The sequence below is a fragment of the Paenibacillus sp. P32E genome (genome assembly GCF_001909085.1).
GTDB classification, from domain to species: Bacteria; Bacillota; Bacilli; order Paenibacillales; family Paenibacillaceae; genus Paenibacillus_AQ; species Paenibacillus_AQ helianthi.
In genome coordinates this window covers 114,511-172,181 of sequence record NZ_LVYY01000076.1, presented here as the reverse complement: position 1 = coordinate 172,181, position 57,671 = coordinate 114,511, and the positions used below count along the sequence as shown (strand labels likewise).

General features: G+C 50.9%; 51 protein-coding genes (2 of these 51 only partly in view). 6 read left to right on the top strand and 45 right to left on the bottom strand.

Annotated features, from left to right (window positions below; translation table 11 throughout):
- The 4 genes from A3848_RS29600 to A3848_RS29585 all read right to left on the bottom strand — a co-directional run.
- Positions 1-1,695, bottom strand: partial view of a sensor histidine kinase gene (locus A3848_RS29600; RefSeq protein ID WP_074088613.1) — the 5' portion only. The gene continues 102 nt to the left of window position 1, outside the view; the window shows 1,695 of its 1,797 coding nt (coding positions 1-1,695); the start codon lies at positions 1,693-1,695; its stop codon lies beyond the left edge, outside the window.
- Between the two features lie 163 nt (positions 1,696-1,858).
- Positions 1,859-2,653, bottom strand: a complete 795-nt coding sequence (locus tag A3848_RS29595) for an ABC transporter ATP-binding protein (RefSeq protein WP_074088612.1) — start codon at positions 2,651-2,653, stop codon at positions 1,859-1,861.
- The gene (locus A3848_RS29590) at positions 2,640-3,566 is read right to left on the bottom strand and encodes an ABC transporter permease (protein WP_074088611.1); all 927 of its coding nucleotides are present in this window, start codon (positions 3,564-3,566) and stop codon (positions 2,640-2,642) included. Before A3848_RS29590 ends, A3848_RS29595 begins: the two co-directional genes overlap by 14 nt.
- Positions 3,567-3,636: 70 nt before the next feature.
- Positions 3,637-4,677, bottom strand: a complete 1,041-nt coding sequence (locus A3848_RS29585; RefSeq protein WP_074088610.1) for an ABC transporter substrate-binding protein — start codon at positions 4,675-4,677, stop codon at positions 3,637-3,639.
- A gap of 325 nt (positions 4,678-5,002) precedes the next feature.
- Here A3848_RS29585 and A3848_RS29580 point away from each other — a divergent pair, with 325 nt between their 5' ends.
- Positions 5,003-5,932 (top strand): C40 family peptidase, encoded by a 930-nt coding sequence (locus A3848_RS29580; RefSeq protein ID WP_074088609.1) that lies wholly within the window; start codon positions 5,003-5,005, stop codon positions 5,930-5,932.
- Between the two features lie 101 nt (positions 5,933-6,033).
- On the opposite strand, the gene A3848_RS29575 is transcribed toward A3848_RS29580, so the two are convergent.
- The 5 genes from A3848_RS29575 to A3848_RS29555 form a co-directional block, all read right to left on the bottom strand.
- The gene (locus A3848_RS29575) at positions 6,034-6,447 is read right to left on the bottom strand and encodes a DUF2500 domain-containing protein (RefSeq protein ID WP_256702593.1); all 414 of its coding nucleotides are present in this window, start codon (positions 6,445-6,447) and stop codon (positions 6,034-6,036) included.
- A gap of 177 nt (positions 6,448-6,624) precedes the next feature.
- The gene (locus A3848_RS29570; protein ID WP_074088608.1) at positions 6,625-6,912 is read right to left on the bottom strand and encodes a stage VI sporulation protein F; all 288 of its coding nucleotides are present in this window, start codon (positions 6,910-6,912) and stop codon (positions 6,625-6,627) included.
- 72 nt (positions 6,913-6,984) lie between these two features.
- Positions 6,985-9,036: an ATP-dependent DNA helicase RecG gene (gene recG, locus A3848_RS29565; protein ID WP_074088607.1), complete on the bottom strand. Its 2,052-nt coding sequence runs from the start codon at positions 9,034-9,036 to the stop codon at positions 6,985-6,987.
- Between the two features lie 13 nt (positions 9,037-9,049).
- Complete coding sequence (locus A3848_RS29560; RefSeq protein WP_074088606.1) at positions 9,050-9,910, bottom strand: DegV family protein; 861 nt, start codon at positions 9,908-9,910, stop codon at positions 9,050-9,052.
- 102 nt (positions 9,911-10,012) lie between these two features.
- On the bottom strand, positions 10,013-11,791 hold the full coding sequence (locus A3848_RS29555) for a DAK2 domain-containing protein (protein WP_074088605.1): 1,779 nt from the start codon (positions 11,789-11,791) through the stop codon (positions 10,013-10,015).
- Positions 11,792-11,982: 191 nt separating this feature from the next.
- Between A3848_RS29555 and rpmB the strand changes: the two genes are divergently transcribed.
- The gene (gene rpmB, locus A3848_RS29550) at positions 11,983-12,171 is read left to right on the top strand and encodes a 50S ribosomal protein L28 (RefSeq protein ID WP_019911441.1); all 189 of its coding nucleotides are present in this window, start codon (positions 11,983-11,985) and stop codon (positions 12,169-12,171) included.
- Between the two features lie 101 nt (positions 12,172-12,272).
- Here rpmB and spoVM read toward each other — a convergent pair whose 3' ends face one another.
- The 20 genes from spoVM to A3848_RS29450 form a co-directional block, all read right to left on the bottom strand.
- Positions 12,273-12,353 carry a stage V sporulation protein SpoVM gene (spoVM, locus tag A3848_RS29545; RefSeq protein WP_020431362.1) on the bottom strand — a complete coding sequence of 27 codons (81 nt, stop codon included), beginning with the start codon at positions 12,351-12,353 and terminating at the stop codon, positions 12,273-12,275.
- 282 nt (positions 12,354-12,635) lie between these two features.
- Positions 12,636-13,304, bottom strand: coding sequence for a ribulose-phosphate 3-epimerase (gene rpe / locus A3848_RS29540; protein WP_074088604.1), 669 nt, complete (start codon positions 13,302-13,304; stop codon positions 12,636-12,638).
- Between the two features lie 4 nt (positions 13,305-13,308).
- A complete protein-coding gene (gene rsgA, locus A3848_RS29535; RefSeq protein ID WP_074088603.1) occupies positions 13,309-14,214 on the bottom strand; it encodes a ribosome small subunit-dependent GTPase A in 906 nt (301 codons plus the stop codon).
- A 123-nt stretch (positions 14,215-14,337) separates the two neighbouring features.
- On the bottom strand, positions 14,338-16,539 hold the full coding sequence (pknB, locus tag A3848_RS29530) for a Stk1 family PASTA domain-containing Ser/Thr kinase (RefSeq protein WP_074088602.1): 2,202 nt from the start codon (positions 16,537-16,539) through the stop codon (positions 14,338-14,340).
- Positions 16,536-17,312, bottom strand: coding sequence for a Stp1/IreP family PP2C-type Ser/Thr phosphatase (locus tag A3848_RS29525; protein ID WP_074088601.1), 777 nt, complete (start codon positions 17,310-17,312; stop codon positions 16,536-16,538). The genes pknB and A3848_RS29525 overlap by 4 nt, the downstream gene beginning before the upstream one ends.
- Positions 17,313-17,318: 6 nt before the next feature.
- Complete coding sequence (gene rlmN / locus A3848_RS29520; RefSeq protein WP_074088600.1) at positions 17,319-18,359, bottom strand: dual-specificity RNA methyltransferase RlmN; 1,041 nt, start codon at positions 18,357-18,359, stop codon at positions 17,319-17,321.
- Positions 18,360-18,554: 195 nt separating this feature from the next.
- Positions 18,555-20,051, bottom strand: coding sequence for a 16S rRNA (cytosine(967)-C(5))-methyltransferase RsmB (rsmB, locus tag A3848_RS29515; RefSeq protein ID WP_083606647.1), 1,497 nt, complete (start codon positions 20,049-20,051; stop codon positions 18,555-18,557).
- A complete protein-coding gene (gene fmt, locus A3848_RS29510; RefSeq protein WP_074088599.1) occupies positions 20,048-20,986 on the bottom strand; it encodes a methionyl-tRNA formyltransferase in 939 nt (312 codons plus the stop codon). The genes rsmB and fmt overlap by 4 nt, the downstream gene beginning before the upstream one ends.
- Positions 20,987-20,991: 5 nt before the next feature.
- Complete coding sequence (def, locus tag A3848_RS29505) at positions 20,992-21,477, bottom strand: peptide deformylase (protein WP_074088598.1); 486 nt, start codon at positions 21,475-21,477, stop codon at positions 20,992-20,994.
- A 125-nt stretch (positions 21,478-21,602) separates the two neighbouring features.
- Positions 21,603-24,134, bottom strand: coding sequence for a primosomal protein N' (gene priA, locus A3848_RS29500; protein WP_074088597.1), 2,532 nt, complete (start codon positions 24,132-24,134; stop codon positions 21,603-21,605).
- Positions 24,134-25,402: a bifunctional phosphopantothenoylcysteine decarboxylase/phosphopantothenate--cysteine ligase CoaBC gene (gene coaBC / locus A3848_RS29495; protein ID WP_074088687.1), complete on the bottom strand. Its 1,269-nt coding sequence runs from the start codon at positions 25,400-25,402 to the stop codon at positions 24,134-24,136. Before coaBC ends, priA begins: the two co-directional genes overlap by 1 nt.
- 189 nt (positions 25,403-25,591) lie before the next feature.
- Positions 25,592-25,792: a DNA-directed RNA polymerase subunit omega gene (gene rpoZ, locus A3848_RS29490; protein ID WP_074088596.1), complete on the bottom strand. Its 201-nt coding sequence runs from the start codon at positions 25,790-25,792 to the stop codon at positions 25,592-25,594.
- Positions 25,793-25,847: 55 nt separating this feature from the next.
- Entirely contained in the window at positions 25,848-26,417 is a 570-nt protein-coding gene (gmk, locus tag A3848_RS29485; protein WP_074088595.1) for a guanylate kinase, read from the bottom strand.
- 18 nt (positions 26,418-26,435) lie between these two features.
- Complete coding sequence (remA, locus tag A3848_RS29480) at positions 26,436-26,696, bottom strand: extracellular matrix/biofilm regulator RemA (protein WP_006209218.1); 261 nt, start codon at positions 26,694-26,696, stop codon at positions 26,436-26,438.
- 51 nt (positions 26,697-26,747) lie between these two features.
- The gene (locus tag A3848_RS29475) at positions 26,748-27,638 is read right to left on the bottom strand and encodes a YicC/YloC family endoribonuclease (RefSeq protein ID WP_074088594.1); all 891 of its coding nucleotides are present in this window, start codon (positions 27,636-27,638) and stop codon (positions 26,748-26,750) included.
- A gap of 38 nt (positions 27,639-27,676) precedes the next feature.
- On the bottom strand, positions 27,677-29,551 hold the full coding sequence (locus tag A3848_RS29470; protein ID WP_074088593.1) for a bifunctional homocysteine S-methyltransferase/methylenetetrahydrofolate reductase: 1,875 nt from the start codon (positions 29,549-29,551) through the stop codon (positions 27,677-27,679).
- Between the two features lie 156 nt (positions 29,552-29,707).
- The gene (locus A3848_RS29465) at positions 29,708-31,414 is read right to left on the bottom strand and encodes a methyl-accepting chemotaxis protein (protein ID WP_074088686.1); all 1,707 of its coding nucleotides are present in this window, start codon (positions 31,412-31,414) and stop codon (positions 29,708-29,710) included.
- Between the two features lie 5 nt (positions 31,415-31,419).
- The gene (locus A3848_RS29460; RefSeq protein ID WP_074088592.1) at positions 31,420-32,727 is read right to left on the bottom strand and encodes an ABC transporter substrate-binding protein; all 1,308 of its coding nucleotides are present in this window, start codon (positions 32,725-32,727) and stop codon (positions 31,420-31,422) included.
- Positions 32,728-32,978: 251 nt separating this feature from the next.
- Positions 32,979-33,815, bottom strand: coding sequence for a diaminopimelate epimerase (gene dapF / locus A3848_RS29455; protein WP_074088591.1), 837 nt, complete (start codon positions 33,813-33,815; stop codon positions 32,979-32,981).
- A 72-nt stretch (positions 33,816-33,887) separates the two neighbouring features.
- Positions 33,888-36,713, bottom strand: coding sequence for a calcium-translocating P-type ATPase, SERCA-type (locus tag A3848_RS29450; protein WP_074088590.1), 2,826 nt, complete (start codon positions 36,711-36,713; stop codon positions 33,888-33,890).
- Positions 36,714-36,905: 192 nt separating this feature from the next.
- On the opposite strand from A3848_RS29450, the gene A3848_RS29445 reads away from it, so the two are divergent.
- Positions 36,906-38,831: an Rqc2 family fibronectin-binding protein gene (locus A3848_RS29445; RefSeq protein WP_074088589.1), complete on the top strand. Its 1,926-nt coding sequence runs from the start codon at positions 36,906-36,908 to the stop codon at positions 38,829-38,831.
- Between the two features lie 221 nt (positions 38,832-39,052).
- On the opposite strand, the gene A3848_RS29440 is transcribed toward A3848_RS29445, so the two are convergent.
- From A3848_RS29440 to A3848_RS29370, 15 genes are all read right to left on the bottom strand, one after another.
- Positions 39,053-39,955, bottom strand: a complete 903-nt coding sequence (locus A3848_RS29440) for a PHP domain-containing protein (RefSeq protein WP_074088588.1) — start codon at positions 39,953-39,955, stop codon at positions 39,053-39,055.
- A gap of 21 nt (positions 39,956-39,976) precedes the next feature.
- Positions 39,977-40,546, bottom strand: coding sequence for a GNAT family N-acetyltransferase (locus A3848_RS29435; protein ID WP_074088587.1), 570 nt, complete (start codon positions 40,544-40,546; stop codon positions 39,977-39,979).
- Between the two features lie 89 nt (positions 40,547-40,635).
- Positions 40,636-41,535, bottom strand: coding sequence for a LysR family transcriptional regulator (locus A3848_RS29430; RefSeq protein WP_074088586.1), 900 nt, complete (start codon positions 41,533-41,535; stop codon positions 40,636-40,638).
- A gap of 184 nt (positions 41,536-41,719) precedes the next feature.
- Positions 41,720-42,235, bottom strand: a complete 516-nt coding sequence (locus A3848_RS29425) for a hypothetical protein (protein ID WP_305953453.1) — start codon at positions 42,233-42,235, stop codon at positions 41,720-41,722.
- Positions 42,236-42,269: 34 nt separating this feature from the next.
- A complete protein-coding gene (locus A3848_RS29420) occupies positions 42,270-43,235 on the bottom strand; it encodes a GGDEF domain-containing protein (protein WP_074088584.1) in 966 nt (321 codons plus the stop codon).
- Positions 43,216-44,112 carry an EAL domain-containing protein gene (locus A3848_RS29415; protein ID WP_256701683.1) on the bottom strand — a complete coding sequence of 299 codons (897 nt, stop codon included), beginning with the start codon at positions 44,110-44,112 and terminating at the stop codon, positions 43,216-43,218. Before A3848_RS29415 ends, A3848_RS29420 begins: the two co-directional genes overlap by 20 nt.
- Positions 44,113-44,307: 195 nt before the next feature.
- Positions 44,308-45,018 (bottom strand): ethanolamine ammonia-lyase subunit EutC, encoded by a 711-nt coding sequence (gene eutC / locus A3848_RS29410; protein ID WP_074088582.1) that lies wholly within the window; start codon positions 45,016-45,018, stop codon positions 44,308-44,310.
- Between the two features lie 53 nt (positions 45,019-45,071).
- Positions 45,072-46,427 (bottom strand): ethanolamine ammonia-lyase subunit EutB, encoded by a 1,356-nt coding sequence (eutB, locus tag A3848_RS29405; RefSeq protein ID WP_074088581.1) that lies wholly within the window; start codon positions 46,425-46,427, stop codon positions 45,072-45,074.
- A gap of 30 nt (positions 46,428-46,457) precedes the next feature.
- Positions 46,458-47,924 carry an ethanolamine ammonia-lyase reactivating factor EutA gene (locus A3848_RS29400; RefSeq protein WP_074088580.1) on the bottom strand — a complete coding sequence of 489 codons (1,467 nt, stop codon included), beginning with the start codon at positions 47,922-47,924 and terminating at the stop codon, positions 46,458-46,460.
- Between the two features lie 122 nt (positions 47,925-48,046).
- A complete protein-coding gene (locus A3848_RS29395; RefSeq protein WP_074088579.1) occupies positions 48,047-48,310 on the bottom strand; it encodes a YlbG family protein in 264 nt (87 codons plus the stop codon).
- 43 nt (positions 48,311-48,353) lie between these two features.
- Positions 48,354-48,794 (bottom strand): YlbF/YmcA family competence regulator, encoded by a 441-nt coding sequence (locus A3848_RS29390; protein WP_074088578.1) that lies wholly within the window; start codon positions 48,792-48,794, stop codon positions 48,354-48,356.
- Positions 48,795-48,867: 73 nt separating this feature from the next.
- Positions 48,868-50,826: a helicase-associated domain-containing protein gene (locus A3848_RS29385; protein ID WP_074088577.1), complete on the bottom strand. Its 1,959-nt coding sequence runs from the start codon at positions 50,824-50,826 to the stop codon at positions 48,868-48,870.
- Positions 50,823-52,523, bottom strand: a complete 1,701-nt coding sequence (locus A3848_RS29380; protein WP_074088576.1) for a DNA repair helicase XPB — start codon at positions 52,521-52,523, stop codon at positions 50,823-50,825. The genes A3848_RS29385 and A3848_RS29380 overlap by 4 nt, the downstream gene beginning before the upstream one ends.
- Before the next feature lie 123 nt (positions 52,524-52,646).
- On the bottom strand, positions 52,647-53,078 hold the full coding sequence (locus A3848_RS29375) for a CBS domain-containing protein (protein WP_083606649.1): 432 nt from the start codon (positions 53,076-53,078) through the stop codon (positions 52,647-52,649).
- Positions 53,079-53,155: 77 nt separating this feature from the next.
- A complete protein-coding gene (locus A3848_RS29370) occupies positions 53,156-54,325 on the bottom strand; it encodes a M20 family metallopeptidase (RefSeq protein ID WP_074088574.1) in 1,170 nt (389 codons plus the stop codon).
- 238 nt (positions 54,326-54,563) lie between these two features.
- On the opposite strand from A3848_RS29370, the gene A3848_RS29365 reads away from it, so the two are divergent.
- Positions 54,564-54,911 carry a YugN family protein gene (locus tag A3848_RS29365; RefSeq protein WP_074088685.1) on the top strand — a complete coding sequence of 116 codons (348 nt, stop codon included), beginning with the start codon at positions 54,564-54,566 and terminating at the stop codon, positions 54,909-54,911.
- Positions 54,908-56,152: a putative lipid II flippase FtsW gene (gene ftsW, locus A3848_RS29360; RefSeq protein WP_074088573.1), complete on the top strand. Its 1,245-nt coding sequence runs from the start codon at positions 54,908-54,910 to the stop codon at positions 56,150-56,152. The genes A3848_RS29365 and ftsW overlap by 4 nt, the downstream gene beginning before the upstream one ends.
- A gap of 134 nt (positions 56,153-56,286) precedes the next feature.
- On the opposite strand, the gene A3848_RS29355 is transcribed toward ftsW, so the two are convergent.
- Positions 56,287-56,652: an Asp23/Gls24 family envelope stress response protein gene (locus A3848_RS29355; protein WP_019911482.1), complete on the bottom strand. Its 366-nt coding sequence runs from the start codon at positions 56,650-56,652 to the stop codon at positions 56,287-56,289.
- Between the two features lie 153 nt (positions 56,653-56,805).
- Here A3848_RS29355 and cax point away from each other — a divergent pair, with 153 nt between their 5' ends.
- Positions 56,806-57,671, top strand: partial view of a calcium/proton exchanger gene (cax, locus tag A3848_RS29350; protein WP_074088572.1) — the 5' portion only. The gene runs 205 nt beyond the window's last position; only the first 866 of its 1,071 coding nucleotides appear in the window; it begins with the start codon at positions 56,806-56,808; the stop codon falls past the right edge of the window.

Here is a 57,671-nt window from a genome sequence, read left to right as displayed (position 1 = left end):
TCCCCATTCCTGTCCAAAAACAATCTGAATACGCTCTGTGATGTTTGCCAGCCCGATCCCCTCGCCACGAGTCTGAATTCTGCCCTGCTGCAGCTCGCGGATGAATTCCGCTGTCATTCCCGGACCGTTGTCACTGACCCTAAGATCCAGCCCGCTGTCGGTCATAGAGATTGAGATCGAAATAAGGCACGGCTCAATATTCGGCTCCAGCGCATACCGGATCGCATTCTCTACCAGCGGCTGCAGTGTCAGCTTCGGAATCAGCGCATCCAGCAGATCATCAGGCACATCCAGCCGGAAATCCAGACGCTCCTCAAATCGTGTGCGCTGGATAATAACATAGCTGCGGACGATGTTCAGCTCCTTTTCCAGGGATATCAGCGGGTCTTTCAGTCCGATCGAGCTCCGCAGCAGAAAGCCCAGCGCCTCAACCATTTCAGATATTTGCTTCTGCTTGTTGACCTTCGCCAGCCAATTGATCGATTCCAGCGTATTGTACAAAAAATGCGGGTTAATCTGGGATTGAAGCGCTTTCAACTCTGTCTCTCTAATCACAAGCTGCTTGGCATAATTCTCATCGATGAGCTCCCGGATCCGGCGGATCATCATTTTGAAGGTGCGGTTCAATTGGCTTACTTCATCCTGCGCAGTCTGCGAGACATAACCTAACGCCTGCTCCTCCAGATTGTCCAGGTCGCCCTTCTCGATCCGCCTCATCTTTTCGGTCAGCTTCGAGATGGGCCGGGCAATGCTTCGTGCCAGCCGGTAACCCAGCAACAGCCCCAGCAGCAGGATACAGCCGAAGATGACTACAACCAATCTTTTGACAAAGGTGATCTGCCTGAACATTTCATTGAACGGCGTAGCATTAACGTAGGTCCAGTCCATATACGACGAGTTCGTTTTGGCTACAAAATAAGTGCCCTTGCTATAGCTGACGGTCCTGTAGGATTCCTGACGCCGCACCTCCTCAGCCAGTTCCTGCGGCAGCAGGAGCGGATCTCCAGGGTATATGGACTCTCCGGTACCCTTATCCATTACAATGAGCTGGCTTCCATCCTCCGCTGTGCTGGTGCTGTCAGCAATAATCCGTTCGACGCGGATACGGATGACAAGTGTCCCCAAATTGTCTAGCGTAAAGGTGGAACCTGTGTACGATTTGATTTGCCTAACTGCCAAAAGTGAATTTTTACTTCCCTGGGTATACCATACATTACTGCCTGCACCTTCGATGGCGAGCGGTTTGAGCTGGTCCTGCAGAGCTTGTGACAGCCCTTCCCGGTTGCCCGCCGTCATCACACCATCGTTCGCATCCAACATCATCATCGAATACACATATTTCTCCGCACCTGCAAAGGCCACAAGCCGGTTGATGATTTTGTTGTGGAGCAGTTGTCTTTGATACGGGGAAGGATTGTCCAATAATTGCCGCAGGCAATTCTGGATCTGTTCATCCGAAACGACAGTGAAAGACAGCTGCTCCAGCTCTTTCAGTTCGTTTTCGATGCTGATTGAAGACATGCCCAGCACCTCAGAGGCTTTTTCATAAATTTGATGGTCATAGATACGATACACATACTGCAGGAAGATCAGAGAGAACAAAAACGACAGCAACAGTAAAAACGAAATCAGCATGATCATCTTGCTAAAGATTCCCGAGTTTTTGAAAGCGCTCTTATTTTTGTAAAACATCATGCGTCTCACTCTGCTTTCTCTTTAGATGTAAAACCTATACTTCATTATATATTAATCGAAAGTTCCTCCCATGGAAATATAAACCAAAAAAACTTGGAAATCCAGTCACATTTGACTGAATTCCAAGTTTCGGTTTACTCATTGCATACTCAGCGCGTCGCGTCTATCCTAACATCATCCGGTCATCCGCCAGCTTATGTCCGCTGATGGCCTCAAATTCACCGAGAAGCCGCTCTACGGTCAGATCCTGCTTGCGGTCCTCATCAATATCAAGGATGATGCTGCCCTTGTCCATCATGATCAGCCGATTGCCGAGACGAATAGCCTGCTCCATGTTATGGGTAACCATAAGTGTTGTCAGGTTCAGCTCGCGGACAATAGACTTGGTCAGCCCAGTGATTAATTCGGCTCGTGCAGGGTCTAGTGCAGCCGTATGCTCGTCCAGAAGCAGAATCTGCGGATGTGTGAAGGTCGCCATGAGCAGGCTAAGTGCCTGCCGCTCTCCGCCGGAGAGCAGTCCTACCTTGGCTCTCAGCCGGTTCTCCAGGCCAATGCCAAGCCGGCTCAGTTGTTCACGAAACAGGGTCCGCCGTGCAGCCGAGACTCCGAAGGACATTCTGCGGCCCTGGCCTCTTTTGTAGGCAATCGCCAGATTCTCTTCGATCGTCATATGCGGTGCCGTACCGGCCATAGGGTCCTGAAATACCCGGCCAATCCAGCGGGCCCGCTGGAACTCTGGCAGTGCGCTGATCGAGCTCCCCTCAATGCGTACTTCCCCAAGATCGGGTTTCATCACACCGGAGATGACATTCATGAGTGTGGACTTGCCTGCACCGTTGCTGCCGATCACAGTCACAAAGTCACCACTGCGGAGCTCAAGATCAATACCGAGCAGCGCTATTTTTTCATCCGGGGTGCCCGGATTGAACAGCTTGGATACCCTATTAAGCTTTAGCATCGGCTGCACCCCCATTCTTGTTGCCCAGCGCCTCATGCACAAGTTCAGCACTGCGTCTGCGCGCGATTCTCTTCTGCTTCATGAAACGTTGAACCGAAGGGAACACCAGTGCAATAATGACAATGATCGCAGTGATCAACTTAAGATCCGAAGCCTTCAGCCAGGGAACCCGAAGCGCCAGCGCTACAACAATACGATAGACGATAGAACCCAGAATTACAGCAAGGGTTGCCCGGAATACATTTCCTGCTCCAAAGATAGCCTCGCCGATAATAACCGAAGCAAGTCCAATGACGATCATTCCTATACCCATAGTAGAATCAGCAAATGCAGAGTATTGGGCTATCAGCGCACCCGAGAGCGCCACCATTCCATTAGCCAGGCTGATGCCAAGGATAGTGGTGCTATCCGTATTCACCCCGAAGCTTCGAATCATTCGGGAGTTGTCGCCAGTAGCACGGAGAGCAAGACCCAGATCGGTATGCAGAAACAGATCCATCAGGATTTTTACCGCAATCATCACAATGGGCATGACCAGAAGCGGATTAATGGAGGTAAATAAAGAATCCTCACCCATGATCGAAACGTTAGGTTTATCCAGAATCCGCAAATTAATGGAATACAGTGCGATCATCATTAATATTCCGGACAAGAGTCCGTTGATCTTCCCCTTCGTATGCAGAAGTCCGGTACACATCCCTGCTGCCATACCGCCGCCAAGAGCACATATGGTGGCCAGCCATGGCGAGTAGCCGTGCGTAATCATTACTGCGGCAATGGCTCCCCCCGTAGTGAAGCTGCCATCCACAGTCAAATCCGGAAAATCAAGAATACGGAATGTAATATATACACCTAGAGCCATAAAAGCATATAACAAGCCCATTTCCACGGCTCCAATGATTGAATCAAACATCGCTGACTTCCTCCCTCAAACGGCAAGGGGTGGTCCTGTGCTGGAGTCCCCCCATTGATATATCTACCATTTATTGAATAATATTAGTATCCGGATCCGAGACTTTAGCCTTCATAGCATCCGTAACTTCTATCCCCTGTGCTGCTGCAGCTTTCAGGTTCAGAATAAGGTCCAGCTTCTCTTGCATCGTTACCTTCATGTCTCCCGGATTCTTACCATTCTTCAGCACTTCCACAGCCATTTGTCCTACCTGGTAGCCATGGTCATAATATTTGAAGCCCACGGTTGCAAAAGCCCCCTTCTCCACCGTATCGCGGTCAGCGGAGAAAAATGGAATTTTGTTGTCATTAGCAGTCTGAATGATCGTGTCCACAGCGCTTACTACCGAGTTGTCCAGTGTGATGTACAAGGCATCCACACGGCCAACAAGCGATTCTGCCGCCTGTTTCACTTCAGAGGTGTTGGTAATTGCCGCTTTAACCAGCTCGATGCCATGCTTGTTCAGCTCGGTCTTGGCAATGTTAGCCATAACCACAGCATTAGGTTCCCCTTCATTAATAATAAGGCCCAGCTTTTTGACATTCGGGAACTGTTCGGCAATAAAAGTCATCAGTCGTGTGATTGCCTCAGGGTTGGTGTCTGATGCCCCCGATACATTCCCCCCGGGATGATCCAGATCCTTGACAATCTTCGCGTCTAGCGGGTCGGTAACCGCTGCGAACAGGATGGGTGTATCCTTGCCTTCTGCCTGAACTACAGCCTGCGCAGAAGGAGTAGCGATCCCAAGCACGAGATCATTCTTGTCTGCCGCAATCTTCTGGGCGATAGACAGGTTATTGGACGAGTCTGCCTGGGCGTTCTCCAGGTCAACCTTCAGATTCTTGCCCTCTACGATTCCGGCATCCTTCAGTGCGGCCAGGAATCCTTCCCGGGTAGCATCCAGAGAAGGATGCTCGACATACTGGGAGATCGCTATTTTGTAAGTTTTGGAATCTGCTTTTCCTGAATTCGTACCTCCTGAATCCGCACCTTTATTATTGTTAGTCCCGCAGGCAGTAACCGCCAGCATTGCACATAGACTTAGGCCGAGCCATAATTTTTTTGTTTTCATCCTATATACCCCTCTTCTTTTTACGGATTCAGCGCGTGCCTCAATGGTAGCGACTCAGCAGTAGTGCTTTTATCTTTAAAAGCATTAAAGCATAAGCTGCCGCGAAACCCGCATCTAAAACGTAAATATAATAAGCTTATCTTATATAAAGGTTCATTTTCCGTCAATCACTTATGACATGACCATTTTTTACAATATTACTCCGTGGTTAAATAAGGTTCGGCTTCTCTGTTTGATCTTGACATTGATTCCCTTTATCCTCCCTACATAAAAAAACGCTCCCTGCACAAACTTAAATTACAGTTTGAACATGGAGCGTGACATGATGACAACAAACAGACCCGCAAAATCGATTGCTGCAGCAGCTTTGCTGTCTATAGCCATTATAGCTAATACTGCTTGCAGCTATAGCACAAGCGATCAGAAACCAAAGGTCAATACTGTAACACCTGCAGGATCACTTTCAGGCAGTTACTATGAAAAAGCTTCATTCACCGACAGCCACGGTAAATACTGGATTCCTCTGAAACCAGCGGCCTCTTCGATCGGTTATCGGATGAAGGATGATACCTCCAGCGGGGGTTATGCCAAAATCGGCTATACCGATGTTATGTACATGCTGCATCCAGATTCTACGCAAGTATTCTCCTTGGGACAAAAGATAAAGTTGCCGGATGCTCCGGTACGCCGAAACGGTCAAATTTATATCACACCTACTTCACTATCCAAGCTGCTGCAGACCGAAGTAGGGTGGAATCCACGTACCGGCGAGATTAACGTGGCTCCCCCCTCTGATAAGGTGGACACTGCAGGAACCAGTAATACCGAGGAAGCAAAACCATTGCGTATTCAAAGCCTGTCCGCAACAGACAGCAGAGAGCTTGTTGCCTATGCCAAAAAGTTCCTGGGTGTCCCGTATGAATTCGGCGCAGGGCCTTACGAGGAAACCAAGCGGTTCGACTGCTCTTCATTCACCCGTCATGTCTTCAAGAAATTCGGAGTCGACCTTCCCCGTTTAGCTAAGGACCAAGACAATCTGGGCAGACGGGTAAGCCGCAGCGAGCTTGAGGTTGGAGACCTGATTTTCTTCACAGTCCCCGGACGCTTTGCGAGTGATGCGGTTCCGGGACATGTCGGTATCTACATCGGAGACGGCAAATTTATTCATACCTGGGGTGATCCGGGGGTCCAGATCAGTGATCTGGACAGCGGCTATTGGAGCCATGTCATGCTTCATATGCAGAGAGTTCTCTAACCGGCAGCAGCTGGGTACCCAACAAGATGCAAGGAGATCAGGCCTTCGGACAGCCGAGGCCCAAGATCCCTTGCCTTTTTTATGCCGACTGAGTCACAGGTCTAACGGACAAAACCCTTGAACCGGGTTCCCTGATAGCTAAGCTGGCCCTTATCCCCCTCCACAATCAACCCGAATTCACGATCAGGAACCATCAGCTCCACACGGTTGCCATCTTGAAATTGAAAAGTGACATAATAACTGGTGTTTGCGCTGGAATCACCCGAGCCTCCCCATACCTCAGTACGTTTCGTGACTGCTGCGGCTTGTACGGAGAGCAGCGGACTTGCGTTGTTAGTTGACCAAGCCTTCAGTGATTTGAAGATAACAAAGACAAAAAATCCTATGACCAATAAAAACATAATCTTCATAAACAAAGGCATTTCGTGAATAAAACTCTGAAATCCGCTGCGCTGCTGAAAATCACCGAAAGCGCTAAAACTGCTCCATCCGCCCAAATAAATCGCTTCCTTCACAAATTTATTTTAAAAGGTCTGTTTTACTACGATTTACGCAGTATAGCTAGTCTGGTTTCATTATTTCCTGTCTACTAAGCCAGATTTCAAGCAAAAACGCGTTACCGCTAAATACAGCGTGAACGCGTTTTAAGGTAATACCTGATGATTCATACTGTTGTTCCAAAATGAGAGGTTCTACCGGAACATCCCCCATAGCCGGATCAGATGAAACGTATTATTGGGGTCGATCTTCTGGGCAATTACAAATTTTACAATTTGATCTTCCTGGGTTGAAGTCAACTTCTCCCCCATTACTGCCGAAGCATTTCGCACCAGTCTGCGCACCACCGCAGTATCCTGAAGCTCTTGCTTGGAAACTCCGTTGATCATATTCTTAATTCGTTCTTTAACAGCCGGATTTTTCATCTTCAGCTTGATGCGATCCACCAGCTGGGGACTGATTCCAAATTGCTGATAGCCCACGCGCAGCACCTCCTGTCATATTCCAATCATTCACAGTATATGAGAGTAAGGTGACACATGTGCCTAATTAAATTAATCTATTAAGTCCCCTTGAAAAATCTGCTCATTCTGCAAGTAGCTACGCAGTGCCGCATAGTCGGTCGAGGTCCAGAAATCCGTTTCCTTCAGCAATCCGGCAGCATCATCCCTGGCTTGCTCCAGCACCTCAAAGTCGGCGGTCATGTCAGCCAGTCTGAACTCTGGCAGCCCGCTCTGCTTGGTTCCAAAGAAGTCACCCGGACCGCGCAGCTCCAGATCTCTTCGTGACACCTCAAAACCATCATCTGTATCCGTCATCGCCGTCATACGCTCACGTCCGATTTCAGATTTCGGATCCGCTACAAGCACGCAGAAGGATGCATGCTGGCCCCGCCCCACCCGGCCGCGCAACTGATGCAGCTGAGACAGTCCAAAGCGGTCTGCGTCCATAATGATCATTAGTGTGGCATTGGGCACATCGACACCGACCTCTACAACCGTTGTGGAGACCAGCAGCTGAACCTCATTACTATAGAAGGCCCGCATGACTTCGTCCTTTTCACCAGGTGTCATCCGGCCGTGCAGCAGACCGACCTTATAATTTGGAAACGACTGCGACATTTGAATATGCAGATCAATCGCGTTCTGCACGTCCAGCTTTTCCGATTCCTCAATCAATGGACAGATCAGATAAGCCTGCCTGCCCTGATCGATCTCACGGCTGACCAGCTTCAATACCCGCTCCATCAGATCAGGTTTCACCCAATAGGTCGTGATCGGTACACGTCCTTTAGGACGCTCAGAAAGTGTGGACACATCCATATCGCCGAAGACAGTAATCGCAAGCGTACGAGGAATGGGCGTTGCCGTCATCGTCAACACATCCGGATTGTAGCCTTTGCGGCGCAGAATACTGCGCTGGTTGACGCCAAAACGGTGCTGCTCATCCGTAACCACCATCCCCAGCCCGCGGAAGAAAACATCTTCCTGTATCAAGGCATGGGTGCCTACCACAATATCGAGCATACCCATTTGCAGCGAGGCCAGCAGATCCTTCCGTTTACGTCCGCTCACACTTCCTGTCAGAAGCCCCACCGTTATCCCAAATGGCTCAAACATCTTGGTGAGTGAGCGCATATGCTGCTCCGCGAGAATCTCAGTAGGGACCATCAGTGCCCCCTGATATCCGGATTTCACGGTGGCATACAGGGCGATTGCCGCAAGAACGGTTTTGCCGGAGCCCACATCTCCCTGTAAAAGCCGGTTCATACAAGACTTCGAACGCATGTCCTGGAGGATTTCCAGCTCCACATGCTTCTGTGCATCCGTCAGCTCAAACGGCAGACTGCGGACAAACTGCCGGACTGTGGCGTTGTCCACCGTATGCACCACTCCATCCATTCTGCCGCGGTTTAGCACCCTGAAGGCCTGAACCTTAAGCTGGAACAGAAACAGTTCTTCATATACCATCCGCCGCCGCCCTTGCTGGCCTTCACGTGTATCCTCTGGCTGATGGATGGTGGCGATTGCCCGTTTACGGGACATGAAATCATATTTCCGTATGATCGTATGCGGGAGAATTTCTGGAATAAGCTCCCCATACTGCTGCAATCCCTGATGAATCATCTTGCGTATCCAAGACTGCGTAATCTTGCCCCCCACGGAATAGACCGGCTGCAGGGTGCCTATTTTGCCTTCTCCCCGGTCAGTAAATTCATAATCGGTTACAGTAATCGCATTTCGCTTCTGGTCCCATTTACCGGTAATTACGATTTCACGCCCCACTGTCAGCTGCTCACGCACATAATGCTGGTTGAACCAAGTAGCTGTAAACATCCAAGGCTCAGCAACCATTTTGCAGCTCAGACGGGATTTGCCCCCAAAACGCTGCAGGACAGGGATGCCAATAACCTTAGCGACCAGAGTAGCCTTGTCGCCGTGTTTGATCTCACTCAGAGAGCGGGGGCGGAAATCATCATAGCGGAATGGATAATACTCCAGCAAATCCTTCACCGTAAAGACGCCAAAGGCGTGAAGCTCATTTTGCTTTTGAGCGCTCACGCCATTTATTTGTTTCACTTCGATTGAATCCAAAGATAGTCCCATATTCATCCCCTATTTACGCGGGCCAAATGAAAACGGCTAAGGTACCGTTGCCGACATGGCTCCCTACCACAGGACCCACATTGGTCAGCACTTTCTCTTCCAGGGTGAAGTGTCCGGCCAATTCCTTAAGGAACTCTTCGCCGGAAGCCGGTTCAGCCGTATGACCCACGGCCACGTTGATTTTGTCCACACCCGGCAGATCCTTTTTGAACAGCTCGATCATGCGGGCTACAGCCTTCTTACGGCCTCTTACCTTCTCGACTGCATAGATAATTCCTTCCGCATCAATGGACAAGATCGGCTTGATGTTAAGCAGTGTCCCCAGAAATGCGGAGGCTTTGCCGATTCTGCCGCCCTTTTGCAGATATTCCAGTGTATCGACCAGAAAATACAGCTTGCGGGATTGGCGGAGATTCTCCACTCTTGTCAGAATATCTTCCGGGCTATGGCCCTGTGCAGCCAGTCTCGCTGCCTCAACCACCATAAATCCGAATCCATAGGAAGCGGAGAGAGAATCGACTACAGTAATGGATTCTCCTTCTTCTTCCAGCATGGATTTAGCCAGAACAGCCGATTGATACGTACCGCTAAGACCGGAGGAAATATGAAACGATAGAATCCGGCCACCCGGTACACGTTCCTGAATCCCCCGGTACACGTTCATATACTCAACCGGCGATGGTTGAGAAGTGGTCGGAAGCTGCGATGAACGGGGAAGGCGTTCGTAGAATTGCTCCGGCGTCATATCCACATTATCCCGGAATGCCTCCCCGCCGAACATCAGGGTCAAAGGAACAACCTCAATCCCATACGCTTCCGCCATGGACGGCGGGATATCGGAAGTGCTGTCGGTGACAATTACGGTACGATTCATGGATTTCCTCCCCAAACTATGATTTGGCAGACATAACGGCAGCCTTGGTTAAGGACGCTACAGCTGATTCTGCTTAAGACTATATAAGGAGTAAGTGTAGGCCTACGGTTCGACGGAGAAAAGGTAATAATACAGCGGCTGGCCGCCTTCATGGACCTCAACTTCCACCTGCGGGAAGGTTTGTTCAAGCCAGTTTTCCAGTGATTCCGTAACCTTCTCCTCCGCTTCAGCACCGGTCAGAATGGTGACAATCTCATCACCGTTCACAAGCATGCTTGTGAGCAGCGCCTGGCTTGCCTCCAGCAGATCATCGGCAGCGGATACAATCTTCGAGTTGGATATCCCGATATACTGTCCGGATTTGATCTCCAGTTCCTCGATCACCGTATCACGGACCGCATTGGTGACTTGCCCTGATTTTACCTGGGAGATTGCTTCCAGCATGTTGCTTGTATTCGTGTCCACCGCATCGTCCTCCTGGAAAGCAAAGGCGGCAGCAATTCCCTGCGGGATGCTTTTGCTTGGAATAACGGTAATGTCACGTTCGCCTTCGAGCAATTCCTTGGCCTGCTGGGCGGCAAGCACAATGTTCGAGTTGTTAGGCAGGATGTAAATATGTTTCGCAGAAATGGATGAGATCGCATTAACGAAATCCTCGGTGCTCGGATTCATCGTCTGTCCGCCGGATAGAATAGCATCTACCCCAAGGCTTCTGAAGATATCAGAGATGCCTTCCCCCGAAGACACGGCAATGAATCCGTACAGGGCCATATCATCCGCGGGTGGAACCGCAGGGGCCTGCACACTGCTCTCTTCCTTAGGAATATCTGCAAACACCTCTGGCATAGGTGCAATATCCATTCCGGCGGATAGAAGATCACGGTGCTGCTCGCGCATGTTAAGGATATGAATTTGCGTAATTTCACCGTATTGGAGCGCCAGATTCAGCACCTCGCCCGGAGTCTTGGAATGTACGTGCACCTTGATGGTTTCATCATCCGATATGACGATAATGGAATCACCATTCACTGCCAGCGCTTTCCGAAAAGATTCCTCATCAAAATTGGCTTTTATAGAATTCCCGAGCAACCGGTTGATAAAAAACTCCATGTCGTATAAAAATTCAATGTCTTCCGTAGACAGCTGGGATTGTGCAGAGGACTGCACGGAGGACAATACATTGTCATGTTTGGTCAGCACTGCCGGTGCCGCAGCTGGAGCAGGAGCTTGTCCTTGCGCAGTAGCGGGTGCTGCTGTGCTTCCATTTCCCATCAAATGTTGAAGGAAGCCCTCATAAATGTATACCAGCCCTTGACCACCGGAATCGACTACCCCTACCTGCTTAAGAACAGGCAAAAGCTCCGGAGTATTGGCTAACGCTTCTTTGGCTTTGGCCAGAACCTCAGTCATCAGTTCGGTTACATCCGTCGTGCGCCGGGCATAGTAGACGGCATGTCTGGCAGCTTCCTTGGCAACTGTAAGTATCGTTCCCTCTACCGGTTTGACTACCGCTTTGTAGGCTGTATCCACCCCAGTCTGCAGCGCTGCTGCGAACTGCTGCGTGTTCAATTCATCGTATTGGGCTGCATACCGTCCAAGACCCCTGAACAGCTGTGACAAAATAACGCCGGAATTCCCCCGTGCGCCCATCAAGAGACCTTTAGACAATACTCCTGCACATTGGCCAACGGAGGCGGTATTATTTTTCTTCAATTCGTTCGAGCCTGCAGTCATCGTCAAATTCATGTTGGTTCCCGTATCACCGTCTGGTACCGGGAATACATTCAGGGAATTGACGTGCTCTGCATGCTGCTGCAGCTTCTCCGCTCCGGCGAGTACCATTGCGGTAAAATCTGTTCCGTTTATAGAACGCTTACTCAATGAGAATTCCCCTTCCTAACTTCATGCCTAATCAATTCTATGATTAACTGGACATAATACACTAATTTATATTGTACTATAAGAGCCAAAAGAAATAAATGTTTTTGAAGCGGTTGACGAAGCAAATTTTGCTGTGATATTATATTTAAGTATTGTTTTACGCAGGTGTAAGTAACAAGGAGGTGTAATCTATGTCCCGCAAATGTACTGTAACTGGCAAGAAACCGGGCAGCGGCAACCATGTATCGCATGCGAACAACCGCAACCGTCGCTCTTGGGGAGTTAACGTTCAGAAGGTCCGTATCCTCGTGAACGGCAAACCGAAACGCGTGTACGTCAGCACCCGTGCTTTGAAAGCCGGCAAAGTTGAACGCGTTTAGTCTTGGATTATCCTAAGACCTAGCGATATCTCATATGAAGCAAAAAGCACCCTTTACATATGTAAGGTGCTTTTTTTCATGTTTTCTTTTCTATTCCGTCTTCAACTTTTCTGAAACGTGTTCAAAATCGCTTTAACAAAACCTCCCAAAAATCTTGGCAGCTTGAACGTGTAAAATTTCATCATTAACCCTCCCATCAATTCATGCCGTACGGTAGGAGACTTTCCTGGCGTGCCGCTAACGTAACGAATGCAGACCTCCCTTATTGAATAAGAAGAAACGATTTTGCCGTCCTCCGGAAGAGGCGGTGTTTTTGTTTCTCAAAAAATAGAAAGTTAAAGGTTATAGCGGAACATACACTTTCGAATATTCAAAAAAAGGCTACATGAGGCTTCTGCTCATGTAACCATATTTATGCGTCAGTAACTTGGCCTATACCATTAGATCAAATGTGTCACTTACGTTTAACGCAGAGCTGCCTCAGCCGCTTCTCGAATGGCCTTGATCGCAGCAGCACGGTCACTGTGTCCGAACACTGCATTTCCAGCCACTAAAACGTCCGCACCTGCTCTAGCAACGAGCGGAGCGGTTTCTTTGGCGATACCACCATCTACTTCAATCCGCAGAGAGGTGTGATTTACTTCCCGGGCCCATTCCCGGATCTGGCGGATCTTCTTCACCGTGTGCGGTATAAACGATTGTCCTCCGAAACCGGGGTTCACAGTCATTACTAGCACCATATCTACATCCTCAAGTACCTCTCTTACAGCTGCTGCGGGTGTACCCGGATTAATCGCCACACCAGCCATTAGACCAAGCTCCTTGATCTGGTGCACTACTCTGTGAAGATGAACACAAGCCTCGGCATGCACTGTAATAATGCCTGCTCCAGCGGCTGCAAACTCAGGGATATAACGCTCCGGATTCTCAATCATCAAATGGACATCAAGCGGCAACGTTGTGTGTGCTTTTACTGCTTTTACAATCGGGGGTCCAAGGGTAATATTCGGCACAAAATGGCCATCCATGACATCCACATGAATCCAGTCTCCGCCGCTGGCTTCGGCTTCTGCAACCTCCGCACCCAGTGCGGCAAAATCGGCTGATAGTATCGATGGTGCGATTGTTATCATAGGGTTAGTACCTCCGCTTTTTATCTTTCATTTCATTGTAAAACAGCTTGTAATGGTCATACCGGCTGCCTGCGATCTCTCCCGTATTCACAGCTTGAATGACATGGCAGCCCGGTTCATGCAGATGGCTGCAGCCGCGGAATTTGCATCTCTCAGCATACGAAGCAAATTCCCTGAAGCAGGTGGACAACTCCTCCACGCCCAGTTCCAGAAAATCCAACTGGCTGAAGCCGGGTGTATCAGCTACAAAACCGCCGTTGCCGATATCCATCAACTCCACATGGCGGGTAGTATGGCGTCCTCGGCCTAATCGAAGACTGATCTCTCCCGTTTCGAGTTCAAGGCCAGGGACAAGGCGGTTCAGCAGTGTAGACTTACCAACACCCGACTGACCGGAGAAGACACTGATCATTCCAGCCAGACGGTTCCGCAGCTCATCGCTGCCGGAGCCAGTAAGCGAACTGGTGACCATCACTTCGTAACCTATGCGCTCGTACAGCGCTTTGACAAGCGCTGTGGCTTCTCCCTCATCGTCAGCCAGATCCTGCTTCGTCAGCACAATGAGGGTCTCCAGACCGGAGTGCTCAATGTGAACCAGAAATTTATCGAGGAGATTCAGGTTCATGTCCGGCTCGCGTACGGAGAATAGAAGCACCGCCAGTTTGACATTGGCTACCTGCGGACGGATCAGCTCGGACTCCCTTGGAAGCAGCTCATCGACCATGCCTTCCCCATTTTCGGTCAGAACATATTTAATCCGGTCTCCTACAAGCGGAGCAATCCCTTTCTTCTTGAGGATTCCCCGCCCCCTGCATTGCACAGCCTCTTCCTCAGTAGCAATCAATCCTTCACGGAGCGGCTTAACGTAATAATAACCGCTTAATGCTTTGATTATAATTCCTTCAGGCATACATCATGAGCCGTCCTCTCCTGATATTGCACAAATGACCCAAGTCTGCTAAAAGCTCCCGGGTCATTCTGCCAGCTGCAGCAGCTCAAGAATTCCTTCTGTACTGCTGCAGCTTATATCCATTTATTTGCTTTTTCCCTTATCCTTAACTTTGTCTTTGTTCGAAGTTGTCTGTACATTGCCGGCATTATCTGTCGTCAATCCGGTCTGATTCCCTGCACCAGTGTTGCCATCTCCGGTAGAAGGAGGCAAAATCTCCGGTTCTACCGTCGGATCGGCAGAAGCCGGGACGTCTGTTGGGGCCTGAGTCGGCTCAGGCGTATGCTGAACCGGTGGTTCCGGATCAGGTACGGTTCCGTTTTTGGCGTCTGAATATTTAATCGTGTAGGTTGCGATGAAGTCACCATCCTGGTAGACAGAGATAGAGCCGTCCTTATTGGGAGCAAGCAATAAATTCACCGACAGATTCTGGCTTTTGGCTATTGTTCGGGTTCCCCATTCCTGGTTCTCGCCATCCTTGCGGGCATCAGCATAAATAATGCGGATTTTAGTCTTTTTACCTTCGACCGAAGGGGCTACCGGCACTTTGAACGTATATTCCAAGGCTTCTGGAGGGTAACCTGTGCTTACCGTAATATTGATCTTCTCACCCGGTGAAGCTGTATCCCCTTTTTCATAAGGCCATTGGTTTATGACTATACCTTTTTCGTCAGAGAAGCTGGATTCCTCTTTAACTTCACCAAGTACAAGACCGGCTGCCTCCAGCATAGCCTGCGCATCTTCCTTGGTATGACCTTTGAGATCTGGTATAGGTGTTGTCTCTTGTCCCTGGCTGACAATCAGTTTGATCGTTGCTGTCTCAGGATCGTAAGGACTACCCGTGGCCGGCTCTGTGCTTATGACCTGCCCTTCAGCAAAGTCCGCGCTAAAGCGTGGATCCTCTGTAATCCGGCTCTGTTCCACACCTTCTGCGATCAGCAGCTTTTCTGCATCCTCTTTAGGTTTGCCCGTTAAATCGATCATCGCAGGCAGCTCCTTGGCAATACTTACGGTAAGAGCTATAGAAGTGCCCTCTTTGACCATGGTATCCGGCTCTTTACTTTGCTTCCATACAATACCGGGTTCTTTATTTGCATTATATGCTTCTGCTGGTGGTTCTTCTGCGGTAAGCCCTACCTTGGCGAGCTCCGCTTTGGCTGCTTCAAAGGACATGTCAGTCACCGTAGGAACCGCCACTTCACCGACGTCGAACTTGTCGTTCACATACCAGACCAGGCCACCCATTGCGAGCAGAAGCAGTAAAGTAAGGCTGATCCAGAGCACTGGACGTCCCCGTTTCCGTTTGGCGGAGCTTCGCGGCATTTCTTCTTCTTCATCACGCCTCATCCGGTCTTCTCCGCCACCACGGCTGTTAAGCCCCCGCTGCATCGGCCGGATCGCCGGAATAACACGGGTTCTGTCCTCATCCTCTTCATCATGGAACTGAGCCTTGGATTCGCTTCGCCGTTCCGGCAGCAGACAGGTTTCCAAGTCCTTTAGCATTTCTTTGGCGGACTGATACCGCTCCTCCGGATTCTTGCGCATAGACCTTAAAATAACATTCTCCACGCTTTGCGGAATCAGCGGATTCAGAAGCCGGGGTTCTTCAAACTCCTCTTGCAAATGCTTCAAAGCTACGCTGATCGGGCTTTCGCCCAAAAAAGGTAGTACTCCGGTAAGCATCTGGTAAAGGACAATCCCTAAGGAATACAGATCGGACTTCTCCCCCGTCGCTACCCCTTTGGCGTGCTCTGGCGAGAAATAATGCACCGATCCGACTACAGAGCCTGTCTGGGTTATAGTAGTGGACGTAACTGCCCGGGCAATTCCAAAATCCGTAACTTTAACTCGTCCATTGCGGCCGATCAGAATGTTGTGGGGCTTAATATCCCTATGGATAATCTGATTCTGGTGCGCATGGTCCAGCGCGTCGCATATCTGAGATGCTATACGGATAGATTCATCTACCTGGAGCGGGGCACGTTCTTTAATAATCTCATTCAGGTTCTTGCCTTCTACATATTCCATAACAATATAATGAATTTCATCTTCTTGTCCTACATCATAGATACTGACCACATTCGGATGAGACAAGGATGCAGCAGATTGCGCCTCCCGCCGGAAACGGCGGATGAATTCCTCGTCATGTACAAACTGGTTTCGTAAAACTTTGATCGCTACGTTCCGGTTAAGCAGGATATCATGGGCTCTATAGACGAGCGCCATTCCTCCTCCTCCAATCCGTTCGATAACTTGGTAACGGCCGCCCAATTCGTGACCGATCATTTATCCCACTCCTTTGTTTCGGGCACAGCGGCCACTCCTTGATGTTCTAGCATAGCGACGCTAATGTTATCGCCACCGCCGGCAAGCAAAGCCAGCTGAAGTAAACGGTCCGCTCTTTCTTCCAGGGATATTTCATGAATTCCTGCCACTTTGCCCAGATGCTCCTGGCTGACGAAATTGCTCAGGCCGTCACTGCACAGAAGCAAAAGTTCCCCTTGTGACAGATGAACAGGTGCAAGATCAGCCGTAACCTCGGCATCCGTTCCCAGCGCCCTGGTCAGAACATTTCTGCGCGGATGATTGTCGAGTTCTTCGAGGCTGATCTGGCCGTTCTTGAACAGCTCATTGACCAGCGTATGATCATCGGTTAACTGCACGGCTGCTCCATCCTTAATTAAATAGGCTCTGCTGTCCCCGATATGGCCGATATATCCGGTCGGACCCTTCAGAAGAACAACAACGACAGTCGTGCCCATGTTATGGTACTTCTCATCGCTGGAAGCCTCATTGTGGACTGCACTGTTGGCCTCATAGATGGCAGCAGTGAGCGCACCCTGAAGTTCTTCCTCCGGAAGATCAGGCTGAAGCCCGTCCAGGGCATTCTTTATTGTCTCCAGAGCAAGACGGCTCGCAGTGTCGCCAGCCAAGTGTCCGCCCATTCCATCGGCAATAATGCCGAGGGTATAACCGCTGCGTGTCACGCCGATCCAGACTGAATCCTCATTGACGGTACGTACCCGGCCAATGTCGCTGGCATGAACTGTTCTGATCAAATATCCTCACCCCAACTCCATATGTTTGGCGCGCAGCTGTCCGCATGCGGCCGCTATATCATGGCCCTGCTCACGGCGGATGGTTACATTAACACCGTGGTCAGCCAAAATACGTTGAAATTCAAATATATCATTGCGAGAAGTCCTTACATATTTGCGTTCAGGCACATGATTCACGGGAATCAGATTCACGTGACAAAGCATAGTCTTCAGCACTCCTGCAAGCTCCTCTGCATGCTCCTTCTGGTCATTAACACCGCCAATCAATGCATATTCAAAGCTGATCCGGCGGCCTGTCTTAGCCTGATAATACCGCAGGGACTCAATTACATCATCAAAGGGGTAGCGCCGGTTAACCGGCATCAGCTTGGACCGAAGTGTATCATTGGGTGCATGTATCGAAATGGCCAGATTGATCTGGGTATCTTCGTCTGCAAACTTATATATATTAGGCACGATCCCGCTGGTAGAAACTGTGATGTGCCGTTGTCCAATATTCAGGCCTTTCTCATGGATCATCAGACGCAGGAACCGCATAGTAGCGTCATAATTCTCAAAAGGTTCACCAGTTCCCATGATGACAATGCTGCTGACCCGCTCACCGCGGCTATCCAAAATCTGCTGGGAGCGGACGACCTGGGCCACAATTTCGCCTGCGGTCAGATCGCGTTTAAGACCACCAAGTGTAGAGGCGCAGAATGTACACCCTATCCGGCAGCCAACCTGCGTCGTTACACACACGCTGTTGCCATAATTGTGTTTCATAATAACAGTCTCTATCGCATGGTCATCATGCAGTCCAAAGAGGAATTTCACAGTACCATCCTTGGACTCCAGCTTCGTGATCTCTGTCAGAGCTGTGATGCGGAATTGTTCTTCCAACTTCCCGCGCAGTGCCTTGGACAAGTTGCTCATGGATTCAAAATCATTCACACGTTTGACGTACAGCCAGTCAAAAATCTGGCCGCCGCGAAAAGCGGGCTCTCCGTTATCCTTGGCCCACTGCTGCAACTCTTCCAGAGAAAAATCATATATTAAAGGTTTCATTAGATTCAGCACCTGTACTTTCTTAAGATATAGAAATTCATCAGAATACGCACCAAACCATTCTTTTTAATGATATGCGTATTATTTCTCATTCTTCCTATTTTAACACAAAATTCAGAGACGGTAAAAGAAAAGCCCGCCACGCATAAAGACCAGCGGGCGGGAGACCGGAAAATGTCTTACGGAACTGCTATTTTACAAGAGTCTTTGCAGCCGGGAAATGAAGAAACCATCACTGCCGTAATGCTGAGGAAGCAGCTGAATTCCTTCTCCCTCGGATAGCGCGGTCCCCCCGACTCTTTCCCATACAGGGGAGTCAAAGGTTACAGAACTAAAGCCGGGGTTATTTTTAAGAAACTCAGCTACAATTCTGCTGTTCTCTGCCTGTTCTGTTGTACAGGTGCTGTAGACCAGAATCCCTCCGGGCTTCAATAATCCTGATACGGATTGCAGCAACTCTGCCTGCAGTGCAGCCACACTGGATACATCCTGCGGCTGTTTGCGCCATTTGAGATCCGGTTTGCGGCGGATCACTCCAAGTCCGGAGCAAGGTGCATCCAGCAGAATGCGGTCAAATGATTCCGGCTCAAACTTCTGCCCAAGCTGAAGTGCATCACTGCTGCCAGTACCAATGCTATCGAGTCCAAGCCGCTTGGCCTGATCTTCAATCAGCTGTGCTTTGTGCGGATGCAGATCGTTTGCATAAATGAACCCCTCGTCCTTCATCAGCTCAGCCATATGGGCGCTTTTGCCGCCAGGAGCGGCGCAGCAGTCAAGCACTCTCATGCCGGGTCCAGGTGCAACTGCCTCAGCTACCAGCATTGAACTCTCATCCTGTACCGACAAATAGCCATCGCGGTACCAGGAACTGAGCGCAAGATTGCCGCCGCCCTTGATAATAATGCCATAAGGGCTAAGCTGGGAAGGAGAAGCTTCCAGTCCTGCCTCAACCATTTGCGCAAGCAGAGCATCACGGGAAATCATCGTAAGATTCACGCGAACACTGGACGCTGGAGGTTCATTATTCGCGGCACACATCGCTTCAGCGGCATCCAGCCCATACTGTGCAGCCCATTGTTTTACCATCCACAAAGGATGGGAATGAAGTACGGAAATGCGTTCTTCGCGGCTTAGATTCCCTGGCAAAACCGGAAGCTCTCCGGCACGCAGCACGCTGCGAAGTACCCCGTTCACCATTCCTGATATCCCTTGATGACCGCGTTTCTTAGCGATATTTACCGCTTCGTTGACAGCTGCATGGGACGGGACACGGTCCAGATACATGATCTGATACAAGCTTAGACGCAGCAAATTGCGGACCCAAGGCTCGAGCTTGGCTATGCCTTTGCTTACGAAGCCATTAAGTACATAGTCTAAGGTAATTAGCCGTGAGATACTGCCATATACGAGCTCCGTTGCCAGTCCTGTATCTTCACGGCCAAGCGTGGACTTCTGCAAGCTGCTGTTCAGCAGCAGATTACTGTAAGCTCCTTGTTGCTCCACACGGACAAGAATATCGAGCGCCACTTCCCGGGCAGAATCGGCTGCCCGGGTACCCGGAGCACCTGACCGGGAATTCCTGCCGTTGCTTCCTTTCCCTTTGCTGCTTCGTGCTGGTCTTGCCTCTCCGTTACCGCCGTCAAGCTTCCCTTGTGGTCCTTTGCGGTCCGTGCCGCCATTACCCGCGCTCAACCCAGCACCGTCCCGGGCTTCATCACAGCACCGCGGCTAAAGTCAGCTGCAGTCATGGCTTTTTTACCTGCCGGTTGAACTGAGGTAAGCAGCAGACTACCATCACCAGTTGCCACTTCAACTCCGTCGTCACTCACCGCAAACACCGTACCTGGTACTGCTTGATTATTAACACTGTTCCCGTCAGGTTTATGCGCAGCCCATATCTTGAATGTTTCTCCGTTCCAAAGTGTAAAAGCACCAGAGAACGGCACCAACCCGCGAATACGGTTATAGATATCAAACGAATTCGCATTCCAGTCAATCCGTTCATCATCTCTGCTGAGATTTGGAGCGTAGGTAGCTTCACTATCATCCTGAGGAGTTGCCTGCACGCGGCCAACGATAAGCCTTGGCATTTCGTTCATGAGAAGCTCACATCCGGCGAGACTAAGCTTTTCAAACAAAGTTCCCGAGGTGTCCGTATCTTCAATGGGAACCTCTACGCGCGAGATCATATCACCAGTATCGAGGCCTTCTGCCATATACATCAGAGTAACGCCGGTAACCTTTTCCCCATTAATAATACAGCGCTGAATTGGAGCACCGCCCCGGTATTTCGGCAGCAGCGAACCATGGACGTTCACACAACCGAACTTTGGAAGATCCAGCACCGATTTAGGCAAAATCTGTCCGTACGCTGCCGTAACAATCAGATCCGGCTCATAGGTTGCCAGTTCAGCCACGGCCTCAGGACGCCGCATCCGCTCAGGCTGCAGAACCGGCAGCCCCAGAGCCAGAGCCGCTTCCTTCACCGGAGAAGGCGTCAGTGTCTTTTTACGTCCCTGCGGGCGATCCGGCTGGGTGACAACTGCGACAACCTCATAGCCCTGCTCCAGCAGCATTTGCAGAGAAGGCACCGCAAAAGCCGGAGTTCCCATGAACACTATCTTCATATCCTTCACTCCTCAGTTTCGCTGTGTTCAGCTATATACTCATACACCTTCTCGGCAATATCCGTGAACAGCACCCCGTTAAGATGATCAATCTCATGCTGAAACGCCCGGGCCAGCAAGCCGCTCCCAGTGATTGTTACCTCATTGCCTTCACGGTCAAGTCCGCGAACAGTCACGGTCTCTGCACGGCGCACATCCCCATTTAAACCCGGTATGCTCAGGCAGCCTTCCGGTCCGAATTGTTCTCCTTCCATGCTGACAATTTCCGGGTTGATCAGCTGGATCAATCCATGTTCTTCATCGGCATCTACTACGATAAGACGTTTCAAAATGCCAACCTGCGGGGCAGCCAGTCCAACACCCTCCGCGTCATACATGGTATCCGCCATGTCATCCAGCAGTTTTTGAACATTCGGGGTTATTTTCGTCACTGTCTTTGCCGACTTGTGCAACACTTCATCCGGTTCTTTCACGATCAGCCTTATAGCCATACAAACACACCGTCCTTGAACATTTCTATAGTATATCTAATTCTAATCAATCTAAGCTCGCTTCAGCTCTATATTCGCATTTAAGAATTCTCTGCAATGCGTACCTATTGTAACATGCCTGATGATTACATCAACATCTGCGGATCTACATCCAGGCTGATTTGAAGTCCTGTATCTCTTACCGAATCCTCAAGTTCTTCTGCCACCTGTCGGGCCAGTCCGATCGCATCAATGGAGCCGCGCCACTTGATAATGCATTGAAATCTGTATCTGCCTTTTAGCCGGGGCAGCGGAGAAGCGACAGGTCCAAGTAAATCGAGCGCATCGGTTGACAGCTTATCCAGACTGCCGAACCAACGTAGCTGGCGAGCCTTTCCCTGCAGGTTCAGCGCATAATTCTCTGCCATCCGCAGCAGTACGGGAAGCTGTTCGTGGGAGAGCGTAACAAGAATCAGACGGCAATACGGCGGATAATGCAGCTCCCGGCGGTGTTTCAGCTCTTCCCGCACAAAGGAGTGATAATCATGTCCGCTGGCATGCACTATGGAATAGTGCTCCGGTGTATACGACTGCACTACTACTTCGCCGGGAAGCTGGTGGCGTCCCGCTCTCCCGGCGACCTGCGTCAGCAGCTGAAAGGTCTTCTCAGCCGCCCGGAAGTCCGGCAAATTCAATGCAGAATCTGCTGTGATTACACCTACCAGTGTAACATCAGGAAAGTCCAGCCCTTTAGCTACCATTTGCGTACCCAGCAGCACATCGGCTTTTTTATCCCTGAACTGGTTCAACAGCTTCTCATGCGAACCCTTCTCTGTGGTTGTATCGACATCCATACGGATGACACGGATACCCGGGAACAACTTCCCCAGCTCCTCTTCCACCCGCTGGGTCCCTGTACCAAAGAAGCGGATATGCTCGCTTCCGCATTCCGGACAAAGCTTAGGGGCAGGTTCAGCATGACCGCAGTAATGGCAGCGGAGGTTATCGCTGCGGCTGTGGTAGGTCAAGGAAATATCACACTCGGGACAGCCAGCCACATACCCGCAGCTGCGGCACATCACAAAGGTGGAAAACCCCCTGCGGTTCAGAAGAAGCACCGTCTGTTCCCCACGTTCCAGCCTGCTCTCCAGAGCGGCATGGAGCCGGCGGCTGAACATCGAACGATTTCCTTCCTTAAGCTCCTCCCGCATGTCAGTCACATGCACCTTAGGCAATTCATTGCCGAGTGCACGGCTCGGCATGTGAAGGAGAACCGGCGAAAAATGAATATCGCTCTGGGAGCGGGCCGCATGATAGCTCTCTAGAGAAGGAGTCGCGGAGCCGAGAATCACTGCAGCTCCACCCTGTTCTGCTCTGCGGACCGCAACATCACGGGCATGGTATTTCGGATTCTCCTCCTGCTTATAGGAGGATTCATGTTCTTCATCCATGATGATGAGACCCAGATTCACGAACGGAGCAAAAACTGCGGAACGGGCGCCTACCGCCACCGTTGCTTTGCCTTCACGGATTTTACGCCATTCATCGTATCGTTCACCGACAGACAGCCGGCTGTGCATCACAGCCACTCCGCTTCCGAAGCGGCCCTTGAACCGCTCGACCATTTGCGGGGTCAATGCAATCTCGGGAACCAGGACCACAGCCTGACGGCCCTGATCCACACAGCGCTGGATACACTGCAGGTAAATTTCTGTTTTGCCGCTCCCGGTTACCCCATGCAGCAGAAACACCTCATGCCGCTGCGCATCGACGGTTGATGCGATACGCGTATATACCGCTTCCTGCTCGGCAGTCAGCGGCAATGGAGCACTGGGCTTGAAATCACGCCCCTGGTAAGGATCACGGTATACTTCAATCTCAGTGATCTCAATGAACCCCTTATCCTCCAGCGCTTTCACCGTCCCGGCTGTGACCTGCAGAACCGACAATACATCCTTCATCGGCATGGGCAGCAAGGCTTCCATCTCGATCAAAAAGGACAATACTTCTTTTTGGCGGGCTGAACGCGCCGAAAATCCGGCCATTGATTCACGGGCTGCGGAGAGTCCAATGGCGAGATCGACTGCCTTCAGCTTCTTCTTGCCCATCTTATCCTTAATCGACTGACTCTCAGCCAATACACCGCGGCGGAGCATAAACTTCACCGTTTCTGCAGCCTGAGGAAAGGTCTTTGTCAGAAGCTTCATAGAGACTTCTCCATGTCGTCCCACAAATTCAGTAATCCGGCTCTCCTCCTGATCCAGTTCCAGGAACAAAGGGAACAGCTCATCCGTGCTGCCGCCGCTGTCTTCTGCAGCATCACCAAGCGTAATAAGCCGTTCGGCTTTACCTTTGAGAGCTGTTGGAAGCATCGCCTGAAGCGCAGAAATACGTCTGCAGGCATATCTTTGGCTCATCCAGTCCCCTAGCTCTACTAACTCCGGGGAAAGCGGGGGAAGCAAGTCCAGCACTTCCTGAATGGGCTTCAATCCTGATACTGCACCAATCTCACCAGATTCCAGCGAGACGACAAAGCCTTGCACCGTACGGTGTCCAAAGGGCACTGCCACCCGGCTTCCCACTTCGATCCACAGCTTAAGCGAGTCCGGTATCAAATAGTCAAAAGGCCGGTCAGTGCTGCGTACAGGAACATCGACAATGACCTTGGCTATCTCCATTATAATCCTGCTCCGGCAATGCGCGCTGCCGCCAACTGCAGGACCTGCCGCGCGACTTCGTCTTTGGAGACCTGTGGAAGATCAAACACAAGGCCATTAGCATCATAGACGGCTACGATGTTGGTATCTGTCCCAAACCCCGCACCTTCAGCCGCGACATCATTAGCAACGATCAGATCCAGGTTTTTACGGACCAGCTTGTCCTTGGCATACAATTCTGCATTGCCTGTTTCCGCAGCAAACCCGATCAAAAATTGCTTATCCTTCGTTTTTCCGAGGCTCTCTAGGATATCCGTCGTCTTCACCAGTTCAAGAGTCAACGTTTCTCCGCTCTTCTTGATTTTGGAGTCGGCACTCTGCCGAGGACGGTAATCCGAAACTGCAGCAGCCTTGATCAAGAGATCGCAATCCTTCCAGCGGCTCACCACCGCATCATACATCTCCGCAGCCGATTCCACCTTCACGACTTGAATCTCCGGATCCTGTGGAGGTGCTTCATCCGTGCGCGCTGCGATAAGCGTTACCTCGGCTCCCATTGCACGTGCAGCACGGGTTAGGGCAAAGCCCATTTTGCCGGAGGAATCATTGGTAATATAACGGACCGGATCAATCCGTTCAATCGTACCGCCAGCGGTGATGATGACTTTTTTCCCGGTAAGAGGCCCGTTCACTGCAGCATGTTGTAGAGCAAAAAATTGCTCCACCACCTGCACTATCGCTTCAGGCTCCTCCAGCCGACCTTTCCCTACATAACCGCAGGCCAGCAGACCCTCACCAGGCTCGATAAATTTCACTCCCCGCTTATACAGCGTATTGATGTTATCGAGGACCGCCGGATGCTGATACATATGTACATTCATGGCCGGTGCCACCATAACGGGAGCGGTTGCTGCGAGCAGCGTGGTGGACAGCATATCATCGGCCAGCCCATGTGCCATTTTAGCGATGATATTGGCGGTTGCCGGTGCGATCAGAATAAGATCGGCGGAATCTGCCAGGTCAATATGCGAAATCGAAGACGGATCACGCTCCTGAAAGGTATCGCTGTAAACACGCTGCTTGGACAAAGACTGCAACGTCAGCTCGGTAATGAACTGCTTGGCCGAGGCCGTCATGATCACATGCACTGTGGCTCCTTTTTGCGTAAGCTTGCTGGTCAAGGCAGCCCCTTTGTAAGCAGCAATTCCACCGGTAATCCCCAATATAATCGTTTTGCCCTGTAAGCTCTTCAACTGAATCTCCCCCCTGTTCCCTTGCTTAGCGTCCATAACCATCAGATATGAAAGAAAAACTGGAAATCCTCACTTTTTGAGAAAAAAATAACAACCTTCCGGTTGTCGGTACAGCCCGGTCTGGGCTATTTAAAATAATTGACCTCTAACCCAAGAAGAAACGGCAGCAACCCATACAAATGGCTACGTCCGTTTCTGAAAATGGCCTAGCAGGAATAGCTCGGACTACTCTTCTCCGCGGGTCACAATGATGCGGTCTTCATAAATCTCTTCCAGAGCAACACCGACGTTCTTATGTGATCTCGGAGCTTTGATATCGGTCTTGCCGCCTTCGCGTAGCGCTCTTGCCCGGCGGGCTGCTGCAACAACCAAGGAATACTTGCTGTCGACTTTGGTCATCATTTCGTCAATGGATGGATATAGCATGTAAAACACCTCTTCATCTTTTACTGTGATATGAGCTTGAGTTCTGACGTACCTATCATCTCACCTTACAATGTTCGGCGATGATGATGCTTTCTATTCGCTTGCAGGCCAGATCAATCTCATCATTCACTACTGCATAATCGTAATGCTGGATCAGGCCGATCTCATCCTCCGCCACGGACATACGGTGGTTAATGACATCAGGGTGCTCCGTACCGCGTCCGCGGATGCGGTCCTTCAATTCGTCCATGGACGGTGGAAGAAGGAACACAAAGATACCTTCGGGAAATTTGTCTTTGACTTTGAGGGCTCCCTGAACTTCGATCTCCAGAATAATGTCTCTTCCGCTGTCGAGTGTTCGCTCCACAAAATCACGCGGAGTACCGTAATAGTTGCCTACGTACTCCGCATATTCAAGCAGTTGATCAGCTTCAATCATGGCCGAAAACTGCTCTCTGGTTTTGAAAAAATAATTGACTCCGTTTTCTTCGCCTTCACGCGGCAAACGCGTTGTGGCGGAAACGGAATAGACTAGTTCAGGCATCTTCGGCCGCAGTGCGGAACATACAGTTCCTTTACCAACACCGGACGGGCCGGATAGTATGATCAGCAATCCTTTTGACATAGTACACTCCATTTGTTGTTATTCGTCGTTATCGTCATCTTTGCTGGAAAGACGGTGTGCCACAGTCTCTGGCTGCACAGCCGAGAGAATGACATGATCGCTGTCTGTAATGATGACGGCCCGCGTCCGTCGGCCGTAAGTGGCATCGATCAGCATGTGCCGGTCTCTGGCCTCTTGGATAATACGTTTGATTGGTGCAGATTCCGGGCTGACTATGGAAATAATTCGGTTGGCCGATACGATATTCCCAAAGCCGATGTTGATTAATTTAATTGCCATGTTCCGGTTGTTCCCCCCATAGATTACATCTTTGCTTGCTTCAGATCACTGTCATTCCAGGTTCGCTGCTTGTTCACGTATCTTCTCCAGTTCAGCCTTCATATCCAGCGTGAGATTCACCAGAGTCAGATGATTACATTTGGACCCGATTGTATTCGTCTCCCTGTTCATCTCCTGAATGAGAAAATCCAGCTTGCGTCCTGCCGGCTCGCTTCCCTTCAGCAAAGCCTTGCATTGTTCAAAATGACTGTACAGCCGGGTAAGCTCCTCATCAATATTACAGCGGTCGGCAAAGACAGCAATTTCCATTCCGAATTTATGCTCTTCAAAAGGGAACGTCCCGTCACTCAGCATGCTGAGCCGCTGGCGCAGCTTCTCACGGTACTCGTTCACCACCACTGGAGCAAGTGCTGCCATTTCAGCATGCAGCTCCTTCAGATGATTCAGCCTGCGCCCCAGATCAGCGGCTAGAAATCCGCCTTCACGGGCTCGCATCTCTAACAAAGCTTCCAGACTCTGGTTCAGACCCTGCTCAAGAATATCCTTGAAGTCCTGGTCCAGGACGGATACATGGGTATCTTCCTTGAACTCCATTACACCTGGCATCGAAAGGATGTCTCGCAGCAGCAGCTCACCTTGAATCCCAAATTCTTCTTGCAGCTGCTCAGCTGACTTCAAATAGGAACGCACCGCCGAACGGTTCAGCACTTGTGCCAACTCGGCTTCTTCGGTATGCTCCCTGTTAATGATGACATCTACTCGTCCCCGTTTGATATGAGCTTGAACTTGTCTTCGCAGCATATCCTCATAAATCGTCCAATCCCGGGGCATCCGCAGTACAACTTCGCAGTAACGGTTATTCACCGATTTAACTTCGAACGTAATCTTGTAACCGCCGAATTGCAGGGATGATTGACCGTATCCGGTCATGCTAAATGACAACGGAATCACATCCATTACACTATTGTAATTGATTCTTACTAGCGAAACAAGGGGGACAATTTACGTCCTTGTTTCTCCCACACATACTCCAGGAGCTGCACACTCATATCATAGAACATGAACGGCGTCATCAAATAGATGCCATTAAAATGCCTAGTAGCCGCATCCAGCAGCTCTTTGGCAATCCGCACACCCTCTGCACGTCCTTCTTCGCCTTCCAGACCCTGCATCCGGCTTCGTACTTCTGGGGACAGCTGAATGCCGGGAACTTCATTATGAAGATATTCCGCGTTACGTCCGCTGGCCAGCGGCATGATACCAATAAAAATAGGGATCTCCAGGTGCGCCGTAGCCTTTGCAATGCGTTCGATCAGCTCAGGATCGTAGACTGGCTGGGTCATGATATAGTCGGCGCCGGAGGCAATCTTTTTCTCCAGACGTTCAACCGCCTTGTCCAAATGCTTAACATTCGGGTTGAATGCGGCTCCGATAACAAAATTCGCGTTCTGCTTCAGCGGCTTGCCGGAAAAGGCGATGCCGTCATTCAACTGCTTGATCATCCGTATAATTTCAAATGAGGTCAGATCGTAGATGGAGCTTGAACCCGGCAAATCGCCGAATCTGGCCGGATCACCCGTAACTGCCAGCACATGGTCAATGCCCAAGGCATCGAAGCCCATGAGATGGGATTGGGTTCCGATCAGATTGCGGTCACGGCAGGCAATATGAACCAGAGGACGCAGGCCCGTACGGGCCTGAACCAGATGCCCCAGCGCCATGTTGCTCATCCGTGTCACAGCAAGCGAGTTATCCGCAAGCGTCAGAGCATCTGCACCTGCTCTTCGCAGCGCTTCCGCGCCACGCATGAACTTTGCAATATCCAGATCACGCGGCGGATCAAGCTCAACGATCACCGTGTGGCGTTCCTTGACCAGATCGACCAGTGTCGGTTCATGACCATCACGTTCTTCGTTGTCTCCCAGATGCTCCTGTACCGTCAGGCGCTCCAGCTTGTTCTGGGCTGTCGGCTCCGGCAGAGGCTGCGGCGAATACTCGCGAAGAGCGGCAGAGATCTCAGCGATATGCTGTGGCGTTGTGCCGCAGCAGCCCCCAATAATACGGGCACCCATATCCGCAAAAACCGGGGCCATCTGGCCGAAATAATCCGGCGAGGCACCATACCGGTACTGCCCGTCCACATAATCGGCGATACCCGCATTAGGATATACCGAAGCGGGGAGCCTTAAGCTGCCCTGCAGTGATTTCAGTGCACGCTTAATGCCATTAGGTCCGGTTCGGCAGTTAAAGCCGATAATATCCGCACCGTCCTGCTCCAGAATATGAAAAGCCTCCGTCAGCGTTAATCCGTCCAGGGTGCGTGCGGTCTCATCTACAGCCAGCTGGCAGATCACCGGAAGCTCGCTGAGCTTGCGGACCGCTCTTAATGCCAGATGCAGCTCCTCCACATCATAGAACGTTTCCAGCATAATCCCGTCAGGCTGCTCTTCCAAAAGCGCCGAAAACTGCTGGGCATAAAACCGTTTCAGCTCGGTGCTGGACAGGTTTGCCCGTTTACCGGCACGGATTGAACCAACCGCACCTACGACATAACCGGTATCCCCGGCAGCATGCCGTGCAATCCGTACACCTGCGCGGTTGATTTCATCCACCTTGGCCTCCAGGCCAAATTTGGACAGCTTGTCATAATTGGCAGAGTAAGTATTACTCTCCAGCAGCACCGCTCCCGCTTCAATATAGCTCCGGTGTACATCTTCAATAACCTCCGGAGAGGTCAGATTCAATTCTTCATAGGAGATGCCGACCGGGAAGCCTTTTTGATATAAAAAGGTTCCCATCGCTCCGTCTCCGACCAACACGTTATTCTTCCATGCAGAGCGCAAATCCGGCTTCACCGTAAGAACCTCCCTTAATCAGTCCATAGTTTCATACTAATGTAACATAAATCGGGATGGATGATAAGCTTTCAGCAGGCAAAAGCCATTCATATTACCAGACCCTAAAAAAAGCAAATCCCCGAATCGGAGACTTGCTGTCAAAGTAATGAAGGATTAGCTTATTTTGAATTTCCCAGCCAGTTCTAATAATTCTTCAGACATTTTTGCCAGAGCCATTGAAGCACTATTGACTTCTTCTACCGTCGCCAGCGTTTCCTGCGCAGAAGCTGAAACACTCTGTGTCCCACCGGATGTTTCACTGACAATTACAGATATCCCTTCAAAAGCTGTTACCAGATTTTTGGTATCACTGGACATTTCTTTGGAAGCCTCGGAAACTTCACTGATCTCAGCGGTCACACCATGCATAGCCACTTCTATCTGTTCAAAAGCTTCTCCTGCTTCAGTGACGGAACGTATTCCCTCAAGTACCTCTTCTTCGCCTTTCAATACCCTGGATACACTGATTTCGCTCTCCAGCTGGATGCTCTTGATGACCTCGGAGATCTGCTTTCCAGACATTGCAGTCTGGTCAGCAAGCTTTTTCACCTCAGAAGCTACAACCGCAAATCCTCTGCCGGCTTCTCCTGCACGCGCCGCTTCGATGGAGGCATTCAAAGATAACAGATTCGTCTGTCCTGCAATCTCATTAATAAAGTTAATAATCGTACCGATTTCCTTTGATTTTTCACCTAGTGATTTAACGGATACAGCAACCTCAGTAGAGTTATTCTGGATCGAAGCCATTTGCAGTATAGCTGACTTAACCGCGTCAGATCCCTGTACCACAATTTGCGAAGCATTAATGGCGGACTGGTTCACACTGGAGGCACTTTCTTCAATAAAAACTGCCTGCTCATTCATCCGGTTTACCATTTTCATGCTTCCGGCAATACTCTCAACTTGTTTTTCCGTACCTTGGGCCAGGTCCTCAGTAATATGAGCAATATGTTCAGTGGCCTGGCTTGTTTGTTCAGCACCGGCTGTCAGTTCTTCGGCGGATGCTGCAACCTGCTCTGCATGAGACCCGATTTCCTGAATCAGATGCCGCAGATTGCCCGACATGTGATTAAAGGAAACCGCCAAATCGCCAAGCTCATCCTTGTTCTTGATTCGAATCTCGTTAACTGTCAAATCTCCGTTTGCAATCCGCACAGCAGCTGTCTGCAGCAGCTTAATGGGCTTCGTTATCTGACTGCTGATCAGCAGAGATGATGCCGCTGCCGCAATTAGAGATATGATGATGATTCCAATAATCGTGGATTCCACATCTTTTGCACGTTGCTGCGCGATTGCAATTTTATGATCAGCTTCCGTCTGTTCCGTAGTAACCAGGTTACGGGCTACTTCAACAAATTTATCCAACACGACGCTCTGATTTACTGCAATTGATACTATGCTCTCTGATTCACCTTTATTTTTAGCGTCAATCATCTGATCGGATATTACGATGAATTGCAGTTGCAGCAAATCTAATCCGGCCAAAATCTGCTGTTTACCGGGATCTGTGATCAGTGATTCCAGCTTCGCATGATGTTCCGTGAATTTGAGGCGTGCAGCTGCATAGGCATCCATTTTTTTCGGATCTGCAGAAATGATAAAATCGGATACATCCGCATGTTCAGATTCGATGGTAGTGTTCAAATCTTTTATTAAGCCTATTGTAGCCACTTGTTTTTTGAGGAGGCTGGTATAGGTTCCGTTAATTTGCGAGAGATACATGTACCCGGTAACTCCGATAAACACCAGAAAAATCAAAACGATACCAAACCCTATGTAAAGACGCTGTTTTATACTTTTCGCTTGAAAGATACTCTGCATCCTGTTCACTTGCTTCCCTCCTCTTTCGGTCCCAAAATCTCTTCAGCCTGTGCTCTGAACGTGCTTGCAGCCTGCTCTGGTGTAATACTGCCGGCATACAGGTTTTTCAGTATGATTTTCAGAGCGTTTTGAACGACCGCATCAGACAGCGGTGCTGGCGGATCAATTGGGGTGGAGTGTTTGGCAATATAACTCATGTATGAGTATTGTTCTTTCCCCAGTTCGGTGGATTGACTGGATAATTGTTCTGCGATTTTAGTTGCAATCGGAACTCCGCGGTCACCCTTAAGAATGTTATTCGCTTCCTTGTTATTAGTGAGAAAATCAACGAATTTAACCGCTGCTTCCTTATGTTTAGAATAAGAAGATACCATGATGAACATAGAAGGCTTCACAAAGTTCCCTTCTGCAGTGGCTCCCTCAACCGTAGGAAGGTTCATGATTTTCAGCGTTCTGCCCGCTTCGTCACCATTTGAAACCATTTGGTTGCTTACCAGTTGTAAAAATGCAGTTTTCCCTGTTGCCAGCGGGTTTTTCTCATCCTTGGGTGAATCTGTACCGGGGTTCAGAAGCCCCTGATCCAGCCATGTTTTCGTCAGTGTCAGATATTCAACCAGGGTAGCTTCTTTGAAACCAAGACCTGTTTTTTCCTTATTGTAAAAAGATTCACCCTTCATTCTGAACCAATAGGATAAATCAAACATCGCATACAAAGGATAAAAACCCGGAGTTTGAACCTTGTCTTTAAATTGCTGCATCGTTTGTTGCATATCCTGAATGGAATACGAATCCTGAAGTGGCTCTATACCATACTGTTTAAACATTTCAGGGTCATATGCGATTCCCAGAGCATTCGATCCCATGGGAATACCATACTGTTTCCCTTCATACTGTCCTGAGGCCAGATAGGATTTATCCACATCGGACAGATCAAGGACGTTGGACTTCATATACGGTTCGAGTGGCTCAATCAAGTGATGGGTGACATAGTTAAAAGCAAAATTATAGTCTGTCTGCATGATATCCGGTGTTTTTTGCTCAGCGGTTTCCATCGCCAGCTTCTGGGCTACCTCAGCAGTTGAAGAGTAATCCTCGGTATTAATTTTAATATTGGGATTCTCTTTCTCAAACAAATCAATAACCTTTAACGTGATCTCCTTACGGCTCGGCTTACCCCACCACATAAAATTCAATGTGATTTGTTCATCCGACTTCTTAACTTCTTCGTTACCTTTCCCTGTACACCCCACAAGTGATATTAACATCACAGAGGTCAAAAAAATGGCCGAAATCCTGGTTGATTTGTGTTTCATGAATGTCCACCTTTCTAATGCTAATCAAACTCTGAAAAACAATTTTCTAAAACTGTAAAAACTTATAATTTATATCGGATGATCCCTCTAATTTCTTGTGTATTTTTTCGACTTTTTTCAGCAAAAAAGCATTTGTATTGGTTGTGCATTCATTCACAATCATGCGCAAATACGAAAAAGAGCTATCTTCAAGTGAACGATTCCGCTTGAAAATAGCTCTTTTATTGTTAACTCCTGATTAGTATGACAGATTAAATGTCCACCGAACCCGTGTATACTACCTGGGCCGGGCCAGTCATGTAAACATGGTTGTCTTCTTCATTCCATTCAATATAGAGATCGCCGCCCTTCAGGCTGATTGTCGCGGTTCGGTCGGTTAGACCATTCAGCACTGAGGAGACCAACGTGGCGCAAGCACCGGTTCCGCAGGCCAAGGTAGGTCCTGCTCCGCGTTCCCAGACACGCATATCGACATGTCCGCGGTCCAGAACGGTGGCGAATTCAACGTTGACCCTTCTCGGAAACAGCGGGTGTACCTCCAGCTTTGGCCCCCAAGTGGTCAGGTCAAAGCCTACAGCATCATCCACATAGATTACACAATGCGGATTGCCCATAGATACAGCGGTGAATTTGAACTCTCTGCCATCCGCTTCAATTGGCTGGTCCAGCACAGGCTCGGCATCGATAGCCACAGGTATCTGCGCTCCTGACAACACAGGCTCGCCCATATCAACTGTAACCGTCTCCACCACGCCGTCCTTCACCTTCAGGGATACCTTCTGCTCACCGGCACCGATGGTTTCGATAACAATCTGCTCAGAGCTGACCAGTCCATGCTCATAGACATATTTGGACACACAACGGATCGCGTTCCCGCATTGCTCTGCTTCCGAACCGTCCGAATTCATAATGCGCATCATATAATCACCGCGTTCTGACGGCAGTATATAGACTAGCCCGTCCGCACCTATTCCGAAGAACCGGTTACACAGGGTAACTGCAAGCTCAGAGGCATTAGCAGGAAGCTCCTGCTCGCCGAAAACGATAATAAAGTCATTGCCAAGGCCATGCATTTTGGTAAATTCCATTGAGATTCCACTCCTAAAGGTTAGTAACAGTGAACCAAGCATACCTTAAGGAGTGGGTTTAAGCTATTGATTTTATGCCGAAATTTTTGTACTTTTTATCATTGTCCGTCCTCCGCTGCGGCTGTGGTTCTTCTTGCCGCCCCACACGCTGCCAGCTCCCATCAGGAAGGTAGGAATGCCTGCGGTAACCAGCACCAGACACCATTCACGGAAGGTAAGCGGCACGGTCTTGAACACTGGCTGGAGCACAGGCAGATACATAACTACCAGCATCAGCAGAACTGATGAGAGCACAGCCAGCACCAGATATTTGTTCTGAAACGGATTGCGGTGGAACACTGAGCGGGAGCTGCGGCAGTCAAAGACGTGAATCAGCTGGGCCATAACCAGGGTGGCAAAAGCAACCGATTGCGCCCGGATCAGCTGCTGCGGACTGCCGGGGTCAATTCGCAGCGTCAGCCAGAAAGCGGCTAAGGTGCACAGACCGATCAGCAGCCCGCGGCTGATGATTTTCCAGCCAAGGCGGCGGGCAAAGATGTTCTCTTTCGATCCGCGCGGCTTGTGCTCCATCAAATCTTTCTCAGCCTGATCCACCCCAAGTGCCATCGCGGGCAGGCCGTCGGTTACCAGATTGACCCAGAGAATCTGGATGGGAACCAGAGGCAGAGGGAGCCCCAGCATCATGGCAAAGAACATCGTCAGAATCTCCCCTACGTTCGAGGCGAGCAGATAACGGATAAATTTGCGTATATTCTCGTAAATGTTCCGTCCTTCCTCAATGGCCGCTACTATAGTAGAGAAGTTGTCGTCGCCCAGAATGAGCGAAGAAGCTTCTTTGGTTACGTCTGTCCCCGTGATCCCCATGGAGATCCCGATATCCGCCGCTTTGATCGCCGGGGCGTCATTGACCCCGTCCCCGGTCATCGCCACGACATGCCCATGGCGCTGCAGGGACTTGACGATGCGCAGCTTATGCTCTGGAGAAACCCTTGCATACACGTATACATTATCCGATACCTTATCGAGGGCATCGTCATCCATCCGGGTGAGCTGGCTGCCGGTTAATACAGTTCCGCCACGCTGCAAAATACCCAGCTGATGGGCAATCGCTTCTGCTGTGGTTCCATGGTCTCCGGTAATCATCACTGTCTTGATCCCTGCTCTGCGGGTGATGCTGATGGCATCGCGCACCTCACGGCGCGGCGGATCGATCATCCCGGCCAGTCCGGCGAAGACCAATTGGCATTCGGCTTCTTTTTCACTGCCTGCAACTTCACCGGAACGCATTTCCCTGTAAGCCATTCCCAGAACACGCAGCGCACCCGATGCCATTTCTTCATTGGCCTCCATCACCTTCTGGCGCAAGGTAGGTGTGCAAGGTACGACCGCACCTTCCCACAGCATATAGGAGCAGCAGTTCAGCAGAACATCCGGCGCACCTTTGGTACAGATCATTTTACCGCCCGGATGATTGACAACCACGGACATCAGCTTGCGTTCGGAGTCGAACGGAAACTCCGTTTCCCTTGTATAGGTCACAGCAAGCGACTGCGCAGTCAGCCCCATTTTTGCGGATAAAGTAACCAGTGCCCCTTCCGTAGGGTCACCTTTCAGCTCCCATACAGACGGATTGGCCGCATTCTTGCCGGTTTCACTGCTTTTCTCTTTCTCTTTGCCTTTGCGCTTGCTCCGGATTTCTCCGGGAAAGGTTTCAATAATCTCTGCATTGCTGCACAGTGCGCCGATCTGGAGCATGCGCCGCAGGTTTTGATCATTTTTAAGGTCTATGGGCTTGCCCTTTTGCAGTACATGTCCGATTGGGGCATAGCCTTCACCCGTTACCTCTAAATTCCGCCCGGCACTCCATAACCTCGTGACCGTCATTTTGTTCTGGGTTAACGTTCCCGTCTTATCGGAACAGATCACCGAGGCACACCCGAGTGTTTCGACCGATGGGAGCTTGCGGACAATGGCCTTGCGTTTGATCATCCGCTGAACGCCGAGTGCAAGCGCAATGGTGACAATGGCCGGCAACCCTTCCGGAATCGCCGCTACAGCAAGGCTTACACCGGCAAGGAACATAGCAGCTACAGGCTGCCCATGCAGAATACCCGCAGCTACAACCACAATAGTCAGGCCGAGTGAAACATAGATCAGAATCTTCCCCAGCTGCTCCAGCCGATGCTGGAGTGGTGTTTCCTGAGATTCGGTATTCAGGATCAGATCGGCTATTTTGCCCATCTCGGTATCCATGCCGGTGCGTACAACAATGGCCCGGCCAGTTCCCCGCGTGACCATTGTGCCCATGAATCCGATATTTTTCTGATCACCAAGCGGAATTTCCTCGGCATGAATAGCTTCCGAATGCTTGGAGACGGGCAGTGATTCACCGGTTAGCGCGGACTCCTCTGCGTACAAAGCGCTGCACTGCAGCCAGCGGACATCGGCAGGAATCCGGTCACCGCTCTCCAGCAGCACAATATCGCCAGGCACCAGCATTTTGGCGGGAATGTGCTCAACCTTTCCATCGCGCAGCACCTTTGCAGAAGGTGCCGAGAGCTGCTTGAGCGCACGCAGCGAACGTTCGGCGCGGAATTCCTGGACAAAACCCAGAACCCCGTTCAGCATAATAATAGCGACAATCGTTATGGCATCCAGGTATTCGCCCAGCAGACCGGACACCAGCGTCGCTCCCATCAGAACCAGTACCATGAAATCCTTGAACTGGTTAAGCATCAGGGTAACCGGAGATATCGCCTTCCCTTCCGACAGCTCATTGTGTCCGTTCACCATCAGCCTCTGCGCGGCATCCTCTCCGCTTAGGCCCGATCCCGGATGAACGCCGAACATCTTCTGCAGTTCCTCTGCACCGAGCCGGTGCCAACTTTTTTGTTCCATAGTCCTACTTTCCCCTCCCGGTCGTTTCTTGACTTCCGGCGGCGCACAGCTTTTCCACCTGTTCATGTCCAAGTGTATTCATAGTCGTCCCAAAATATCACTTCTCCCATGGCTTCTCCTTTTGCGCAAATGTGTCAAAGTATGGCATCATAGAGAGAGTACTTTATTATCAGGCGACAGGAGAACATGATCATGGCATTAGACGGCATAGTAACCAGAGCGATCGTGCACGAGCTTCAATCCTTTATCGGTGCACGTATCGGCAAAATATATCAACCCAGTACACACGATCTAATCTTCATCCTCCGTGGCTCCGGGGGTGGCGGTAAGCTGCTGCTCTCTGCCAATCCTACTTATCCGCGGGTTCATCTGACCGACAGAAACAGCATTAATCCGGCGGAAGCGCCGATGTTCTGCATGCTGATGCGCAAACACTGTGAAGGCGGAACCATCGAGAGCATCAGTCAAGTTGGGTTGGAGCGCATCATTCATATCCAGGTAAGGACCCGGGATGAGCTCGGAGATGTATCGGCCAAAAAAATCATCATCGAGCTGATGGGCCGGCACAGCAATATCATTCTTACCGATCTTGCAACAGGCACCATTATCGACGGTATTCATCACGTTACTCCGACAATCAGCAGCTACCGGAATGTTATGCCCGGTATCGCCTATATTGAGCCGCCGCAGCAGCATAAGCTGAATCCTTTGGTAATCGGCCAAGAGGCATTTATAAGTCTCGCAGCAGCTGCTGAGCAGGATGCGCTGACAGCTGGCTCCGGTGAAGAGCAGGAGCCAGAAGAGATGATTGAGGGTGAGCTCGCCGACCTCTTGAAGTCGATGGAGGAGCCCAAGGCGGACGGCTCCGGCGGTCCAGCGCCTTCAGCCGACCCTATCCAATGGATCGTGCATGCCTTCAGCGGCATCAGTCCGCTAATTGCCGGAGAGATTGTGCGGCAGAGCGGTGTAACCGGACCTGGTTCAGCAGCCGACTCCGCAGGTAGTACATCTGTCGTTTCACCCGAGTCGGATGAACATTGGACGGAAGAGATGACGTCATTATGGAGATCTTTTGACAAAGTGCTTGCGCCGGTACGGGTAGACAGCTTTTCTCCGATGTCAGGAGCAAACGCCAAAGGCAAGCCTGTCTTCTCGGCCATTGCACTTACACTTGAGGATGAGCATCTGAAGCATTACAGCTCCATCAGCGCTTGCCTGGAGGATTATTACGGAGATAAAGCCGAGCGAGATACAGTGAAGCAGCGGGTTAGTGACCTGATCCGTTTCCTGAGCAATGAACGGAGCAAAAACGTCAAGAAGCTAGCCAATCTGCAAAAAGACCTGGACGAAGCCCAGGATGCCGATCAATTCCGGATCTGGGGTGAGCTGCTGTTCGCTTCATTACATGCTGTCTCCAAAGGCGACAAGCAAGCTACACTTGTGAATTATTACGATGAGGACCAGGCCGAAATCACCATCCCGCTAGATCCGCTGCTCACTCCTTCAGACAATGCACAGCGGTATTTCAAGAAATACAACAAATACAAGAACAGCCTGCTGGTGATCAACGAACAGCTGCTCAAAACCCATGAGGAAATTGCTTACATGGAAACACTGCTGCAGCAACTGGCCCATGCTTCATTGAATGACATCGAGGAAATCCGCGATGAGCTAGTGGGTCAGGGCTACCTGCGCGACCGCAGCAAAAAGGGTAAAAAGAAGAAAAAAGCCACCCGCCCTACTCTGCAGGTGTTCACTTCTTCGGAAGGCGTGGAAATCTATGTCGGTAAAAACAATCTTCAAAACGAATATGTCACCAACCGTCTGGCTTCGGCCAATGATACCTGGCTGCACACCAAGGACATTCCCGGCTCTCATGTGGTGATCCGCAGCGAGTCGTTTGGAGATGCTACGCTTGAGGAAGCCGCGCAACTGGCTGCTTATTTCAGCCAAGCCAAACAATCGAGCAGTGTCCCTGTGGACTGTACACTCATCCGTCATGTCCGCAAGCCCAGCGGGGCCAAGCCCGGCTTCGTGATCTACGATCATCAAAAGACCCTATTCGTCACTCCTGATGAGGAACGGATCAAGAGTCTGCCGAATACGCTCAAGAATTAAGGCATACTACGCATTGCTGCTGTAACTCTGGACTGCATTCTTAAACATAAAGAACCACCAGCCAAAAGACAGATGTCATTGGCTGGTGGTTCTTTATATATCACGAAAGCGGGAACGGCACGAAGGGAGTCGCTAAGAACGGCATTTCTGCCGTTGCTTTGCTCAGTCGGCGTATTCCAGACCACGGACCACTTCCCATGCGCAATACAGCTTCACTTTACCTAAGATCCGGATGACTCACCCTTCAGCCGCTCCAGCACCGCGACCGGCACCGAAACGCTGCCAATCTCTCCATGGAACACAACCCCTTGGCGCGCACCGTGGAAATCCGAACCGCCAGTGACCAGGAGTCCGTATTCTTCAGCGAGCGCGAGGTAACGTTCTTCATCGGCAGCGCCGTGATCTGAATGGTAAACCTCAATGCCGCGCAGCGCACTGCGTTCAATAATACCGCGGACCAGTTCATCATCCCCGTAGATTCCTGGATGGGCAAGTACCGCTGCTCCACCTGCTTCAGCAATCCATTCGCATGCCAGCTCCGGCGTGATGCGCGGCGGTGACACATAAGCCGCTGCGCCTTCAGCCAGATACTTGTCGAACGCATCACGCATATCCGAAGCCGCCCCGAGACGCACCAATGCGTCGGCAATATGCGGACGGCCCACGCTCTCGTCGGGCTTCAGCTCCCGTCCAATGCCTGCGGTAACTTGGTCCAGCGTAATGTCGATGCCCAGTCCCTGCAGCTTCGCAATGATCGCCTCATTCCGCTGTGCGCGGGTATCTCTTTGCTCCGCAAGCCTGGACAGAAACAGTTCCTGCTGTGTATCCATGTAATAGCCCAGTACATGAATCTCTTTCCCGCCGGCTCGCGTACTGATTTCGACACCGGGAACGACAGTAATGCCGTATTTCCGCCCGGCCTCAAGGGCTTCAGCGACTCCGGCCACCGTATCGTGATCTGTAATTGCTACTGCTGCCAGCCCCTTTTCATAGGCCAATCTTACATTCTCAGCCGGAGGCTGCATTCCGTCCGAAGATAATGTATGGGTATGCAGATCGGCTCTGCCTGAGAAACCGCTGCCCGTCTGTTCTTTTAATTGGCTGTTCCTATGCTCCTGCCCCATTATCTTACCTGCCCTTCAAGTCTATTGGCTCCTTGCTGCTTCCCATTCCTCACGAAGAATCCCCATCTTAATGGCATCGTAGTACTCACCTCGCACAATCCGCGCCTTGCGTACCCGCGCCTCTTCGATCATGCCGCATTTCGCGGCCAACCCCATCATCCGGATATTGCCCGACCATGTGCCTATTCCAAGCCGGACCGTATCCATGGCCTCAAAAAGATATTCCATCCACATCCGGAATGCCTCGGTCCCATATCCGCCTGACCAAAAACGCGAATCAAACAGAACAATTCCGATTTCAAACCAGTTCGTCTCCTTCGACACCCAATATCTGCCTACCGTTCCTTTGAGTTCGCCGTCAATATCAATCACCAGACGGCTGCGGGGCTCGTCGGTATATACCAGAGCCAAGGTCTCGGTAAATTTCGGCGCGAACGTTTCATAGCTTTCCCATTCCTGCATCCCATAAGGACCATTCCAGAGCAGATGCTCCCTGTCCTCGGCTTCATATTCATAATAATAAATGGTGCGGATGTCCTCTTCCGTCAGATCCCTCAGCGTAACTTTTTCTCCCTGCAGTACAATGGTCATACGTATCCTCCGCTCGATAATTTCAGCATATCGATTCCCATAATACCCCAAATATGCGGATGAGCGTATGTACAAATTGATTATACTGTTTACTGATCTCCTGCATGGTCACGCAAAAACGTCAGAAACGTCACCGCCGAAATAGGCAGCAGCGTCGATTTGAGATGGATCGCATAAAACTGTCTTTTGAACGAGGCATCCGTAATGTTGACAATCTTCAGCAATCCCAGCGCCACTTCATGTTTAACCGAGGAGGTAGAAATAATGGTGAGTCCGAGCCCTGCTTCCACCGCCGACTTCACGGCTCCTGTACTTCCCAGCTCCATCACCACTCGCATCGCCCCCGGATCCAGTCCCTTGGCCAGCAATTGTTCTTCCATGACCCGGCGGGTCCCTGAGCCCTGTTCACGAAGTACAAACGGATGCTGCAGCGCTTCCGCAAGCGTGACTTCATCTTTCTCCGCCAGCGGGTGCTCCCGGGGTACGATTAGCTTCAGTTCATCTCCCATAACCGGTTCAATGACCATATCCGGATGGGTGACCGGCGCCTCGATCAGGCCGAAATTCAGCTGATGTTTGTGAATCTCCTCCAGCAGCTGAGAGGTATTCATTACCTTCATCATAATGGAGATGTGAGGATAGGCTTTGCCAAACGGACCCAAAAGGCGCGGCAGCACGTACTCTCCAATGGTCAGGCTTGCTCCCAGCAGCAGACGTCCCTCCAGCATATGGGTAAACGCCGACATCGCCTGGTCCGTCTCCCGCATCAGCTGAATGCTGCGCAGCGCGAACGGCAGCAGCGTGCGGCCGGCCTCCGAGAGGATTATTTTTTTACTGGAACGGTCGAAGAGCTTGGCTCCGAAGTAATCCTCCAGCGCCTGAACCTGCATAGTCACTGCGGGCTGTGTCATGTGAAGCGTCTGTGCCGCGGCAGAGAAACTTCCTCTCTCGGAAACGGTATAAAAAATATGCAGCTGATGAAAATTCATGCTCAGGACTCCTTCTATTATAAAAAACTCAAGTGGAAACGGCTTCGCCGCCCTTTTAAGGGACGGAATCCGTTTCAGCGAGAAATATAAGGATGATTTATAGCGTGAAACATATAAATTCTTATATTTTCAAAAAAAAACATGCAGCCTTCCGCCGCATGCCTTCTCTGTAACTGTGCGCTCGTTATCTGCGTCTGCGGCGCTTCTTCACCAGCTTTATGCGGCGGGAATGGCGCAGCCATGAAAAGTAGGCTCTCAGATCCCGCAGCTGGGGAGTCGATGAAATATTGCCGAGAAACGTAACCACAATCATCACATACAGCGGATCTCCGGAGATCGTGGTGGCCCCTTCCAGTTCCTTGAACTGAACCACCATTGATGTGTCATTGTCGATCAAATAAGCGTGATATTCTCTCTGTGAATACGGCCTTACCCGGTTCTGCTTCACGCATTGCCATATCCACGCGCCAATATCCATGTCCTTGCCGTCTTCCTTACTGATCCGGTCGGTATAACGGCTTTTCGCATGCGGTGTTATAACAATATCGGCCACACTGTATTCATTCAGCATGATGTGAAAGGGCTCGTACACCCCCCACGTTTCCATCCCCTTGACATGCATAATCATCACACTCCACTGAAAGGGTCTTGGCATGCTCTTATTGTTGTCAATATTACCGCATTGACGTTTGTTGTTCAAGCATATCACCCTTACAGTCTATAGTGCCCAAGGTTCAGCAGGTTTTACTTACAGAGCGATCCCTGTCATCGACATAGCTGCTGCCTTTGATCATTTTGCATTTTTTCTTGAGTCTTGCCGCCTCCCCGGAGAGGTCTTCGATGGAATCGAATGGACGGTAACGGTTAGTAACAACGGCTATTGAGATCGAAACCAGCGGAATTTCTTCCACAACGCCTGATCGGCCCTCGGTCAGCACATAATGCTGTGCCAAATGACCTGGATGATAAAACCCTTGCATCACCTTATCAAATTCCTCCATAATGGTCCGGCAATATTCCTCGTAATGATAATCATCAATGAAAATAATAAAGTCATCCCCGCCGATATGACCCAAAAACCCTTCCAGCCGCAAGGTGCAATGCTTGAGAATCTCCGCGGTGGCCTGAATCATCCGGTCGCCTTCCTTAAACCCGTAAGTATCGTTATACGCCTTGAAATGATCCAGATCTATGTACAGAACACTGAACTGCTCCTGCAGCAGCGATTTCACCATCCACTCATTTATGCTCAGATTCCCCGGCAGACCGGTCAGTGGGTTCAAAAAGCTCGCGGCCACCGCCTGGATCTCGGCAAAATTAAGCAGTAAATCCCTTACGCTTACCGCTCCAAATAGTGCCCCTTCATGGGTGACCAGCACGTAATCATAGAGATGCTCTTCACTTCTGTCCATCGCCAGCCGGCTGACCTCGGTAATCGGTGTTTTGTAATCTACAACCAGCGGTGAACCGTCCATGATCAGTCCGACGGAGCGGCCCATATACAGGGTGAAGCCATAGAGTGTACCGATCTGCTGATAAAAGCGAATCCTCATGATCAATGCGACCGCTTGCCCGCCCTCCGTCACTGCCACACCCTGGAGCTGAGGATTGCTCTTAAAGATATGGTCTACATACGCGCATTTCTGGTGAGGGGAGATCTCTGGAATTTGTTCAGCAATTTCACCGATCTGAAGAAACATGCTTATAGCCTCCTCTAACTGGAACTTGTGGGGAATCCGCTGGAAAAGCACCCCGCACCGGCCGGTGTCCGGGCCTGCCAAGCGCATAGCCTTGTCCGAATTCAATGCCGGCCATTTGCAAATACAGCAGTTCTTCTTCCGTTTCGATACCTTCAGCAATGACCCGGGTAGCGGATCGATAGGCATATTCACTGATTAGCTCCAATAGCTCCTGCTGCTCCCGGTTGCCGTGGATGCCACGGATCAGGGATTTGTCCAGCTTGATGAACTCCGGCTTCAGATAGACCAGTGTCTTGAGGCTGTTATAGCCGGAGCCGGCATCGTCCACAGCAATTCGGAAGCCCTGCTCACGGTAATGTGACAGCACTTTCTCGAATCCTACATAATCCTGGACTGCCTGCCGCTCGGTTAATTCAAATACAACCCGCTCCGGGGAGAGATTCAGCTCCTGCAGGAGACTGAGCGTTTCACCGCTTTTATGCCGGACATCGTTCAAGACTCCCGGGTGTACGTTGATAAATACAAGCGTGTCGGTCTTTGCTCCTCCTTCCGGCAGCCGTTCCATATAACGCGATAGCGAAATCCGCCGGCAATAGTGCTCGAATCTGAACATCTGATCCGTACGGCCGGCAAATTCATAGAAATGCTCCGTGGTCGGAAATTGCGTAGAGTTGGGCGGCCTGTTCAGTACCTCATGACCCATCGTCAGCCCGCTTCTCAGCTGCAGAATCGGTTGGAAAAAGGTATCCAGCCGCCCATGATTCATAATATCCAACAGGGCCGACAGCCTTCTCAGCTCCTTCACCTCGTTATGCAGCCTGCCGTTGATGTGCTGAAGATACTGGGGAATTGCCGATAGTTTTTGGGTTATTGCCATTCGTTTCGTCATTAGGTCACCTGTTTGTTTTCTCTCGTGAATTTTGTCACTCTCTTCCCAGCATATAGCGGAAGTATTAAGCAGCGATAAAAAGTACAAGGCAAAACAGAGGCATTTCGACAATTCCCACGGCTTCGTCCATAAAAAAGCTGCCCTGATTTGGGCAGTTCAGGAATTAGATCCCGTTCATTCTGTTTACTGAACCAGACCAACCCCGCTCTTTTTTTGTTTCAGCATGCTGGCGATCAGACTGCCTATATGAGCACCCGCTTCCACGGGAGGTGTCCCGCCTTGATGAATATTGGAGATGACCATCCGATCCGAATCAGTCATTCCGGCACACGGTCTATAACAGAGATAGGCACTCATCGAATGGGAGGTAATCAGCCCCGGCCGTTCACCGATCAGGAGCACGATTGTCTCCGGATGGAGAATATCTCCAATGGCATTCATAATTCCCACCCGCCCATTCCTTACAAAAAAAGGAGTCCCTGCCTTCAGACCCTGCACCTGCAGCGAATCCAGTAGCGCCGGAATCAAATCACCCGCATTATGCTCAATAGCACCGGCACTGAGCCCGTCCGAGACCACAAGCTGCACTTGAGGGGATGGAATACAACGCTGGAGGAGCTGCTGTATGCTGTGATCCGGCAGGAGCCGGCCCAGATCCGGTCTCCTTAAATATAGCTCTTGGTCGACCGCTCCGGAATCCACTATGAAAAGCCCCAGCTCTGCAAGCAGGTCGGTGCTAACGCTGCCGTACACTGAATCAACTGCAGCCGCATGATCATATCGCAGCTTCAGCAGTTCACGGGTGGTCGGCCGCGTGCCCGCTCTGCCCGTGCCAATTCTGGCGGGCGTCGCCTGCTTCAGCTCCTGCATTCTGTCTTCATCTCGAAAGGGCATATTTTTCCCTCCTGAACGTTTGGTTAGCTATACTTTTTTTGAGACCATTCCACCTACATCAATCTCGTCGGGTCACCGGCAAGCGCGGTCAGCCGCCCGTCCTGCAGAATGCCCATGCTCTCTGCCCACGCCGCGAATTCAGCGCCGGGCTGCAAGCGCAGCAGTTCCCTGAGAGTAGCTATATCATGAAAGCTGGTTGACTGGTAATTCAACATACAGTCGTCCGCCATGGGCACCCCGATGATGAAATTCACCCCTGCGGCAGCCAGCAGGACAGCAAGATTATCCATATCATTCTGGTCTGCCCGCATATGGTTGGTGTAACAGACATCCACACCCATCGGCAGCCCCTGGATTTTACCCATGAAATGATCCTCCAGGCCTGCTCTTATCACCTGTTTGCTGTCATATAAATATTCCGGGCCTATGAACCCAACTACGGTATTCAGCATAAAGGGCTTGAAGCGCTTCGCCAGCCCGTAGCAGCGGGACTCCAGCGTTACCTGGTCAATACCATGATGGGCCCCTGCAGACAGCTCGGAACCCTGGCCGGTTTCAAAATACCAGCGGTTCTCACCCTTCGCCGTTCCCGACTCCTGAATCAGCTGATCTGCTTCCTCCAGTAGCCGCAGGTTAATGCCAAATGAATCATTGCCGCTCTGCGTACCCGCAAGACTCTGGAAGATCAGATCCGCTGGCGCGCCCTTTTCAATGGCTCTCATCTGGGTGGTGACATGGGCGAGCACACTGTTTTGAGTCGGAATGTTCCAGCGATGGATGACCTCCATCGTCTCATGGAACAGCCGGAGGATGTTGTCGGTTGTATCGATGACCGGATTAATCCCAATCACCGTATCCCCAACACCGTAGCTCAGCGCTTCATAGATTGAAGCCTTCATGCCTTTAGGATCATCTGTCGGATGGTTGGGCTGTGCCCGGCTCCCCAGTCTTCCTCTGCCCCCAAGAACCGTATTGCAGCGGGTGATAACCTCGCACTTGGCGGCGGCTTGAATCAGATCCAGGTTGGACATGAGCTTTGCAGCCGCCGCTACCATCTCACTGTTCAATCCTTTGCTGATGTCCTGAACCCCGGCCGAATCTTGGGACAGCAGCTGATCTCGGAGATCCCCCACTGTCCAGTGGCGAATGCGCTGATATGCCTGTTCATCTACGCCTTCTTCGATGACTCTTGAGATTTCATCCTCTTCTGGAGGGAGCATAGGGTGGCTGCGGATATCGGCCAGTGTCAGATCCGCAAGCAGCAGCTTGGCCGCTATCCGTTCTTTGGCATGCTCCGCTCCAAGTCCAGCCAGTATATCCCCTGACCTCTCCTCATTGGCTGCAGCGAACAGCTGCTTCAAATCGCGGAAGCCATAGCTCTCCCCTTGTAGCGAGATCGTCAATTTCATCGGCTTCAATCCCTTTCTTTGTTTTTTCCCTCATGAATGAAAAACAAGGGTTTTTACAGCTAGCGGAATATATCCTTCACCTACAGGCTCACCGATGTCCACATAATCCCCATGCCGGGCCGCAACCTGATCCAGGCATACACAAGGCAGGTTCCCGCCCGTTATCAGATGGATACAATTCCCCAGCGCTTTTGCGATATCATTCTCACAAATGATAACAGCCATTTCCAGCTGATAATGAATAGCCGAGGCAGCTGCAGCTTCGGCAATCCGGCGGATCAGCGGATAGGTACAGACAGAGAGATGCGGAACAATTACTGCGAACTTGCACGCCTCTATTCCTGCACCCCCATATTTTTGTTTCCCTTCCGCAAAAGCTTCTTTTACTCCGAGCTCTATCGCGGTTAGCTCTTCACCAAGCTGGTCATGCCATGTCACACGCACTAGAGGTAGGTTCCTCAGCGGGAGCAGCATCCGGTCCGCGAACACGGTTGAGCCGCTTAGCATTGCCGTGTGGACTCCAGCCCCTATAACGGTAGCCCGTTGCGCTTCTGGCGCAGCCTGTAGTTTTACAGGATAACGGATTCCGGCGATACGCAAAGCCGAGGCCAGCAGCGGTCCGATATCTCCGAATCTGGCGGCTTCAGCGAGGTTTGGCGGTGACTCCTGCTCCATAAGCGCTCCTACACCACCGGATATCCAGATCTCAGCAATCTCCGTTTCAGAGCGTACCTTTCTGCTGTCAGGATTTCCGTAGATGAGTGGATATTTGCTCCAGTCCACAGTCTCTTGAATCCCCTCCAGCAGCATTTCACTCCATCGTTCAGCAAGTTGCCGGAGCTGGCCAATCTCAGCCACCTCTCCCTCCCGTAACATCGTGAAACCCGCAGATTTCAGCCAATGCAGGACAGGAGGGGAAATCCGTGTGATGCTCCCGTCCTTTTCCAGCATGATCAAACGGCCCCCGATATGGAAATTGAGCATTCGAATACAGCTCCCGCCTTCGAAAAAAGCAGCATTGGCTGTCCCGCCACCGATATCCACATTGACTACCTGTCCCTTTACGTGCAGGGAACGGGCTTCTGCCCCAGATCCCCTGCCTGCCAGCACTGCTTCCAAATCCCCGCCCGCCTGTGCAACAACGAATTCTCCTGCACTTGCAGCAAGGCTATGCAATACCACATCCGCCTGCTGCTTAAACGCTGTTTCCCCGGTAATGATAACAGCACCCGTATGAATATCATCAGGTAAAAGACCTGCATTGCTATACTCGCTGGCCAGAATCCGCTCTAATTGCCCAAGATCTATCTGCGAATCTCCAATCAGCGGTGTTCGATGCATCCGGCTTTCATAGAACACATTTCGTTCGGTAATATGAAACTGCGGAAGGCTGGACAAGCCGGATTGCCGCTCTATTTTCAAACGGCTGAACACACATTTTGTCGTACTGGTTCCAATGTCAATGCCTGCGCTTGTGAGCCATTCTTCATTCTGCATGTTCCTTGGGTTCTCCCTCCTGCTTCAATCCCTCTCTGACTTTCAGATCTACCTGTTCCTATGTAAATTATGCAAAAAAGCAGATGCCGCCCTGGCACCTGCTCATTCTCAAAGATCAGAACCTACAATCCATAATAACGGGTCTTGTCCGGTCCGTTGCTGGTATATTCTGTCTTCAGTTCATTTCGGTAGGATCTTTCAATCTTGCGCACGTAGGAGAGTCTGCGGACGTTCTTCATGACTTCCTCGGCTCGTTCCGCGTTCACATACATCACGGCGTAATGCATCTTCCTGGATACATAATGCAAAGTCCCGTATTTCTCCAGATTCCGTGCCGCCTTAACGTCACTAACCCATACAATATATCCTGTTCGTTCCGCAAACATCAGCTATTCGCCTCACTTTCTGTTCCCCTGATCAGAAGCCTATCTATCCGCAGGAGCAGCTGCCGCCGCTGCCGCATCCTCCGCCTTTGGGAGACGGGTCATTGCTTGGAACCTTAATGCTCTCCGATACCGAATAAGCAATGGTTTCTGACATGGAATGAAGCATATCATCAAGGTTTTTCTCTGCCTGCTTGAAGCGGGCAACCTCTTCGAACTGCTCAAGCTCCTGCTCTACCACTGTAACCTCATCCTTGGCTGAATGATAGTTAGGATGAAAATGTCCAAACCGCTGTGTCTCCTCAAACAGCTCTTTCTTCCCCTGCAGCCGCTTGACCATGGCCTGGATTTCCGGGCTGGCATCCACCCGTCCTTTCCAGTATAAGTAATCCGACACTTCGGCGGATTGATTAATCATATCACCTAATTCATAGGCGTATGTCAGCACTTCGGCCATATCGACCGTATTCAATTCCGCTACGCTCATGAACTTCAACTCGTTTCTGCGTTAATGTTCTACTGCATACCGTAGACTCTCCTATCATACCATACCCGCTAGCCTAAGCAGAAGAGGAATTTCTCCGCAATTTGGGAATGATGAGCTGCATTTCCTGCCAATCGTCCGCGCCCAGCCGCATCTCCTCCACACTATCCGAATCCACGGAAAGCAGCACACCTTTTACTTCCCAAGGATTGCGGCTGATCCGTACAGGGATGAATTCACAGTCTTGTCCCTTATGGGTCAAACGGACCTTAATCCCCCATTCCAAAGCCTGCTCCATTACTTTTTGGGCAGTCGTAACATGATACTTGCGCCATTGCTTCATCCACATTTGCGGAACAGACTCGAGACCAGTAAGTATCGCCTCCTCTGCCGCATGCGGATTGAAAGGCACTCTTGGCAGTTCCGGGGCGCTTACAAGCAGACCGCGTTCTGTACCATCGACGGAAAAGACAGCTGCAGAAGACAGGTTCTCCCTACTCCCGCTGACTAACGGCCAATCCTTCCCGGGCTTTTCTTCCTGTCCTGCTATCCTCTTGGCTGGAGCCATTCCTGCTGCCCCCAGTTCCTTTCGTACTAGCTCGATATCTTCCGCACGGACGATAAAATGCAATGGCCCTAAGCGGGACAGAATTCCAGCCACACGGGGATGGGCAGCGATATCATTTCCGTCTGCCTCGGAACGGCAAGACAGCAGGATTACCTCTGAGAGCTCTGTTCTGCCGATTCCTTTGCCCCACTGCACCAAAGACTGCTCCACCTGGTCCGGCAGTCCGCCCTTTGCATGCTTTGCCAGCCAGCTAATCACATTTTGCGGTGACAGCCCCTGCTCTGCTGCAGATTCCAGCTTGTTCCGGGTCAGCCGGTAGCTCCATAGATCATCACTATGCAGTAGTTCTGCACAAGCTGCGAGCATCCAGCGCTGACTGTAAGGACACTCTGGAGGAACCAGCACCTCAAAATCCGGTTGCACGATGAAACCGGGAGATGCCGAAACCGGCCGTTTTCCAGCTTGCTGCACTAAGGTCTCCTGATCCCTTTTTTTCTCAGCTCCGATCTCTTGTGCTGGAATACCGCTGCTGGGGCTGGAGAACGAAGCAGGCTCGCCCGGATGGATCTCTGGTCTGGCCGCCGTCCAGCGGAAACAAGCTGATCCGTCATCCAGACTTCCCAGCTCACACCAGCCGAATCCGGCCAGCGCTCTGAGCCAATTCCGTGCAGAAGCCTCCAGCGTTTCCATGGATTGTCCTAGGGCCAGTCCCATTTCAGACATCCAGGCCAGAATATCCCGAATCATAAACCACTGGCCTGAATAATACCCGGATGAGGAAATGATATAGCGGAAATGCTGCTCTGCAGGCCCCGGGAGGCCGTAACGGTTCAATATCACTCCGTACAGCAGATTCGACATTTGTATGCCTGAAAGCTGCAGCCAGTTTTCCAGCATACCTGTGTCCAGAAGATACGCCGAATCTGTGCGGCGGACAAGCCCCAGGCATAGCAGGAGATCGAGCATAACCATGACCGGAAGCGGGAACGGATACAACGCTAGCTGATCCGGCGGGAACAGACCCTTCAACTGTTCCTCCGGCAGAGTAAGCGTGTCGGCCAGACGACTGATATTTTTTTTATGGACGGCTCCTTTGGCAGTAACCGGAAGCCCTTCACTGGCGATGAACACCAGCGTTCGAAACCATTGTCCAGCGAGCTCCGGTCCGGCCTCCGCTTCAATTACCGCCACCCTTCCTGCTGCCCGGACAGGTGAACCGGGGAACAGCTTCTGTAGAAAAAAAGGGAGGTACTGCCCGGGAATTTGATACAGCCGCTCCCCCCATAATTTCTGCCGAAGCTCCAGCACACCCGCCTCCCGCAGTTCCAGAAGAGCCAGATGCAGTTCTACCCGGCACAGTGACACTGGAGACAGTTGCTCTGCCTGAGCTTCTGTAAACCGTTGCGCGGCGTAGTTTTTGATGATTTGGTGGAGCACCAGTAATGCTTCCCTAGATAACCCCATCATAGGATGATCTCCTCCTGCTGCTCCGTCTGGACAGCATATTCATAGCCCTGCTCGGTCAGAAACAGACGGCGGCGTAAAGCAAAATCCTGTTCCCTGCTGTCTCCCGACACGAGTGTATAAAAGTAGGCCTTGTTCTCACCCGGCTTCGGCCGCAAAATACGCCCTAGGCGCTGGGCCTCCTCCTGCCGGGAACCGTAGGCACCAGACACCTCAATGCCCACCGAAGCATCCGGAAGATTCACGGCAAAGTTCGCTACCTTGGATACAACCAGAAGCCGCAATCTTCCCTCTCTAAAGGCAGAATACAACTCGCCCCGCTCGCGCTGAGGCGTTTTCCCGGTAATCAACGGCGCTTCCAGGCTTTCCGCCAAGTTCCTAAGCTGATCCAGGTATTGCCCGATGACCAGCACGGATTCATCAGGATGTGTGCTAACAATTCTCGCCACAGCCGCAATCTTCGCCGGATTCCCTGCAGCGATCCGGAACTTCTCTCTTTCTCCGGCATACAGATACTTGAGCCTTAACTCATCAGGCATAGGCACAACGACTTCTATGCAGTCTACAGCCGCTATCCATCCCTGCTTCTCCAGCACCTTCCAGGGCATTTCATAGCATTTAGGGCCGATAAGAGAAAATACATCCGTTTCACGCCCATCCTCCCTGACTAATGTTGCGGTCAGTCCAAGCCGCCTGGTGGCCTGGATATCTGCTGTAGCTCTGAACACCGGAGCGGGAAGCAGGTGCACTTCGTCGTAAATAATCAGTCCCCAATTCCGCTGCGTAAACAGATTCATATGAACAAAAGATCCTCCTTTGGATCGCCGGTGCGTCATCATTTGATATGTCGTCACCGTAACCGGCCGGACCTCTCTTTTCACGCCGCTATATTCGCCTACAGATTCTTCATCCAGACCGGTTCTCGTCAGCAGCTCTTCCCGCCACTGCGTCACTGAGGTAGCGCTTGAAGTGAGAATCAGCGTCTCGCATTGGAGACTCTCCAGCACCGCCAGACCCACAATCGTCTTACCTGCACCGCAGGGCAGAACAACAACACCGCTCCCGCCCATTCCCTCGAACCTGCGGACCGCTGCGTCCTGATAGTCACGCAAACCAAAAGCATCCCAAACGGCAGCCGTTCCACTCCCGGCAGGTTCCTTCCATGGCACATGTAGTGCCTGACCGTCCCGATATCCTGCATAATCAAGAACCGGGAACCCCATCCTCGTCAGTTCCTGCTTCAGCAGACCCCGTTGTTCTGCCGGACATTGGTATTCCAATGGAGCCGTTCTTACCAGACCGACCTCAACCAAGCTTGCTTGTTCTGCCAATTCGTCCAGCAGCCCAGGGGTGTCAGCGCGCAGGATCATCAGCGAAAGATCGGCCGAATCAGCATAGAGCTGCAGTCTTCCGTAACGGGATACCAGAAGTTTGACTTCTTCCTCCAGGCCTGCGGGAATCCCCGAGCGCGATAGCAGACTCAGACTCTGTATTATTTCTTCCGCAGTCTTGCCTGCAGCCGCCGCATTCCAAAGTGACAAAGGGGTAATCCGGTAAGTGTGATAGGCAGGGAGACTCTTCACAAGCTCGCAATAATCGGCCAAGTCCGTTCTTGCCGCCTCAAAACCGGGATGTCCGCATTCCAGCAGCAGGGTCCGGTCCTTACGGACGATGCACGCTCCTATTCCGCTTCCTTTCATCCAAAACCCTCCAATACGAATCTGGCTATGGTCTCCCGGGACTATGTATCTTTTGAAATAAGAAGGTAGCAGGAAAAAGCCCACCCCCGTAAACAACGGACATGAGCTTCCCCAAGTGCTTATCTAATGCAGATGCTGCTGCGAAATGTCAGTCAGGGCATCAGCTGCTTCATCAGCGAAAATGTTCTTCACTGCCAAATCACCCAGCGATACAATCCCGATCAGCTTTTTCCCGTTCACTACCGGTATGCGCCGGATCTGCTTGGAAGCCATCAGATCGGCTGCTTCGTCCACAGAGGTCGATTCAGAAACAGCTGTGATCCCTTTGGTCATTACCGTTTCCACGGAAGTTGAACCGGAATGCTTCTGTGCATAACCACGGATGACCAAGTCCCGGTCCGTAATGATACCAATCAAGGTTTCTCGATCCGTTGAATCAACAACGGGGATTACACCTGTATCAGCATCTCTCATTTTCACGGCAACCTCATAGATATTGTCCTGCAGTGTCACACACACAGGATGCGTTGTCATCACTTCTTTGACTGTCTTCAAGATTGAACCCTCCTATCATGTTGTCCATGTTCTTCGGAAGTAGGGTCCCCTTAAACTGTAAATTTATGCACCATTATTTATTCATTCAGGCAGGAATCAGCCATCGCTACGAGCAGTTTCGCACCATACAGCAAGGCATCCTCATCAAAATCGAATTTGCTGTGGTGATGCGGGTACACCGCATCTTTATCCGGGTTGCCCGCTCCAACAAAGATGAAACAGCCGGGAACTTCCTTGACATAATATGCAAAATCCTCTGCCGGCATGATTTTCTCCATCTGAACAACGCTGACCGAATCTCCAAGTGCTGCGGGAGCCACACGGAAAAAACGGCGGAATTCCGCTTCATCATTGACCAGCGGGGGATAACCCATCAAATATTCCATCTTGGCTTCTGCACCATAGGCCGCCGCCACGGAAGCCACGATCTCTTCCATTCTATGGCGGATGAGATAACGGGTCTCCTCATCGAATGCACGCACCGTCCCGGTGAGCCTGCATCTCTCCGAAACGATATTCTGGGCCGAACCTCCCTGAATCGTACCCACACTGACTACAGCAGGCCGTAACGGGTCTACGGACCGGCTCACAATGCTCTGCAGCTGCGTCACAAGAGCAGCTCCGGCCACAATACTATCGACCGTGCGATGTGGAGTACCGGCATGTCCGCCTTTGCCGATGATGTCGATGAAGAATTCATCCGCTGATGCCATCAGCGGCCCGGGTGCGCTGGCTACCGTTCCAAAGGGTAGCGGTGTCCACAGATGCAGACCGTAGACCGCATCCGCCCCCTCCAATACCCCTTCAGCAATCATTCCCAGCGCTCCGCCGGGGCAAATCTCCTCCGCAGGCTGAAACAGGAAGCGCAGCTCTCCTTGCAGTTCTTCCTTGCGGCTGCTGTAATAGGATGCAGCCGCAAGCAGCATGGACGTATGTCCGTCATGACCACAGGCATGCATGACTCCAGGTTTCTGTGAGGCATATTCCCGGCCGTTCTCTTCCGTGATGGCAAGAGCATCCATATCTGCACGCAGAACAACCGTTTTCCCAGGCTTCGCCCCCTTTAATATCCCGGTCAATCCATAACCCGCCTTGCTTCTAATGATCCCAATCCCGAACTCTTCAAGCTTGGCAGCAACAAATGCCGATGTCTCTTTCTCCTGGTAAGACAGCTCCGGATGACGGTGCAAATGCCGGCGCCATTCCACCATATCCGGCAGCAGCTGTTCAAGTACTAACCTCTCCATATCTGATCCATTCCCTTCTCCTGATTCCCGCTTTGGACAGGCTTTCGAACCTTCCGTTCAACTTCCATTCAGCCGTTAAGGCTATATTTCTATTATTGTAGCAGAAACACAAAAAAGAGGGTACTGATAGGCCTGTCATGCCTTGCAGAACACCGGGAAACATACTATCATGAAAAAGTACATCTATAATATTGAACATGAAATTATGATTATACTTCATAAGGGGGATATGTGCGCTATGATATTTGAGAACACGGGCCTCGTTGGATTGAAAAGCGACCTTCTCTATCTGGACGAAAGTGCCGCCAAAGCCGGGTTCATCCGCTGGCAGTGGGAATACTACCGTGCCACTTACGACTGCAAAATCGAAGACAAGCAGAACGGCGGAGAATATTTTTTACGGATCAATACACGTGCTGTCGAGGGCAAGCTGGAAAAGTCGGACGCTGTGCTCGCCATTGAAGCCGTTTACTTGGGCAAAGCCACCTTTCCTCATGGTCTGGAGTATGAATCTCCGGTTCCTACACCTGTTCTGGATGATGCGGCGAAGCATATTCTTGAACTGAAAGCGCTGCTTGAGGCTTGAGAAGTGTAAAGGGAACGACGACAAAAAATGTCAGCCTGCCCAAAAGAGGAACGCCTGATTTCCAGTTGCTTATTCTGACTCTCCTGCTTGTCGGCTTTGGACTCGTGATGGTCTTCAGCTCCAGTTCAAGCCTTACCTTAGCCAGTGAAAAGTTCGGAAATGATCCCTTATTTTTTGTTAAACGCCAGATCATCTGGGTGGTGCTTGGAAGCATCGTCATGTTTATGACCATGAATATCCACTACACTAAATTCAAGAAATGGTATGCACCAATCTTCATGATTACATTAGTTCTGCTATTGTTCGTAGCGTCCACAGAGAAAATCAACGGTGCCAAAAGCTGGTTCAGCATCGGGGGTCTCGGCATTCAGCCCACGGAGCTGGCCAAAATATCCATCATTCTCTATCTGGCTGCCCTGATTACCAAAAAAGGCGAGCGGCTTAGAGATTTGCGCACTGGATATATTCCGGTGATGGTTATTGTCGGGATTGTAGCCGGACTCATTATGATGCAGCCGGATTTAGGTTCATGTCTTATCCTTGTTGCCACCAGCGGGCTTGTCATCTACGCAGGTGGGGCGAGCATGAAGCACATTATGGCTTCCATTGCTCTGCTTGTGCTGGGTGTCGGCATTGTTATGGGAGCGAAAACAGCCATTGATTCCCTGTCACCGTCCTCAGGGACCACGGCAGGCAGCCAGGACTACAAACAGGACCGGATCAGCGCCTTCTTAAACCCTATGGCAGACGCTGAAGACAGCGGCTTCAATATCGTTCAGTCCTTGATTGCTCTTGGGGAGGGTGGAACCCGCGGTTCCGGCTTCGGGCAAAGTATCCAGAAGCTGCATTACCTGCCCTATCCGTATACAGACTTCATCTTTGCCGTTATCGGTGAAGAACTGGGATTTGTGGGGACATCCATTTTTCTGTTAATTTACCTCTACTTCATTTGGCGGGGCATCCTGATTGCGCTCAGATGCACGGATCCTTTCGGAACCCTTGTCGGCATCGGGGTCATGGGTCTGATTGCCATCCAGGCCTTTGTCAACATCGGCGGTGTCACCAACACGATTCCGCTTACCGGGGTAACCCTTCCATTCATCAGCTATGGCGGTTCCTCCTTGCTGGTTACCATGCTCTCCATGGGGATTATGCTTAGTATATCAAGAGAGACCAACCGGCCAGCCAAAGAGGAAGTCACGAAATCGGTTACTACCGTTAGACAGGTACGCGCCCGCTGACGGTACAGATGTGTCGTTTCAGCGAGAAATGAATTTTTATATGATTTCACCAAACAAAAGGCAGCCCAGGATAACCTCCCGGACTGCCTTTTGGTATTCAGGTCAGCAAGCTGCCCTCTTCAGCGGTATACCGCTTACGAAATTTCGTCGTTCTTAAAAGCCACGCCTTCTACCTTAACGTTGACTTCAACGATATGAAGTCCCGTCATGCTCTCCACAGCCTCGCGTACATTCTGTTGAAGCATCCGGCACACCTCGTGAATCGGAGTTTCATACAGAACGATAATGCGCAAGTCCACTGCGGCCTCAAGCTGCCCCACTTCAACGGTTACACCTTTTTGCACGTTCTTGCCGCTGAGACGCTTGGCCCAGCCCTCGGACAAGCCACCAGACATGGCCGCAATTCCCGGGGTCTCCAAAGCAGCCAGTCCGGCAATCTTCGAGACGACGTCATTTGATATCCGTATGTTACCCATTTCCAGTTGAAGTTGTTCCGCCATGCCATAACCCCCCTACACTCATTATCAATTATTGTAATTCGAAAACAGGCTAAAAAGCAAATGACTTTCTCGCATTTCCGTTTACACACAGGAACAATTTGGGTATATTGATTATGAATTCAACCTACATATTGAGACTGGAGTGTGCCTTACTTGAAAAAATGGATATCTCCCGCGCTGTTAGCCGTTACCTTTCTCCTCAGCGCCATCGGACATTATGCGGACTGGGACCACACGCTGCAGTTCATACTTTCTGCCATTTCGGTCGTTTTTGTAGCCGGATTTCTGGGAAGGGCTACCGAAAGTGTAGCTCACTATGCCGGACAGCGGCTGGGGGGCTTTCTAAATGCCACCTTCGGCAATGCGGCAGAGCTGATAATCGCCTTTTTCCTGGTGAAGGAAGGGCTGTTCGATATGGTCAAAGCCAGCCTCACCGGCTCCATCATCGGTAATCTTCTGCTGGTACTGGGCCTTAGTATCTTCGCCGGAGGCATGAAATTCAAAGTTCAGAACTTCAATGTCACACTGGCTGGGCTAAATGGCTCTCTGATGATTGTGGCGGTCATTGCCCTCTTTGTACCCGCCATGTTCTTCAATACCCATTCCATCACGGAAAAAGATACGGATATACTCAGTCTCGTGGTCGCCGGACTGCTGATCGCCGCCTACATGGCCTGGCTGGTCTTCTCCATGATTACGCACAAAAAATATCTGGCAGACGTTACCGAAGACAATGATGAAGAACTGCCTAATGAGCATAAGCCAGCCTGGTCCATGAAGAGATCGATTATTTATCTGGTGCTGGCAACAGTAATGGTTGCTTTCGTCAGTGAATGGCTGGTGGGTACACTGGAAACTCTGACCGAACGTTTCGGCTTCAGCGAGCTCTTTGTCGGCGCCTTCCTTGTTGCCATCATTGGTAATGCCGCGGAGCACAGCGCTGCAATCATGCTGGCCATGAAGAACAAGATTGGTGCAGCGGTAGAAATAGCTGTCGGCAGCAGTCTGCAGATCGCCCT

Excerpts from the sequence above, each read along its gene's own strand:
- A3848_RS29420 (WP_074088584.1), bottom strand. The coding sequence starts at position 43,235 with ATGTTTCTTCAGATCGGTGAAATTGCTGAACAAATTCCAGAGATCTCC.
- A3848_RS29435 (WP_074088587.1), bottom strand. The coding sequence starts at position 40,546 with ATGACCATTGTACTGCAGGGAGAAAAAGTTACGCTGAGGGATCTGACG.
- rsgA (WP_074088603.1), bottom strand. The coding sequence starts at position 14,214 with ATGCCTGAAGGAATTATAATCAAAGCATTAAGCGGTTATTATTACGTT.
- rpmB (WP_019911441.1), top strand. The coding sequence starts at position 11,983 with ATGTCCCGCAAATGTACTGTAACTGGCAAGAAACCGGGCAGCGGCAAC.
- A3848_RS29395 (WP_074088579.1), bottom strand. The coding sequence starts at position 48,310 with ATGTTTGCGGAACGAACAGGATATATTGTATGGGTTAGTGACGTTAAG.
- A3848_RS29590 (WP_074088611.1), bottom strand. The coding sequence starts at position 3,566 with ATGTTTGATTCAATCATTGGAGCCGTGGAAATGGGCTTGTTATATGCT.
- A3848_RS29365 (WP_074088685.1), top strand. The coding sequence starts at position 54,564 with ATGATATTTGAGAACACGGGCCTCGTTGGATTGAAAAGCGACCTTCTC.
- A3848_RS29440 (WP_074088588.1), bottom strand. The coding sequence starts at position 39,955 with ATGGGGCAGGAGCATAGGAACAGCCAATTAAAAGAACAGACGGGCAGC.
- A3848_RS29560 (WP_074088606.1), bottom strand. The coding sequence starts at position 9,910 with ATGAATCGTACCGTAATTGTCACCGACAGCACTTCCGATATCCCGCCG.
- A3848_RS29460 (WP_074088592.1), bottom strand. The coding sequence starts at position 32,727 with ATGAAACACAAATCAACCAGGATTTCGGCCATTTTTTTGACCTCTGTG.
- A3848_RS29380 (WP_074088576.1), bottom strand. The coding sequence starts at position 52,523 with ATGAAAGGAAGCGGAATAGGAGCGTGCATCGTCCGTAAGGACCGGACC.
- A3848_RS29370 (WP_074088574.1), bottom strand. The coding sequence starts at position 54,325 with ATGGAGAGGTTAGTACTTGAACAGCTGCTGCCGGATATGGTGGAATGG.
- fmt (WP_074088599.1), bottom strand. The coding sequence starts at position 20,986 with ATGAAGATAGTGTTCATGGGAACTCCGGCTTTTGCGGTGCCTTCTCTG.
- spoVM (WP_020431362.1), bottom strand. The coding sequence starts at position 12,353 with ATGAAATTTTACACGTTCAAGCTGCCAAGATTTTTGGGAGGTTTTGTT.
- recG (WP_074088607.1), bottom strand. The coding sequence starts at position 9,036 with ATGGGACTATCTTTGGATTCAATCGAAGTGAAACAAATAAATGGCGTG.
- A3848_RS29450 (WP_074088590.1), bottom strand. The coding sequence starts at position 36,713 with ATGGAACAAAAAAGTTGGCACCGGCTCGGTGCAGAGGAACTGCAGAAG.
- coaBC (WP_074088687.1), bottom strand. The coding sequence starts at position 25,402 with ATGGACGCTAAGCAAGGGAACAGGGGGGAGATTCAGTTGAAGAGCTTA.
- A3848_RS29415 (WP_256701683.1), bottom strand. The coding sequence starts at position 44,112 with ATGGCAATAACCCAAAAACTATCGGCAATTCCCCAGTATCTTCAGCAC.
- rlmN (WP_074088600.1), bottom strand. The coding sequence starts at position 18,359 with ATGAAACCTTTAATATATGATTTTTCTCTGGAAGAGTTGCAGCAGTGG.
- A3848_RS29465 (WP_074088686.1), bottom strand. The coding sequence starts at position 31,414 with ATGCAGAGTATCTTTCAAGCGAAAAGTATAAAACAGCGTCTTTACATA.
- gmk (WP_074088595.1), bottom strand. The coding sequence starts at position 26,417 with ATGTCAAAAGGATTGCTGATCATACTATCCGGCCCGTCCGGTGTTGGT.
- A3848_RS29580 (WP_074088609.1), top strand. The coding sequence starts at position 5,003 with ATGACAACAAACAGACCCGCAAAATCGATTGCTGCAGCAGCTTTGCTG.
- def (WP_074088598.1), bottom strand. The coding sequence starts at position 21,477 with ATGGCTATAAGGCTGATCGTGAAAGAACCGGATGAAGTGTTGCACAAG.
- A3848_RS29430 (WP_074088586.1), bottom strand. The coding sequence starts at position 41,535 with ATGAATTTTCATCAGCTGCATATTTTTTATACCGTTTCCGAGAGAGGA.
- priA (WP_074088597.1), bottom strand. The coding sequence starts at position 24,134 with ATGGAGATAGCCAAGGTCATTGTCGATGTTCCTGTACGCAGCACTGAC.
- rpe (WP_074088604.1), bottom strand. The coding sequence starts at position 13,304 with ATGATAACAATCGCACCATCGATACTATCAGCCGATTTTGCCGCACTG.
- A3848_RS29355 (WP_019911482.1), bottom strand. The coding sequence starts at position 56,652 with ATGGCGGAACAACTTCAACTGGAAATGGGTAACATACGGATATCAAAT.
- eutC (WP_074088582.1), bottom strand. The coding sequence starts at position 45,018 with ATGCCCTTTCGAGATGAAGACAGAATGCAGGAGCTGAAGCAGGCGACG.
- pknB (WP_074088602.1), bottom strand. The coding sequence starts at position 16,539 with ATGATCGGTCACGAATTGGGCGGCCGTTACCAAGTTATCGAACGGATT.
- A3848_RS29445 (WP_074088589.1), top strand. The coding sequence starts at position 36,906 with ATGGCATTAGACGGCATAGTAACCAGAGCGATCGTGCACGAGCTTCAA.
- A3848_RS29390 (WP_074088578.1), bottom strand. The coding sequence starts at position 48,794 with ATGAGCGTAGCGGAATTGAATACGGTCGATATGGCCGAAGTGCTGACA.
- A3848_RS29585 (WP_074088610.1), bottom strand. The coding sequence starts at position 4,677 with ATGAAAACAAAAAAATTATGGCTCGGCCTAAGTCTATGTGCAATGCTG.
- A3848_RS29385 (WP_074088577.1), bottom strand. The coding sequence starts at position 50,826 with ATGATGGGGTTATCTAGGGAAGCATTACTGGTGCTCCACCAAATCATC.
- dapF (WP_074088591.1), bottom strand. The coding sequence starts at position 33,815 with ATGGAATTTACCAAAATGCATGGCCTTGGCAATGACTTTATTATCGTT.
- A3848_RS29595 (WP_074088612.1), bottom strand. The coding sequence starts at position 2,653 with ATGCTAAAGCTTAATAGGGTATCCAAGCTGTTCAATCCGGGCACCCCG.
- remA (WP_006209218.1), bottom strand. The coding sequence starts at position 26,696 with ATGGCAATTAAATTAATCAACATCGGCTTTGGGAATATCGTATCGGCC.
- eutB (WP_074088581.1), bottom strand. The coding sequence starts at position 46,427 with ATGAAATTGACGATCTCGCTACAAGGGGAGAGCTATGGCTTCCGCGAT.
- A3848_RS29400 (WP_074088580.1), bottom strand. The coding sequence starts at position 47,924 with ATGCAGAATGAAGAATGGCTCACAAGCGCAGGCATTGACATTGGAACC.
- rpoZ (WP_074088596.1), bottom strand. The coding sequence starts at position 25,792 with ATGCTATATCCATCCATTGACGAAATGATGACCAAAGTCGACAGCAAG.